Here is a 55,716-nt window from a genome sequence, read left to right as displayed (position 1 = left end):
GCGCCCGGACATTGGGCGCGGCCTCTTTCGTTGGAAAACCTTTTGGAGCAGTAGGGGCCGCGATGCGAGGGTTGCGCATTGCGAAAGGCAAAGGGAAAACCTACCGTCTGCGTGCCTTGGGGTTGGCCCTTCACACTTGCTGCTCGTTCCTGCAAACGAAAGAGGCCGCGCCCAAGCCTGGGCGCGGCCTCGATACTTTCTGTCACCACCACGCGTTTCACGCGCCGCTATTCACTGTTAACTGTTAACTATTCACTGCCTTACCGAACCAACCACAAACTCAACTGCGGAATATAGGTAATCATCAACAGCGCCACGATCAGTACCAACATGAACGGAATCGTGGAGGCGAACAGTTCGGTGACTTTCTTCTTGAAGCGATAGCTGGCGATGAACAGGTTCATGCCTACCGGCGGGGTGATGTAACCGATCTGCATGTTGGCCACAAAGATCACACCCAGATGCACCGGATCGATGCCGTAGCGCAGGGCCACGGGCAGGATCAGGGGCACCATGATCACCAGTGCCGCGAAGATATCCAGCAACGCCCCCAGCAGCAACAGCAGGATGTTGAGCAGAATCAGGAAGGTGATCTTGCTCTCCACGTGGGTCTGGATCAGGGTGAACAGCTTCTCGGGCACCCCGGCGTAAACCAGGTAATCGGTGAAGGCCAGGGCCACCGCCAGAATCAGCAGAATACCCCCTACCATGATCATGGAATCACGCATGATCGACGGCAATTTACGCAGCGAAATTTCCTTGTACAGGAACACCTCCGCCACCAGCACATACAGGGCCGTCACCGCGGCGGCTTCACTGACCACCAGGAAGCCCGAGAAGATACCGCCCAACACCACCAGCGGCAGCGGCAGCTCCCAGCGGGCTTCCCACAGGGCATCCACCAGCTCACGAAAATCAAACGGCTGACGCGGCACCGCCTTGCCATTCATGGCCGAGCCACGGGTTGCCCATACGCAGTAGCCATACAACAGGACGATCATCAGCAGGGCAGGCACCAGCCCCGCCAGGTACAGATCCACAATTTCTACCGAAGGCATATCCAGCTGCTGGGACATCTGCTGGGCAATAATGCCGTAGATCAACAACGGAACCGACGGCACCAGCAACAGGCCAAGACTGCCTGATGAGGTAACCAGGCCAAGGCTGAATTTTTCCGGATAATTGCCTTTCACCAGCGCCGGCAACAACAAGGCGCCGAGAGCCACGATGGTGACACCGGAACCGCCGGTCAGGGCGGTAAAGAAGGCACAGGCAATCAATGACACAAAGGCCATGCCACCGGGCATCCAGCCAAAGGCCGCCTGGCTCAGGCGGAGCATGCGGTCGGCGGTTTTCGACTCACTCAACAGGAAACCGGCAAAGGTGAACAATGGCAACGCCATCAGCACCACGGAATTGCTGAGCTGGTAGATATCGATATGAAGCACGGCCAGCTCGATTTCCAGGGTGTAAAACCCGAGAGCCGCCGCACCCAGAATAATCGCGTACAGGGGCGCGCCCATCAGGGCCAGCACCACCAGCAAAATTATCGCTGCGGTAATCATGCCACCGGCTCCTGCATTTTCGGCCTCTTACCGATCAGGCCGAGCGCAAACAACACCACATAACGCACCGCCATCACGGAAAAGCCCACAGGAATAATGGCCTGCAACAACCAGCTCGGGACACTGCCGAACGCGGGCGTCGCATACTCGTATTCCTCGATCACGAACCCCACGCTGTACCAGGCCACCAGCACACAAATGAACGCCGTAAACAGGTCTACGGCGACAGTCAGGTAAGGGTGATACTTTTCCGGCAGCAAGGTCGAGGCCACATCAATACGAATATGCTCGTCGTTTCTGGAAGCGATCATCGCCCCCAACAGGCCGATCCATAGCACCGCATTCTGCAGCAGCGGTTCAATCCAGATCAGGCTGGTGCCAAAGAAATTTCGCAGAATGATCTGCGCCACCGCCAGCAGGATCATAAACAAAAGGACGGCCACGATAAGGCCGTCCTCGATATGATGCGCAAAGCGGTGTAAACCGCGTAGCAAGCCAGCCATTACTGACCCGCACGCTGCTTGGCGAGAATCCCGTTAAGGCGATCGAGCATGTCCTGGCTAATCTCGCCCTCTTCCACCAACTCGGCGGTGGCACGATCGGCGTAGTCTTTCCATTCGCTGTGCTGGGCTTCGCTGGGCTGGATCACTTCCAGGCCCTGTTGCTGCACCGCCTGGAACGCACTCAGGTTTTCCTTGCGGCTTTCCGTATCCAGCGTATCGAAGGTTGCACCCAACACATCGCGCACGACTTTCTGGTCTTCCGGGCTGATGCGCTTGAAGTATTTTTCGTGAATGCCCAACAAACCGAAGGTGTACAGTAACGGCATATCGGTCACGTAGTTCACCCGCGAGTACCACTGCAGGGTCAGTGCTGCCACTGGCGGCGCCGCGAAGGCATTGATGGCACCGGTCTGCAGGGACGTCAGCACGGCACCAATGTTCAGCATGATCGGCGACAATTCAAAAGCCTTGGACGCCTTGGCGGATGCTTCATCATTGGCTGGCAGCCACAGTTTCTGGTCACGCAGGTCATCCAGGCTTTTTACCGGGTTTTCCGACATGACGTAGGCAAAGCCTCCATCCACCAGACCGAAGCTGACCCAACCGCCTTCTTCCAGACCCTGCTCAATCACCGGGTCCAGTTCCGCACGCACCGCATCCACTTCGTCATAGTTGTTGAAGGCCAGCGGCACGTTGAGAATCTGGCTGTCCTTGTAGGCAGAGGCAAAGGCGCCACCCTGGGCAACCAGCCCATGGAGCTGACCAATACGGATCTTGCGCTCCACAGCCCGGTCATCGCCCATTACCCCACCGGGATAAATCTTGAGCTTCACGCGGCCCTCAGTCTTGTCGGCAATCTCCTTGCCGGCATTTTTCAGGCCGGTGACGATGGTGGTGCCGTCCGGGTACAGGGTGGAAATCTTCAGCGTGGTGGCGGCGCCAGCCACCAGCGGCAGCAAGGCCACCATTACAGTCGCGAGACGCAACATAATCAACTCCTAGAAATAATCATCGGCGTCGGCAAGCAGGGCTTTGGCCTGCTCCTGCGCGTAGGTATTTTGCAGGGTCAGGCCGTGAACGTTCGGGTCGGCCTCCAGTACCGCCTTGAGCAGGCGATCATGCAGCTCGCGGTCGAACATCAGGCGGGCATACTTTTCAGCATACATCACCGGCGCCAGCAGATTCTTGCCTTCCGACAGGTTCATGGCCTGCTCGAAATGGGCTTTGGCCACCTCAGGCTTGCCGCCCAGCGAGGCCGGCAGAATGCTGTTAAGCACGCCCAGGTACATGTGTGCCTGACCGTATTGGTAGCCTTCATCCAGCTCGGTCACTCGTTTCATGGTGGCCTCGACGCGGCCCAGTTCGGCGACAGCGTTCCAGTCGCTGGTATTCTGCTGGATGTAGCCGGCCCAAGCTCCACCCAGGGTAAACAGGACAGGCACATCGCCCTTGCCCGCGTCGGCCAACAGGGCCTCGTATTCCGGCACGCTAAGGCTGCGCAGCTCACAGTAATCCTTGTCGTGAGCACAGGCCGCCCGGAAGGCATAATTCAGGGCCTTGTTGCTCAGCTTGCGGGCACGGGCCGGATCTTCCACAAACAGGCCGGCATAGGCGCCGTAGAGGTCCGCACCGCTGGCCAGCAGCGATTCGCTTTCCGGCCAGTTTTCGATCAGCCCATCGACCATCAACAGGTAGGTCGGCAGGCCATCCTCGACCAGCTGCAGATCGTTGTTGTTGAGTATCCCGTAAGGCAGGTTGTCATCGACTCGGGCCAGAGAGCAGCCCTGTAGCGCAAGTACCGCTACGCAAAAAAGTGAAGGGACCAACCCGGGGAGGAAGCGCCACTGCATAGGTCGCCGGTATCCTTTCATTATTGTGACCGATTGTTTTGGCTGTCTTTATAGCAGCCCACCGGGGCTAACTCAAACACGCGCATGGCTCTTTCCCCGTGCCATCAGGCCAAAAATGCCACCCAACAGGCAGCCACTGACCAGCCCGGCCAAATGGGCGGCGTTGGCCACCACAGACGACAGCCCCACAAAGCAGATCACCATCCACGCCAGCATGAACAGGACGATTTCCCGGCGCAGGGCATAGCCGGCGCCCGGGTTGAGGCGCCCGTAAATCCACAGGTAACCCAGCAACCCATACACCACTCCAGACAGCCCGCCGAACAGGGGCCCACTGTGAAGGAATTGCGCCACATTGGAGATCCCTGCCGTCACCAGGGTCACCAGTAACAGCTGGGCCGAAGACTGGTGACGCTCAATCAATCGCCCCAGATCTGCCCACCACAGCAGGTTGAAAATGATATGCAGAATGGAAAAGTGCAGCAGCATGGGGGTAATCAGGCGCCAGGGCTGGCTGGCCAGCCCTTCCAGGGACGAAGGGAACAACAGGGCACGGTACACCCCGTCGCCAATCAGGTAGGGGGTCAGGAAAATGGCCACGCATAGCACCAGACCGGTTTTGGTCACCCAGCCCATGCTGGCCAGCCAACCGCCGGACAGCAATGGCTGGGGCTGCCCGGTCAGGGGCTCCAGCGGCTGGCGCCCCTGACCCCGCTTGAGATCCGCGATCAACTCTTCGGTAAGCTGACGGGCATGGGGGTACTGCCCGGGGTCCGGGATCACCAGCACACATTGCTCATCAGCTTCATGACGCTCCACCTGAAAACCATTGCGCGTCAGGGTGCGTTCGATCAGGTCTGCCAGTTCAGGCTGGGGTGTACGAATCAATTCCATGCCAGCCCCTCCAGGGCCTGTTTGCGTTGTGTCGGGTTCAGGTCAGCCAGGTTATCCACCTGCTGCCAGAAACAGTCCCACTGCTGCTGGCACTGCGAAAACAGCCGGGCAAAGGCCGGCACATAGGCATTGTAATCACTGACACCGTTAAGCTGGGCATTGTTCAACGGCCCGTCGAAGAAACGCTGGTAGCCTTTCAGGCCCTCAATGCGTTCACGGTCTGCCGCGAAGCGCTGCCGAGCCTGCTGCTGGATACGGGCCTTTCCGGCGGCCAGTTTCTGTTCGTCACGCTCACGGGTATACAGCTCATCCAGCGCCTCACGGGCATCGCCGATAATGGCCAGAAACGCCGCCTTTGCCCGATCCCGTTGAGACCAATAATCGTCAGGCAGCGGCGCCTTTATAAACGCAAAATATTGCACCGCTCCCTCTCGCCCCACCATGGTGGCCAGAGATTCGTTAAAGCGGGTGTCACCCTTGATATAGATCCGGCGATGGACCAGCTCATGGATCAGCAGCTCAGCCAGGGAGGGCCGGGAGCGCTGAATCATCGGGGTGGTCAGCGGGTCAGCAAACCAGCCCAGCGTAGAATAGGCAATCGCACCGCCTACCCAGGTATCAAACCCTTCGTCCTGGAGCGCCGCCGCCTCACGGTCTGCGCGCTTGCGGTCAAAGTAGCCCCGGTAGCTGACACACCCTACCAGCGGGTAACACCAGGTTTTGGGGGTAAGGGACCAGGCCGGCGCGGCCAGCACATTCCAGACCACCGCCTCCTGCTCCAGCGACACATACTGGTGGTAGACATCCTCGGCCGGCAAATCCAGGTGGTTCCCCGCCCAGTTCACCACCTGCTGACTGAATTGAAGTTGGCGCGCCACCGCCGGCGGTGTGTCCGGGTCCGCCAGCACCGAGTCCACCGGCTCGCGCTGGCTCATCAATGACCAATGCCCAGCGATCGCCTGGCGGTAATAACCCAGTTGGCAACCGGCCAGCAGCCAGGCCAGCAAACAGAGAAGAAAAAAACGGTGGGCGCGTCGCATCAGGCCCGTGACATGAACTTGCGTTCGGCGGTATTCACCCGCACCTTTTCGCCTTCCACAATATACTCAGGCACCTGCACCACCAGGCCAGTGTTGAGGGTAGCCGGCTTGGTCCGGGCCGACGCTGACGCCGCTTTCATGGCCGGGGCCGTTTCGGTGACTTCCAGCACCACTGACGCCGGCAATTCGAGCCCGATAACCGCATCGTCCACCTTCAGGGCCAGTACCCCTTCCGTGTCTTCGGTGATAAAGGCCAACTCGTCGCTAATGTCATCCTGCTTGAGTAGGTATTGGGAAAAGTCCTCGTTGTCCATGAAGATGTAATCCTCGCCATCCACATAGGAAAACTGCACGGGACGACGCAACAACTCTACTGTAGTCACATCCTCATCGCCCTTGAAGCGTTCTTCGAACTTGGGCCCGCCCCCCACGGCACTGGCCTTCACACGGTACAGGGTGGCAGCCCCACGGGCAGACGGGGACTGCACCTCGATCTGGCGAATGGCATAGAGGGAGCCGTTGACTTCGATAACGTCGGATTTCTTGAGTTCGCTGGCGCGGGTCATGGGAGAGGCGTTCCTGAAATTTCGATGCGCCAATACTACAACAAACACTCCGCGCAAGCTTCACACCCGCACACCGGTGACCGCTCTGCCTATTTTGCAAGCATGCTCACACAAGGGTCACCGGAACTGTGGGAGCGGTGGTTCCACCGCGAATGAAGGTCCATCGCGGTCAGACGGCCGCGCCCTCCTTAGCAATGGCAAGAATCCAATGTGGGAGCTTGCCTGCAAGCGAAGCCTCTTGTCAGTGGGACAATTGCTCCGCGATACGAACACGCGCCTGCTCACACAGTGCCTTGCGCTCTCCGTGCTCCGTCAACGGCGCGCAGAAATGCAGCCGCACGCGAATCTCCCGTCGCAACAGCATGGCCCACAGATGATGATGAAATTCATCGTCACCAATGAACGCCATGGCCCGATCCGGGGCGCCCATGCTATCCAGGTAACGAATCGCCAGCGGCTGCACCGGCACATTTGCCTGTAGCGGAGCGTCAAACAACTGGGGAAAGAAACGGCGCAGCCCGGTGCCGTCGGTGGTGGTGCCTTCCGGGAACACCAACACGGTATGCCCCAACTGCAGCCGGCCGGCGATTTCACCCGCCTTGCGACCCGACTCGCCACTGCCGCGCTGGATAAACAAAGTGCCAACGGCCCGGGCAAGATGACCGATCAGCGGCCAGTCGCCCACTTCTGCCTTGGACAAAAAGTACAGATGCCGCTGACTGGCAATCACCGGGATATCCAGCCACGAGACATGGTTGCTGACCAGGAAAACCGGGCGCCCCAACGGCTCACCCGTCACCGTGAGGCGCACCCCGAGAATACGCAAAAAACGCTGACACCAACGCTGTTTGGCGGCCAATACCGCGGGCCGTTGAGGCCACCAGAATGCGCCCAGCACAAACGCCAGCACAAATCCCCACAGCAGATGAACGACGATGCGCAACACCCGCCACACACGGCGAAGTTGGGGCCAACTGCGGCCTTGCTCAGGCGCATTAACGCTGACGCTCTCGCTCATTTCATTCATTCGGGGCATCCGTTAGCCACGTTATACGGCCTGGGCAGGCTGCATGAAATGCTGAACGTAACGGGCGGGCAGATCGTTCACATCCATCAGCACGAAGAAATCCAGACAATTGAAATCCGGGTCCCAGCAGGGCTCACCACAAATCTGCGCGCCCATGCGCACATAGGCTTTGAGTAGCGGCGGCATTTTGGCATTGGCTTCCGTGCTGTCACCGGGCAATTTGTGCAACCGCAAATGGGGAATCACACGGTGCCGGCTGGCGCTCAGGTGCTTCTCGTTAATCCGCTGCTGTACCCCGGCCACGTTGTACCCTTCGCTCAGCGCGATACTGGCACAGCCCAGCAGGTAACGGACATCATTCTCGATCATGTACTGGGCCAGCCGGGCCCACAGCACGGTGATCACGGCACCGCTGCGATGCTCAGGGTGAATGCAGGTGCGGCCAATCTCGGCCAGGCGCCCATCCAGATGCCGCAGCATGGACAGATCGAACTCGCCGCTGGAGTAAAAACCGCCCGTCCGGTTCAGGCGGTCCCCCGGCAGCACCCGGGTGTAGCCAACGATCTCGCCATTGCGGGTATCTTTTACCACCAGATGCAGGCAGTGCTTGTCATAGCGGTCCCGGTCCAGACCAAACGGCGCACTGAAACTGGCCCCATACTCCTGAGAAAAAATACGGTAGCGCATGCGCTGCACTCTCAGAATCTCACGGCGCGAGCGCGTAAAGTAGGCCACAAAGCGAGTCTGATTTTCCGCCTCATTCAACTCACGGGGAAAACGCAGAATATCCGCCGTGGCGGCAAACGGTTTGACCAGGGCTCCCTTGAGTTGGGGGCTCAGTGCTTTGATCTTTCCTGCGGCTTGCGCAAGCATGGCGTACTCCACTGGCAGTTTCGGCCAGTGTTGCCAACCCCGGTGGCAACGCAGTGACATTAGCGTGACATTTCGGAGACAACGCAAAAGGCAGGGATGATGAGGGATTAAAGGATGAAAAAAGCGGTGATTGCGGCGCGGTTCCCCTTTCCCCTGGAAGTGAAAAAAGGGGAAACCGTGCAGTGGTGTGCCTGCGGGTTGAGCCAGAACCAGCCCTGGTGTGATGGCAGCCACCGAGGCACCGACTTTGTCCCGGTGACCTTCACTGCCCGCCGCGACCAGATCGTATTCTTCTGCGGTTGCAAGCACAGCAAGCGCGGAGAAATCTGTGATGGCAGCCATGCCCGGCTGGAGCGGTCCTGATGCGCCTCGGGTGGTTTCTCCTGCTGGTACTGAGCGCCTCTCTGGCGGCAGACCCGGTACCCCTGCCCCTTGCGGTACCGGCGGATGTCTACCGGGATTATGAATGCTGGCTGGGTAAGCGCACGCTTGCCAACATCACGGATTACCACGGTCCCTGTCTACGTCGCGATGTGGTAGATGTGGCGCTGTTTCAACAGGCCCTGATCGCCGCCGGTTATGCCCACGACCCGCAATGGGAAATCATCAACAGTTACCAGCGGACCCTGCTTGAGCTCTCTCGTGGCAAGCTCCCCGCGGCAGCCACCAGCCTCTGGCTGAAGGATATCGAAGCGACACCGGGACTCGCGGCCAGCGACGCCGTGCTCCCCGTCGGCAGCAATCTGGCACAGCTGTATGGTCGCGAGACAGTGGCCGGCAACACACCACTCACCCAGCTCCAGCAGCTGGCACAGTATCGGATCGTCAGTTCCAGCCAATGGGACACCGACTGGCAGCTGCTGCAGACATTACCCCATGCCGAATTGCTGGATGCGAATCACTGGATGACCATGGTCCGTTGGGTCAACCACGGTCGAGCAGATCTGTTGTTAGCGCCACCACTACAGCACGGCCGCCAGCATTTGACGGTAGATGCCGTGATGCTCGCCCCCCTGCCAGGCGGCATGCTGTGTCTGCCCGGGAGCCGCCACTTTGCTATCTCGCGACAGTGGCCCGAAGCAGTGCTATTGCAACAAGCACTGGATCGCGGGCTGTCGATTCTCAAAAGGGAAGGCCGCGTGCAGCAGGCCTACCAGCAGGCCGGCCTGATGCTTGAAGCCTCCCCCCTGAACGCCTGTGAGTAGCAGACACAGGGCAGGATCCCAACCCGCTACCCGGTGTTACGCAACCCGGCAGCAATACCGGCGATGGTCACCATCAAGGCACTTTCGAGGGTTTCATCGCCGTCCTGCTCACGCAAACGGGCCATGAGTTCGGCCTGTAGCAAATGCAGCGGGTCGGTGTAGGGATCACGAACCCGGATAGACCAACGCATCACCGGATTATTATCCAGCAGATCTTCTCGCCCGGTCAGGGCGCTCAGCGCCCCGACCGCGCCGGTCAGTCTTTCCCGCAGGGATTGCCCCAGCGCCTCCAGCCCGGCATCTCCACCAGCCAGACGCTGCTCATACCAGGCCGCCACGTTCAGGTCGGCCTTGGCGAGCACCATCTCCAGCATATCCACCACGCCCTGGAAAAACGGCCAGTGCTCTGCCATCTCCCGCACCAGGGCACTTTGCCCGGGATCCACATGGGCTGCTTCCAGTGCCGCACCGGTGCCCAGCCAGGCAGGCAGCATCAGCCGAATCTGGGTCCAGGCAAAGACCCAGGGAATGGCACGCAAGGAGCCAATCCCCGCATCTTTCTTGCGGCGCGCCGGACGGCTGCCCAACGCCAGCCGTGACAGCTCGGTTTCGGGGGTGACGGTACGCAGGTATCGCACCAGCTCCGGTTCCTCTTTGACCACTGAGCGATACCCCGTCACCGACACGTCGGTAAGAATCTGCATCTGTTCACGCCATTGCGGTTTGGGCGCGCGGGGCGGCAACAATGTTGCCTCCAGGGTGGCCGCCACATACTGGGACAGATTGAACACCGCCACCGCCGGGCGACCGTACTTGAAGCGAATCACTTCCCCCTGCTCCGTCACCCGGATACGGCCAGCCACCGATCCCGGCGGCTGGGACAACAACGCCATGCGAGTGGGGGAACCACCGCGAGAGATAGAGCCCCCGCGGCCATGGAACAGGGTGAGCGGAATCTGGTGCTCGGCGAACAAGGCAGTCAGGGCTTCCTGGGCCCGGTACTGTGCCCAGGCCGCGCCGAGAAAGCCGGCATCCTTGGCCGAATCGGAATACCCGATCATGACCTCCTGCCCACTGGCCACACGCTCCCGGTAGAACGGCATGGCCAGCAGCGCGCGCATGGAAGCCTCCGCGCCTTCCAGATCATCCAGCGTCTCGAACAGCGGCACCACTCGCATGGGCTCACGCACGCCTGCGATCTTCTGCAACAGCATGACCGCCAGCACATCCGAAGGCGTGGTGGCCATGGAAATCACATAGGCACCGAGCCCTTCACTGCCCTGCTCGGCAATCACCTGGCAGGTATCGAGGACTTCCCGCACTTCCGGGGTACACTCATCCGCATTGCGGAACGCGGCATCCACCAACGGCCGGCGCGCCTGCAACTCCTCGACCAGAAAGGCCTGCCGACGAGACTCGTCCCATTCGCCGTAACGGCCCAACTCCAGATAACGGGTAATCGCATCCAACGCATCCCGGTGGCGGGTCGATTCCTGGCGGATATCCAGCCGCAGCAGGGTAATGCCGAAACAGTTCAGGCGCCGCAGGGTATTTTTCAGATCGCCATCGGCAATATCGGCCAGCCCGGTTTCCCGCAGCGAACGGTCTATCAGCAGCAACGGAGACAGCAGCTGCTCACGATGAGTGTAGCCATCGCCATCCGCTACTGGCTGATTTTCAATGCGGGCCTCGAGCTGGCGACGAGTCAGCTTCAGGCGACTACGCACGTCGCGCAGCAACACACGGTAGGGCTCATGACTCGGGCCCGTCACCGACAGCAACTCATCACTGGCCATCTCCATGGACAGATCCGCCAGCAGCTCTTCGATATCCCGCAAGTAGAGATCAGCCGCCATCCAGCGGGCCAGCAGCAAGACCTCACGGGTCACCGTCGCAGTCACATTGGGGTTGCCGTCGCGATCGCCTCCCATCCACGACGCCAGCTTCACCGGCGCCCAGTCTGCCGGCGGTTGCGGCAGCCCTTGCTCCATCAGTTGACGCTCAAGCTGGCGGACCATGTCTGGCACCGCCTGCCACAGAGACTGTTCAATGGTGGCGAAGCCCCATTTGGCTTCATCCACGGGGGTCGGCTTTTCGCGGCGAATCTCATCCGTAGTCCAGGCCGCCAGAATCACCCGGCGCAGGCGTGCACGCAGGGTCGCGCGCTCTTCATCATTGAGATCCGCCCGGTCCAGCTCGCCCAACAGGTCCGCGATTTGATCGTATTTACGGATCAGGGTGCGACGGGTCACTTCAGTGGGGTGTGCCGTGAGCACCAGCTCCACAGACAAGCTTCGCAGGGTATCGGTAAGGGTCTCGGCCGGGATCTGCTGCTGGGTCAGACGCTCCAGCACATCACGCAGCCCCTGGTCACCTCCCGGATCACCCGGGTAGCGCTGGTGCTGACGATGCAGTCGTTCACGGTGGTGTTGCTCGGCAATGTTGCTGAGATTGAGGAACTGGCTAAACGCTCGGGCCACTTCCAGCAGGGTGTCATCGTCCAGTGGCGAGAGCAGGTCCCGAAGGGACGTCAACGGTGCGCCACTCTCGCTGCGCGTGGCCACAGAGGCCTGGCGGATCTGCTCAATGGTGTCGAACAGGCCATCGCCCGCCTGCTGTCGCAGGCACTCACCCAGCAGGTCGCCCAGCAAACGAACATTGTCCCGTAATGGTGCATTCACACTGTGGTCCACATGGCCTCCCATACTATTCCTGCAGCGGTGTTTACCGCACACAACGTTATCTGGCTCTCCGAATCCCAGGCAATGACGATCAATAAAATGAATATACCAGTTTTAACAAGATTACCCGTGTGGGCATCTTTATTCCGGCGCCCGGCTATCGCAACATAGGCGCCTCAGACACAGGGACCCCCATAATGAGTACAAACAGCCGCTTTACTTCTGACCAGGGCGTATTGCTGATGCAATATCTGGCCCGTGGACTGTTTGCCACCCTGGCCGTGATTTATTTTCACAACACCGAGCAATTCTTTTTCAGCGCACCCAAGGCTACGCCCTGGTTGCTGTTTATTGCCTACGTAGGCATCCAGTTGATTCTGCTGTTCTGGCGTCCCGCCAATGCCGATGCGTTTTCGTCTGCACTGGACCTTGTCACACTCGGAATCGTGATGCTGTTTGACGCCGGCAATCCACCGCCCACCATGGCCTTGCTGTTCGTCGCGGTACTCAGTAACGGCATGCTGCATGGCCTGAAACGGTTTCTCATCATGCTGCTGGGCGCCGAAGTGGTGCTGGCCATCGTGCTGCCAATTCGATTGAGTTATGCCCCTGTGGCTGACAGCTCCGCCAGCCTGTTTCTGGTCGCAGCACTCACCGCCTGCATGCTGTATTTCGGCTTGATGATCTGGCGCAATCAGGTGCTCGCCCGCGCGGCCCTGGAAGCCACCTGGCGAGACCCGGATACGGACTTTATCAGCCGCGAAGCGCTGGTCAGCACCGCTGGCTGGCTGGTGCCCCTGCACGACCGAATTTCATCGCCCCTGACGTTGGCGCTGGTAGAACACCACGATCTGCCGTTACTTGCTGACCGGGTAGCCCAGCGCATTCGCCGCAGCGATGTGGCGGCCCGCTACGATGACACCCATCTGGCCTTACTACTGCCCTGCACTGCCACGGCCGCCGCCGAACAACTGCTCAACGACCTGCGCGACCGCCACCCCGGCCTGCGGGCCGCCGTAATGACCCTGACCGATGGCGATGCGGCACTGGAACAGGCCCTTGGCCACCTGCAGAACACCATGGCCCGCACCCGTGAAGATGACGATCACTGGCTGGCCCATGCAGCGCCGATGCACTGATCGGCTGACCGACAAACGGATACACAGCTTCACAGTGCCCTCGCGGCGAACCGGTTAAACTGGAAAAAAATCACCAGGTTCGCTGATGTTGTACTTGCGTTTGTTATTGCTTGGCGTACTGCTCGTGCCGTTTCCCGCCAGCAGCGCCCAAACGGCCAGCCCCCGCATTGTGGGAGGCTCCGATGCCCCTGCCACCCGCTGGCCCTGGATGACGCAAGTCGCCATCAAGGATCCCACCCTCAGTAGCGGCTACCTGCTATGTGGTGGCAGCCAGATCAGCTCTCGCTGGGTGCTGACTGCCGCGCATTGCATGGAGTACAGCAATGGCGCCCCTGCAGCGGCAAACAACGTTTATGTGTTTATCGGGAATACCGTGCGCAACAACGTACCAGAGAGCGGTATTCAGGCCGAGCAACTGCTGGTGCATCCCCAGTACCAGAACCTGGAACACGACCTGGCCCTGATCCGGATTCCAGACACCAACAATTCCCAGTGGCCCAGCATCATTACCCCTGGCGCCTCCGCCAGCCTGGAAACCGCCTCCTTCAGTCAACGGGACGAAGCGGTCACTGCCCTGGGCTGGGGTGAAACCGGCAACGGCCTCAGCCCAACACTGCAAGAGGTGCAGCTTGATTACCTGCCCCGTCAGGCGTGCCGCAACCTCAGTCCCTTGTCCATTTCTGATTTTGTGGTCTGTGCTGCCGAGCTGAACCCGATCAATGGAGTGAAACAGGACAGTTGCTTTGGGGACAGCGGCGGCCCCTTGTTCCTCGGGCGAGACCGTTCGCCCACGCTGGTGGGACTCACCAGCTTTGGTGAAGAGACCTGCGCCACCGGCTCCCCGGCCGGCTACACCCACCTGGCCGCCGAGACCGGGCAGATCGAATCCCTGACAGCCTCCGCGGGCTTGCCACTGGTCGACCTGGCACTGTCCTGGGACAACAGCCCGCCAGGCCGGCTGTATGCCCTGCCTGCTGGCAGCCAGACGTTGCAGATCAGGCTGGCAAGTGGCCAGAACAGCGTCAGCAACCCGACCCTCAGCACCTCTCTGTCCGGGGCCACTACTGCCTCAAGCCAGTGGCAAAGCTGTAGCGCCCCCTTAATTGGTGACAGCTGTACCCCTGTCAGCTCTCTGGACGGCAGCCGGGTTGAACCACTGACGATCTCTGGCAATAACGGTCCGGATCAGGTGGTCACCGTCACCGTGCAAGGCACTGCGGACGAAGAAGAGTTTCGGCGCCATAACAATCGCCTGCTACAGACAATAGTGTTCTCCAGCAACCCGGATATCACACTCCAGGCCAGCCAGACCCAGAGCAGTGCCTCCCAGGCCGGCATTGCCGTTACCCTTGGCAACGCATCGCCCTTCAATGGGGCCAGCGGCGCCGAGATTCGTTTCAACCTGCCGGCCAACCTTACCCTCAGCAATGCCGATAGCCTTGGTTGTACCGGCACCACCCCCGTACGCTGCCCGCTCGGCGACCTGCCCGCAGGTGCGGGGGAAACCCTGCCGCTGGTATTTCAGTCCGACAACAGTCTGTCCCGCAGCCTGTCCATAAGCGGACACATCAACGAAACCGACGTCCCGGCCGGAGATACCAGCACCACCTTGACGGTCAACTTCACCGATCCGCCGGCCGCCGCCACTGGTGGCAGCAGCGGCGGTGGCGGTAGCCTGTCCCTCAGCCTACTGATCACAGGTTTGCTGCTGACGCGCCGGCGCCAGCCTTGTCCCACTTGCTAAGCCTCTATATTCTCCCCGCTTTATCTGTCTGTCGGGGACATCATGGTTGATAGCAAACCGGGCTACCGCGCCGACATTGAGGGCTTGCGCGCGCTGGCCGTCATGCTGGTCATCCTCTATCACTTCGAGGTGCCGGGTATCACCGGCGGTTTTATCGGTGTCGATGTCTTCTTCGTCATCTCCGGGTTTGTGATTACCCAGCTGCTGGAACGGGCCTTTGCCAAGGGCAGCTTCCGTTTTGCGGACTTTTATGCCCGCCGTATTCGCCGGCTTGTTCCCGTCTTTCTGCTGGTCTCCACCGTCACCTTTCTGATGATTTCACCGTTTTACATCGGTGACGCCTATTACATTTTTGCCAAGAGCTGGCTGTCATCACTGATCGGCATCAGTAACCTCTACTATTTCACCGAGCTGACGCAGTATTTCGCACCAGAAACCCGTTCACTATCGCTGCTGCATACCTGGTCACTGGCGGTGGAAGAACAGTTCTACCTGATCTGGCCATTAACGCTCTACCTGGCCTACCGTTTTGGCAAAGGCCGCTCGGGCCACTGGCCGTTCCGGATAACCCTGGTGCTAACCTTTGCCCTGTCGGTCTACCTGGCCGGCCGCTGGCCTGCCGCGGCCTACTACCTGCTACCTGCGCGGCTATTCGAATTCATGCTCGGCACCGGCGTTGCCCTGTTTGCCAACCAGCTACCCCGTTTATCCCGCCCGGCAGCAGAGAGCCTGTCCCTGACGGGACTGGCCATGATCATTGCCACCGCCCTGTTGCTCACCAAGCATGATCACTTCCCCGGTTATAATGCCCTGTGGCCCACACTGGGTACCGCCCTTGTGATCTACGCGGGCCTTCATCAACCGGGCACGGTGGCCGGGCGACTGCTGAGCCTGCCGGTGATGGTCTTTCTCGGAGGCATTTCCTACTCCCTGTACCTGTGGCACTGGCCGCCAGTCGCACTCATGCATTACCAGTTGGTGGAACTGACTGCCTGGAATCGCATCGCGCTTTTGGCTGGCGTGGTCGTGGTCTCGTGGCTGAGTTACCGCTATGTCGAGAATCGCTATCGACACCGCCCCTGGAGCCTCAAGAAGTCCTTCATGGTGTTTGTGCTTGGCCCGCTGATTGCCATCTGGGCGATCCAGTCCACCATCCGCATTGCCGATGACCTGAGTTTCCGGATCCCTGAAGAACGCCGCGAACTCTATACCATCATCGCCAACAACAACCCCGCAGACCTGTACAAGCGCTGCTTCAAAGGGGACCCGGTGGAGTTCAACACCGGCAACGCTTGCCTGTTTGGCGCACCCACGGCTGACAGCCAGCCCAACAGCATGCTGATCGGCGACTCCCACGGCATTGCGCAAATCGGTTTTGTCGAGCAGTTGATCCGCGGCAGGGGCTATTCCCTGTTGATGGTGACCCGAGCGTCTACCCCTTTCCTGCCAACCCACATCGCGAAAGACGTTCAGGCGGCGGACCCAACCCAGGTTGCCCGCAACCGGGCACTAAGCGAATACCTGCAACAGCGCCCCATGACCGTCTTCCTGGGCGCCTGGTGGAATGCCTACTTGAGAGATGATGCCTTTCAGGCGCATTTTTTGAACACCCTGGACTGGCTGAAAACACAGGGACACACCGTGGTGGTATTGGAAGACGTGCCGGAACTGCCCTCCTCGTCCTACGCGGAGTGTCTGCTCAAGAACATGGATGACTGCACGATTGATGCGAAAGAGGTCGAGCAAAACCTGACGAATTTCTATCGCTTCAAAGAAAGCGCCAGGGAGCGGCATCCAGACATTCTCTGGACCAATCCACGCAAGGTGCTGTGCGATGAACAACGCTGCCAGACTGTCCTCAACGGCATTCCGCTCTATCGTGACGAAAGCCACCTGAACCACGTGGGCGCGATGGAGATTGGCAAGGAATACCTGAAACGTTTCGACAATCCGCTACCCGAAATATCCGTACCCGTGCCGTAATCACAACACTAAAGGCGGCATCGACTCACGGCGTTGGTGTTTGGCAGGAAGCCGCACGGGCACCCCAATAGGGGACCGGTAAACTGAAAACGGCGGGAGCTTGCGCTACCCGCCACCGCCTTCCCTACCTTCCGCCATTGGCCTGAAACTGCGGCAGTGATGCCAGAATATCCAGCGCATGGCGGCGCTTGGCCGGGTCGTAAAGATCCACCGTGACCATCAGCTCATCCACCTCTACCGTGGCCAGTAGCCGTGCCAACTGCTCCTCAATGGCCGGCGCATCGCCCAGCAGCTGCAGCCCCAGAAAACCTTTCACACCCGCTTCTTCCTGCGGGTGCCAGAGTCCCTCCATTGATGCCACCGGGGGTTTCATCCACAGCGGCTGGCCACGGAACAAGGCGAGAATACGCTGATAACTGGTGGTACTGAGATAACGTGCTTCAGCAGCCGAATCCGCGGGTACTGCCGGTACCGCCAACATGGCATAAGGCTCGGCCAACTGGGCTGACGGCTGAAACTGGTCGCGGTAAATTCTCAAGGCCTCCTGGTACAGGCGCGGTGCAAAGTGGCCGGCAAAGGCATAGGGCAGCCCTTGCTGCGCTGCCAGCTGTGCGCTGAAAAGGCTCGAGCCCAGCAACCAGATCGGCACATTGGTGCCCGCCCCAGGAATGGCATTCACTCCCTGGGACGAATCCAGCGGGCCCAATAAACGCTGCAGCTCGGCAACATCCTGTGGAAACTGCTCCGCCCCCAACCCTTCTCGCCGCAGCGCTCGGCTGGTCATGGGGTCCGTCCCTGGCGCCCGGCCCAATCCCAAATCGATACGCCCAGGGTACAAGTGTTCCAGCGTCCCGAATTGCTCGGCGATTACCAGCGGAGGGTGGTTTGGCAGCATGACACCGCCCGAGCCAATCCGGATCGAGTCGGTTTTCTCGGCAATATGGCCTATCAACACCGAGGTCGCCGCGCTGCTGATGCCCTCCATATTGTGGTGTTCCGCCAACCAGAAGCGGCGAAATCCCAGAGACTCGGCATGGCGGGCATAGGCAACGCTGTTCTTGAGGGTCGAGCCAACGCTATCGCCTTCACGGACCGAGGCCAGCTCCAGCAAGGAAAAAGGGATTGTTTCAGACAAGGCACACCTCCCATCGAGTCAACAGTGAATGGGATTCGCTTCGTGTTTTTCAACCCCTTCCCACCATTATTGACGCCAAGGCTATAACGGATACCCGCGCAAAATCACATCGCCAACCATTAACCATAAAGTGTAGGTTATTTCCTACATTCATTAGCCAAAAGAATCTTTACAATTCGGCGCTTTGAACGCTTGGGGGAAATCCATGATGAAGGGAATGGTATCGATATTGATGGCCGGACTGGTCTGTCAGTCAGCTGTGGCTGCGCAACTGTCACCTCGTATCGTTGGCGGTGAAAAAGCCGACAGTCAGTGGCATACCCTGGTGGCACTGATCAATAAAAACGCCAAGGAGTATGCTGAATCGCAGAGTCAACCCTATCCGGTCTTCCAGGGACAATTCTGTGGCGGGACACTACTGTCTGAAGAGTGGGTCCTGACGGCAGCACACTGCTTTGAAGAAGGCATACCGATAACGGCTGACGATCTTGAAATCCTGGTCGGTAGCCAAAGTCTGGATATCGCCACTGACAGCAACCTCTTGCTGGATGTCAGCAGCATTCATGTGCACCCGGCGTATAACGGCGACACCAACCGTAACGATATCGCCCTGGTTCGTTTGGCCGAAGCCGCCAACCCCACTGCTGCCGGTGTCAGCACCGCCGTGCTGGCGAATGCCGGTACCGACACCAGTTTGTCAACCAGCGCGAGCTGGAATGAGATCGTCAGCTCACTGGGATGGGGGGTTGTCAGTTACAACAACAATACCCCCCAGTACGCGATCGAACTCCAGGAAGTGGATCTGGACTATATCCCCAACGGCGCCTGCCAGAGCCTGTACAACGCCAATGCCAATAGCGACCCAATCTACACCTCCATGCTGTGCGCCAACGAACCCAACCCGGACAGCAGCGACACATTTGGGGAGGACTCCTGTCAGGGCGACAGTGGCGGACCACTGTTCCTGACGCAATCCACCCTCAATGACAGCCCGCAACTTGGCATCACCAGCTTCGGTTACGATTGCGGGGATCATACTGTCCCTGGCGTGTACACCCGCGTATCCCATTTTCTGGACTGGATTGAGCAAACCAGCAGTCAGGCTAATAGCGAACTGCGAGACTTGGCTGTGGCCGAAGACGAGGCTCACTACCAGGGTATTCAGACACTGGAGTTCGCGGTCACCATTGATAACCCGGGCAGCCGCAGCGCCACCGACTTCCAGCTCGATATCTCCCACCCAGCTACATTGAGTCTGTCTGAGACAGAAACGGATTTCAGTTGCACCAGCAACGCAACCGGAACCCGCTGTCACTACACCGGCACCGGGATTGCCGGTCAAAGCAGCAAGGCGCTCAGCTTCACAGCGCTGGACAGCCTTTCCAGAAACAGTGGTTCTGAGGTGCTCGGTGTGGCCGTCACGCTGGACCACCATCGCGATTACCACAGGCTAAACAACAGCGGTACGGTGACCCTGTACTTTGGGCAACCGCAACTGAGCCTGTCAGCAGAGCCGGTATGTCTGAGCACAGACTCAGAGCAAGTCGAGATGCGGGTAGAGGCCACGATCACGAACCAGAGCGACCAGATTCATTCAGAAGGGACTGTCGTCAGCGGCAGCTTCAGCGACGCACTGAGTCTGGCAGGCAAGGCCTCCCCCTTGTGCAGTATCGACACCGCCAGCGGCCAGTTCAGTTGCCAGCTTGGCCAAGTCGCAGCCGCCAGTGACGTCAGCACGACAATTGGTATCACCGCAACTGCGGACACTACCGAAACCGTGACGCTCAACCTGAGCAACGATAACGGCGCGGCCACCGGCTCTACCCTCAGTACCAGTGTAGATCTGGATTTCAGCCGTGAAGATCTGGATACCTGCCCGGAAATCGTGACCCCCACCGTACCTGTTACCCGTAACAACTCCGGTGGTGGCGGCGGAGGGGGGTCCTTACCGCTACTCTGGCTTATGATGCTCACCAGCCTGGGATGGATAAGGCATCGAGCACAGTAAAACCGAAAGGGCCAGCAGTATGCTGGCCCTTTTTCATGTCTTCCTGGTATTCCTGACCAAGTATTGAGTGCAGCGTCTATGGGCCAGAACCGCGCCTGCAAATGAGAAATTCATACATCAACCTGTTAGAGAAACCCGCTTAACCAAATTGTCTCTACCACGGCGAATATGTTTCACTGGCCGGTCAGCCCACAGCGAAACCACCCATGCCTGACCTAAAATGCCCCAGCTGCGACCAGCCCTTACTGCTCAGCGACAACACTTGGCTGTGCGCTAATGGTCACCGCTTTGACCGTGCCCGGCGCGGCTATACCAACCTGCTACTGGCCCAGCATCGGCGCTCGCGTTCACCGGGAGATGACAAGGCCATGGTGCGGGCACGCACGGAGTTTCTTGAGCTGGGCCGCTACCAGCCGCTGGCGGACGCCCTGTTGAAAGACCTCCCCCCACAGCCAGACGGAGACTGGCTGGATCTGGGGTGCGGTGAAGGCTGGTATACCGAGCAGTTTGCTCGCCAGCTGGGGAGCGCTCAGGGCATCGGCGTGGACATCTCCAAATTTGCCGTGGACAACGCCGCCAAACGCGACAAGACACTGACCTGGCTAGTTGCCAGCGGGGCGCGACTGCCCCTGTTTGATGCCAGCCTGTCCCGAGTGATCGTGCTGTTCACCCGTCTGTTCACCGATGATATCGCACGGGTACTCCGCCCCGGTGGCGAACTGATTGTCGCCGGCACCGGGCCGTCTCACCTGATGCCGTTACGCGAAGCCTTGTATGAAGACGTTCGTCAGTCCGGCTTTGACGCAAGCAAATTCCTTGATGACCGTTTCTGTGCCATTGATGAAAAAGTTATTCAGTTCGACTGGCAACCACAGAGCGAGCAAGAGCTGCATAATCTGTTGACCATGACCCCTCACCACTGGCGTGCCCAACCGTCTGCCAAAGCGGAGATTGGCAAACTGGCAGGCGCCACCATGAATGCGCATTTTGTAATTCAGCGTTTCAGAAAACAGTGAACAGTGAACAGTGAACAGTGAACAGTGAACAGTGAACAGTGAACAGTGAACAGTGAACAGTGAACAGTGAACAGTGAACAGTGAACAGTGAACAGTGAACAGTGAACAGTGAACAGGCTGCCCGACCGACATACCCTGTCAAGCTTTATTAGGCTTTTTCTTTGTGTTTAAAGGCATGAGGCCGCGTCCAAATTCTGGGCGCGGCCTCTATTCTTTCAGATCACATAACGCGCAAACGCGCCGCTGTTAACTGTTCACTATTCACTGTTAACTCTCTGCAGCACCGCATCCAAATACCCCAACAAGTGATCCGCATTGCCCACCGGCGCGCGGTACCCCAGATGCCCGTCAGGGCGCATTAGCCACAAACGTGGCCCCTCGCCAAAGGCTGCCGCAAATTCCCCCTCGTGATCCTGCCAGATACGGGTGGTACCTTCCTGGGGAATCTGTTCTTCAGGGGTATGCCGGGACGCGATGACGGTCAGGTGGGCACGCTCACGATAATCCTGGCCCAACCGGTCGCTGAAAGCATACAGCACCAGCTTTTCGTTGTGCTCGGGGTTCGCACTCAGTTGCAGCAGCAAATGGTGCACCGGCTTTTTCAGCAGATCATGGAGCTGATGCAGATGCCCAGTGCGCACAGAACGCATGGCCGCATCTGGCAAACGGTCGCCGGGTAACGGGCCCTGATGGCGCCAGCCCAGCTCCGCTTCAGGGCCACTGGTGACCATGGGTGAGTTGCGGTAGTGCACATCCAGCTGGCTGGCCGTACGCAGCAAGCGGGTGGCAATCCCCGGGCGGCTGCCTGCCATTTTCAGCAGGGAATCACGGCTGCGTCGCAGCAGGGGCAACTTGACCAGCGAAGCACGCGACAGCATGTCCACGCCGTACAGCATCTTTTCGGCCACCGGGCGACGCTCTTGTTCATAGCTGTCTAACAGTCGTCCATCCCCGTAGCCCTTCAGGTAATAGCCCAGCTTCCATCCCAGATTGAAGGCATCGGCAATACCCGTATTCATGCCCTGCGCCCCCAACGGGCTCTGCACATGTGCGGCATCACCGACCAGGAAAGCACGGTTTCGGCGGTAGTTCTGGGCCAGACGACGTTGTACGGTGAACTGGCTCAACCAGTGTGCCGTACCCAGTGCCGGCACCTCACCGAGAATCGAGCCCAGACGCTCTTCAAAGGGGGCAAGGGTCACGGGCTCCTCGGGTTCATCATCCGTGGCCATGATCAAACGCCAGCCATTGGGCAACGGCAGCGCGATCAACAGCCCTGCTTCCTGCAGAAAACCGTGGGAACTGTCTTCACGCCATGGGGCCTTCCAGGGCACGTCTGCCAACAGGAAATGCTCCTTGTAATCCACCCCTTTATAGCCAATCCCCAGTTGCTCGCGCACGGTAGAACCCACGCCATCAGCTCCCACCAGTATGGCGCTTTCTACAGTGCTCACCTGAGCCCCCTGGCGGATGCGCGCAGTCACACGACTCCCGTCCTGGGTGAAATCCAGTAACTCCACCCCACGCAGCATCTCCCCACCCAACGCCTTGTAGCGCTGAATCAAGGTCTCTTCCACCTGACTCTGTGGACAGCTCAATACCCAGGGAAAAGGAGCCTTCAGGGTGGTCAGGTCAAGATCGAACAGGAAGCCCTTGTCGCCGTAAACCGACACCCCCTTGAGTAACCGGGATGCCTTGCGAATCGGTGCCAGCACATCCAGTGCCGAAAAAATTTCCAGGGTGCGGGCGTGCAGGCCCAACGCCCTGGAATACGGCGATGGCGTATCCAGACGATCAATGATCAGACAGTCGATCCCCTGCCGACGCAGGCTGATCCCCAGCGTCAGGCCGCTAGGGCCTGCCCCGACAATCAACACCCGGGGCGTACGGTGAATGGTGGTGGCGATGGTACACTCTCCTTATGCTGCTTTCCGACGTCAGGCCACTGGCGTCTTCCGCCAGAGTTTTACCATGAGTCACCCGCCGCGCAAGATCATTCATGTGGACTGCGACTGCTTTTATGCCGCCGTAGAAGTCCGTGACGATCGTTCCCTGCGCGGCCGCCCGGTGGCGGTGGGGGGGGATCCGCACCGCCGGGGCGTTATTGCTACCTGCAATTATCCGGCACGCCAATTCGGCGTCCACTCGGCAATGGCATCATCCCAGGCCTTGCGACTCTGCCCGGATCTGGTGATCGTGCCGCCCAACTTCGATAAATATCGCAAGGTCTCTGCACAAATCCATGACATCTTCCGACGCTACACGTCGCTGATTGAACCCTTGTCTCTGGACGAGGCTTACCTGGATGTCTCGGCCAGCGAGCAGTATGACAATAGCGCCACCCGCATTGCCGACGCCATTCGCCACGAAGTGCGCCAGGAAATCGGCATCACAGTGTCCGCCGGGGTTGCCCCCAACAAGTTTCTCGCCAAGGTGGCCAGCGACTGGCGCAAACCCGACGGGCTGTTTGTGGTCCCGCCGGATCAGGTGGAACGCTTTGTAGCCGAGCTACCGGTCAAAAAAATTTCCGGGGTAGGTCGCGTCACCGCCGAACGCATGGCCAGTCTGAATCTGCACACCTGTGGAGACCTGCAAGGATTGAGCCGACTGACACTGGCACAGCATTTCGGCAGCTTCGGCGAGCGCCTGTACCACCTGAGCCGGGGGGAGGATAACCGCCCGGTGCAAACTGGCCGGCGACGTAAATCGGTCTCTGTCGAGCGCACGTATGACAAGGACCAACCCACGCTGAACGACTGGCTGCGCGAGCTAGATGGGTTACTGGAGAAACTCAAAGCACGCTTTGAGCGGCTGGACCAGAACTACCTGATCAGCGGCCTGACCGCAAAAGTGAAATACCAGGATTTTGTCAGTCTGAGTTGCGACAAGGCGGGCACCGATCTGGATCCTGCCCATTTTGAGGCACTGCTTCAGCAGCTCTGGGAGCGCCGCCAGGGCCCGGCACGCTTGTTAGGCATCGGCGCCAGACTGCGCGATCTGAAAGCCCCCCAACAACCGGACCTGTTTCCCGAAGAATGGGACAGGGCGCTACGGCAGCGGCGCGGCAAAAACTAGGGTCAAGCTACAAGCCGCAAGCTTCAAGCTGCAACACGGGGTACGGCCATCGTCACAGAAAGGCTCTCACTACGCGCTGATAGAGGGGGCCTCAAAACCTCTAAAGGTTTTGAGGATACGAATGTACGCTTTAACTCTGAGCCCCCTCCGCGACAGACAGCGCGAAACTCTGGCATTTTCGACACTCAAACCTCAGCTTCGTGTTGCAGCTTGTCGCTTGAAGCTGGCCGTTCTCAGTGCACCGAGTGTCCGACCCGCTCCAGCAATTCCGGGGGCATCATACCGTCCATCAACTCGCGACCACGCTGTTTGACGGGCTCCATCTGGGCATCCAGATAGGCATCAAGGGTGGCCACACAGTGTGCACAACGATCCATGGTGGACGCATCAGGATGATCCGCCACCGCCTTTACTGCTTGTTCAAGCTCATTGAGATACTTGAGCAACATGGTTTGCTCCGGTTAAACATGTTCGGTCGGGGCCTGTGACCTCGAAACCCGCCAAGACTAGTCACGGGACAAGTCATATTTATGACAATGTGCCATCTGCGTCCTGCCATTACCGCCATGCACTCAGCGTGCCAGCCCGTTGTCATGGTGTGTCCATTGAGACGCTCTCGACATGTCAGGCGTTCCGGAGATAAATGTAAAAATGCACGGGGTCACCCATACCTTTCGCCGACACAATCTCACGCCGCGCTGACCCCAATTTGCGTTACTCTATCCCTTTGAAAGGACTTGCGAGGACACCCCGCCCATGACCGACACCCTGTCGACTATCGTTGCCCCGGAAGGCAGCCTGGAAGTGCTCAGCCAGCACGAAGTCGAACGCCTGCGCGATACCTCTGGGCGCGGCCTGCATGAACTGCTGCGCCGCTGCGCCCTGGCGGTACTCAACTGTGGCACCCCCACAGACGACAGTCGCGAGGTACTGGAAACCTACCGGAATTTCGACATCGAGGTGATTCAGGAAGATCGCGGGCTACGCCTGAAACTGGATAACGCCCCTGCCGGCGCCTTTGTGGATGGCCGCATGATCCGCGGTATCCGCGAGCATCTCTCAGCCGTGCTGCGCGACATTGTCTACGTGGCCAACGAGATTCAGAACAACGACGGCTTCGATCTCAATAGCAGCCACGGGATCACCAATGCGGTGTTTCACATTCTTCGCAATGCGGGGGTTCTGCGTGCCGGCGCCTCCCCCAATATGGTGGTGTGCTGGGGAGGCCACAGCATTTCCCGCGAGGAATATGACTACAGCAAGAGTGTGGGTTACCAGCTGGGCCTGCGCTACAAGGATATCTGCACTGGTTGTGGCCCCGGGGCCATGAAGGGCCCAATGAAAGGGGCACATGTGGCCCATGCCAAGCAGCGGTTCAAGAGCGGCCGCTATCTGGGGATTTCCGAACCTGGCATTATCGCCGCGGAAGCCCCCAACCCCATCGTCAATGAACTGGTGATCATGCCAGATATTGAAAAACGGCTTGAGGCCTTCCTGCGTGTCGGCCATGGCATCATTGTCTTTCCCGGGGGCGTCGGCACCACAGAGGAAATTCTCTACCTGCTGGGCGTGCTGCTGCACCCGGACAATATCGACATGCCCCTGCCGGTAGTCTTCACCGGGCCCGCCAGCAGCGCCGACTATTTCCGCCAGGTGGACGCCTTTATTCGCACCACCCTGGGAGAGCAGGCGGCGCAGCGTTACCAGATCATCATCGATGACCCCGAAGCGGTAGCGAAAACCCTGTGCCATGGCATCGATAAACTGACCCTGTTCCGCCGTGACAATGACGATGCCTTTTACTTCAACTGGCGGCTGACTATCCCGCTGGATTTCCAGTCCCCGTTCGAGCCAACCCATGCTGCCATGGCCGCCCTGAACCTGAGCCCCGACCAGCCGGTACACACACTGGCCGCCAACCTGCGACGGGCCTTCTCCGGCATCGTGGCAGGCAATGTGAAGGAACAGGGCATCCATGCCATCGAACAACACGGCCCCTACAAGCTGCACGCCCCGGGCGAACTGATGACTCACCTTGATGAATTGCTGAAAGCCTTTGTCGTTCAGCAGCGCATGAAGTTGCCGGGCAGCCATTACGAGCCGTGCTATGCGTTGGAGGGATGAGAGGCAGCTGTGAGCTGTGAGCTGTGAGCTGAAACCCAAAAAGCCCCGGAAATCCGGGGCTTTTTGGGTTTCAGCTCACAGCTAGCAGCTGATCGCTCACCGCTGCCTTTAACGCGGCTGCATGCGGATACCGCCATCGATACGGATGGTTTCACCGTTGAGGAACTTGTTCTCGATCATGTGGCAAACCAGCTGACCGTATTCTTCCGGGTTACCCAGACGCTTGGGGAACTGAGTCATTTCGATCAGGGGCTGCTTGACCTTGTCCGGTGCAGCGTTCATCAGCGGGGTATTGAAGATACCCGGGGCGATGGTGTTGCAGCGGATGCCCAGCGGGGCCAGATCACGGGCGATCGGCAGGGTCATGCCGACAACCGCGCCCTTGGTGGCGGAGTAGGCTACCTGGCCAACCTGACCATCGAAGGCCGCAACGGAAGCGGTGTTCACTACCAGGCCACGCTCGTTGTCTTCACCCGGCTCGTTCTCGGCCATGGCGGCAGCAGCCAGACGGGTCACGTTGAAGGTGCCGATCAGGTTGATCTGAACCACCTTGCTGAATACGCCCAGATCGTGAGGCTTGTTCTCACGGCCAACGGTCTTCATGGCAGAGCCAACACCGGCACAGTTAACCGCCACGTGGACAGCACCGAACTTGTCCAGGGTTGCCGCGATGGCAGCCTGTACGGAGGCTTCGTCGGTTACGTCAGTCTTGACGAAAGCGGCGTTGTCGCCCAGCTCGGCAGCAACGGCCAGACCCTGCTCTTCGTTCAGGTCCAGAATCATCACTTTGCCGCCTTTGGCAACGATGGCCTGGGCTGTAGCGTGACCGAGACCGGATGCACCACCGGTGATAACGGCAACTTTATCGGTAATGTTCATATGCTCTCCTTGGGTATGGGGCCATGAGGAGCCACTGAGACACGAGCTCAATGACGCCGAAACAATGCCCGGAGTATACCCACCTGCTTCATGGCCCTCATTGTTGCTTTCGCTCAATCCGTGAGTGGATTAAGGTGAGATTGCGTCAATGGAGAATGGCGTACGAATCCGAGGCACGGGAGGGAGAACCTTGCCAAAGACCGTCAGACAGGAAGATCAGTCCGAGCTGGGCCGCGACTACGTGCGTGTTCGCCAGTTCAGCGAGCAGCTGTGTGCGCCCCTGCAAGCCGAGGACATGGGCCTGCAAGCCTGCCCCGACGTGAGCCCGCCACGCTGGCATCTGGCCCACACCGCCTGGTTTTTCGAAACCTTCCTGCTGGTGCCGCACCTACCCGGCTACCAGCCCTTCAATCCCGCTTTCGAATACCTGTTCAACAGCTACTACAACGGCATTGGCGAGCAATACCCACGCCCGCAACGGCACCTGCTGACTCGCCCCGACAATGCCGAAGTGCTGGCCTGGCGAGCGCAGGTGGACGACGCCATGCAGGCACTGATCGCCGCCAGCCCTGGGCTGGCCTCGTTGGTCCGGCTGGGCTTGAACCACGAACAGCAGCATCAGGAGCTGCTGCTCACCGACATCAAATACAGCCTGTCTTTCAACCCGCTGTCGCCCGCTATTACAGAACCATTCCCGCCCTGCGACACACCGGCCCCCGCACTGACGTTTCAGGACTTCACCGGAGGCAAAGTGGAACAGGGTCGCAACGCCGGTGACGGCTTCGTGTTCGATAACGAGACACCCCGCCACCCAGTCTGGCTTGCCCCGTTCCGGCTGGCCAACCGCCCGGTGAGCAACGGCGAGTACCGCGCTTTTATCAACGATGGCGGGTATCAACGGCCTGAGCTGTGGCTATCCGATGGCTGGACATGGGTTCAGCAACAGAACATTCAGCGCCCGCTTTACTGGCAGGAAGACCTGCAACATCACTGGACCCTGGCCGGTCTCCAGCCCCTGCAAAGTGCGCAAATTCTCGCCCACGTCAATTACTACGAAGCGGACGCCTACGCCCGCTGGGCCGGGATGCGCCTGCCCACGGAACAGGAATGGGAACACGCCGCACGCCAGAGCCGGCAACCCGGCCACTTTGTGGGCAACGGCCTGTATCAGCCCGGCCATACCCTCGATACGCCACTGGCACATCTGTTTGGTGACGTCTGGGAGTGGACCGCCAGCGCCTACCTGCCCTACCCCGGCTTTCGGCCAGCCAGCGGAGCTGTCGGGGAATACAACGGCAAATTCATGTGCAACCAGATGGTGCTGCGGGGCGGCTCCTGCGCGACCAGCCGGGACCATATCCGCACCAGTTACCGCAATTTCTTTTACCCTCACCACCGCTGGCAGTTCAGCGGCATCCGCCTGGCAGAAACCCTATGACCCATGTCGCTACCGCTTCCCCGTTCACGTCCCCCAACCCGACCCTGGGCCCCCATCGCCAGCTACGCCGCAACCTCAATTTCTACGACCTTCAGCCCCCGGTCACCAACATGCTCAGTGAAGTGACCCTGTCGTTGACCGCCGCGCAGCCCAGCCTGCACCCCAAGTTCTTCTACGATGGTGAAGGCTCCCGCCTGTTCGACGCCATTACCCGCACCCCGGAGTACTACCCCACCCGAACTGAATCGGCGATTCTCGACAGCCATGCCGAAGAGATCCGGCAACATCTTGAGAGATGCCACACCATTGCCGAACCGGGCGCCGGCAGCTGCGAAAAGGTCCGGCTGCTGCTGGAGCGCTGGGCTCCAGAGCAGTACATGCCGCTGGAGATTTCCCGCGCCTGCCTGCTGGAAGCCAGCCAGCGACTGGCTGCAGAGTTCCCCGGGGTAAACATCAGCGCAGTGTGCGCAGATTACTGCCAGGCGCTGGCGCTGCCGCAAAACGGGCAGCAACCGGGGCGGGTGGTGTTTTTTCCCGGTTCTACCATCGGTAACTTTGACCCCGCTGAACGGGCGGCCTTCCTGCGTGGCCTGCACCACTTGGCAGGCCCCGGGGGCGCACTACTGATCGGCGCAGACCTGCAAAAGGACACCGAACGCCTTAACGCCGCCTACAACGACAGCCAGGGACTCACCGCCGCCTTCAACCTGAATGCGCTACACCACCTGAACCGAGAACTGGACTGTCACTTCGACATATCGCAAATGCGGCATCTCGCCTTCTACAATCCCCAACTGAACCGTATCGAGATGCATCTTGAGTGCCTTGCCGACCAACAGCTGCAGTTGGGACAGCACCCGTACTGCCTGCCCGCAGGCACTCGTATCCATACCGAGAGCTCCTATAAATTTACCGTTGAGGGGTTCTCGAAAGAGCTGTGCGACGCGGGATTCCATCCCCTGGGCTGCTGGACAGACCCGGATCAGCTATTCAGCCTTCACCTCGCAGCCACCTGATAGACTGTAAAACTCGGTGCACCTGACCAAGAGTGTAGTGTGAACCCGGTCTGGTACCGTTATACTGAACCGCGTTTTTGTGCGCCCCTGATCGACTGAAACGTCATACAACCATAACAATGGCGTGGGGCAATCTGGCTGAGGGAACCTGGATGCTTGAACTGATCAGCGCGGCCCGTCGTCGTAAGCGGCCGCCCACACACCAGCTATTTGATGTAGTCACCCTGGAATTCCGGGTGGGTCTGCTGGACATTGATCTGAACATGCATCTGAACAATGCCAAGTACCTGAAGTTCATGGACCGCAGCCGTCTCGAACATGCGGTCGTCACCGGCTTGCTCAATCGCATGGTCGAAGCTCGCTGTAACGCGGTGGTGGCCAATACCGAAATTGCCTATATCCGCGAGCTGCGGCCCTACCAGCAGTTTCAGGTACACACTCGCATTCTCGGCTGGGATGACAAGTACGTTTACTACGACCAGCGCTTCGAATCCCTGCGCAAATTGCACACCCACGCACTGCTTCGGGTGGCCAATGTCTACGGCGGCAAGTCTGTCAGCCCGCAAACCGTGCAGGAAATGACGGGCATGAACCTGCAATCGCCAGCGTTGCCGGAGTATGTGGAGCAATGGAAGCGTTTGTTGCAGTCCAAGAAGCGGCTCACCGAGACGGACTAGCTGTGAGCTGTGAGCTGTGAGCTGTGAGCTGTGAGCAAATGATCACCCAGTCCGAAATGGGATCAACTACCGGCACAAAAAAAGCCCCGAAATTTCGGGGCTTTTGTTTTCTCACAGCTGAAAGCTCATGGCTGGTAGCTGCTTCAATCCACTGAATAGGTATAGAACGGCGCCCAGCGAGGTGCCTTGGTGTCCTTGCCGGCATAGTAGACACCGGCCTCATCCAGGCGCAGATCCGCAATTTCCCGCATGGCAATGGCCTTCGGCACCTGTTGCAGCGGGCCCGCCTGCTGGTAGTCTTCCGGGTTGGCCACGATTTCTTCCATATCCAGCGGCTTCAACTCCGAATAGCGGAAGTAGTAATCCTGACCACCGTCGATCTTCAGGTCCATTTCAAAGACCATCTTCAGGTACAGCACGCTGAGGGGACGACGGGCATAGAAGTCATGGGTTCCCGCAGGCAGTTCCAGCCAGGTATACGCTCCCGCCTTCAGACCAAACAGTTGAGAGGAATCCAGAAAGAATACCGGGGCCTGCACCTCTTCGTAGCCCCAACGAGTCACCGGGCGGTAGATGTAGACCATGGCATTACGCGGGTCGAGAGTATCGATGGGCTCGAAGGTTTTACCCTCGGGGGCATCAAGGAACGCACCGGGCGTAGACGGAAATCCCATCCCCACACCAGAACAGCCAGACAATGCCCAGCTCAAGGCTGCCAGCAGCACAACCAGTCGCATTATTATTCTCCGTCGAGCCGTATCCGGGGTGTCCGGTCGGCCCTGTTTATTATTGCCTGCACTATAATCCCGTCCGGGACCGGCTAACTATGGCCGATTTGCCCGCCCCGCTCAAGACAAGGCAAACCGACCGGCGTGCAAAATCTGGCCGAACGGATCGCTGGCCGCTCCCCATGAGAGGGAATTCTGGTAGGCTTTCGCCATGGCAGTAAATCGTATCCGCACCCCCTGTATTGGCGTCTGTTCCACCGTGTTCGGTGATACGGTCTGTCGTGGCTGTCGCCGTTTCAGCCACGAGGTGGTGAACTGGAACGCCTACAATGACGAGCAGAAAACCATCGTCTGGAAGCGCCTGGATCTGCTGCTAAGCCAGGTGGTAGACAACTACTTCGTGGTACAGAACGCCACCCTGCTGGCCGAGCAAATGGATTTCCAGAATCTGCGCTACCAGCCCCAGCTATCCCCGCAGGGCTGGATCCCGGAGCTGCTCAAGGCCGCTGGCCGCCAGACCATCCCTTACGACCGCTTCGGCCTGCAACCTCTGGCCAGCGCCGAGGGGGTCCCCCCCCGCCAGCTCTACGAGCAAATCAGCCTCGAGTGCCACGCTTTGTCTCAGGCACACTACGACCGCTCCTATGCCCGCCCGGTCACCCTGGTCGCCGAACTCACCGAGCACGCGGCCCGGGAGAAGGGGCTGATCTAGCTACGAGCTACGAGCTACGAGCTACGAGCTACGAGCAGGATGATGCCGGTGTCAAAAACCCAGCCTGAAGAATCTCCGGTTTTTCTCGCAGCTAGAGGCTAGTAGCTCGCAACTGCTTCCATTTGTCCCAATCTGACTCTTTACCCCTCTAAACAACACCATTGATCAATGGCACATTTACGGAATGAATATTCATTTCTGAATGAGAGGCCACCATGACAGCTGCAGCCACTGCCACACCGGCAAGCCGCCGGGAAGCCCAGAAACGGGACACCATCCTGCGCGCGGCGCTCAAGGTTTTTGCCGAGTCAGGCCTGCACGGCACACCTGTTCCCCCGATTGCGGCTGAAGCCGGGGTCGGGGTCGGGACGCTGTACCGCTATTTCGACAGTAAGGAAGCACTGATCAACGCGGTGTTCTGCGATGCCAAACAGCGCCTGCAGGATCACCTGCTTGGCGACCTGGACCTGCTTAACCCCAGCCGTGCCCTGTTCGATACGCTCTGGGCCCGCCTTACCACCTTTGCCCGGCAAGACCCCGAGAGCTTCCAGTTTCTGGAAATGCAGGATCACCACAGCTACCTGACCCCCCATAGTCGCAGCCAGGAGCAGGCGCTGCTGATTCCGCTTGGCATGATGGTCATCGTCGGGCAGCGCAACGGTCTGCTGGGTGAGCACCTGAAGCCGGACTTGGCCATCGCCCTGTTCTGGGGAGCCTTCGTCGGCGTCTTCAAGGCAGAGCGGCTCAACTACCTCACTCTGGATGACGACGACCTGAAGCGGGCACGGGATGCCTGCTGGTTCGCCATCGCCAACCACAACACCCCCGACAACCACAACAGAGACTCAGCCCAATGAACCCAACCCATATTCTGATCACCGGTGGTGCAGGCGCCATTGGCGCGCAACTGGCCGCCCGTTTTCGCCAACAGCACCCTGATGCCAGCCTGACGCTGGTGGACCTGAACCCGGACGCACTGGAGCCCGTCGCACGGCAGCATGATGCCAGTGCCGAAATCTGTGATTTGACGGATATCGACGCCTTGCCTGAGTGGTGGCAGTCGCTGGTGGACCGTCGCGGGCCGGTGGATGTACTGGTCAATTGCGCAGGCATCATGGACATCATGACCCTCACCGGCACCGGCTGGGAGCGCGGCAAACGCCTGATCGACATCAACTTTACCGCCCCCATGCGGCTCATGGATCTGGCCTTGCCCAACATGATCGAGCACCGCCATGGCTGTGTGATCAACGTGTCCAGTATGGCCGGGCGCGTACCCATTCGCGGCTGCAGCTATTACGGCGGGGCCAAGGCGGGCATCGGTCTGGCATCGGAAATCGCCCGCCTGGACCTGAAAAAACAGGGCGTCAATGTGGTCACCGTCTACCCCGGCCCGATCTATTCCGGTCTGGAAAGCCATGCCCGCAGTCAGGTGAAACGGGGGCCGGTATCGCGGTTTATTCCTACCGGCAAACCGGACGTGCTTGCCGATCGCATCTACCGTGCGTTTCGCACCGGCGGCGCACGGGTGATCTATCCGGACATCTACAGCCTGGCCAAGCAGGTGGCCAACCTGAACCTCACTAACAAAGCCATGGACTTCTTCAGTCCACAGCCTAACCAATAAACGGAATGACCATGACTCAACATGCCAACACACCCGTTCACGATGTGCTGATTGTCGGTGCCGGCATCAGCGGTATCGGCCTGGCCATCAAGTTACAGGAAGCCGGAATCACCAACGTGGTCATTCTGGAAAAAGCCGCCGATCTTGGCGGTACCTGGCGCGACAATACTTACCCCGGGTGCGCCTGCGATGTGCCGTCCGCGCTTTATTCCTACTCCTTCGCCCAGAAACCGGACTGGACCCGCGCCTTTGCCGGCCAGGCCGAAATTCTTGATTATGTCCGTGACACTGCCCAGCGTTACGGCGTGCCTTCCTACATCCGTTTCAACCAAGGGGTGGAGCGGGCGCAGTGGCGTGAGGAGCGCAACCTGTGGGAGGTCCAAACCGCCGATACCCTGTACCTGGCGCGCACCGTGGTGGCCTGCTCCGGGTATCTGCACGAACCGGTGATCCCGGACATCCCGGGCCTCGACTCCTTTACCGGCAAGCTGTTCCATTCCTCACGCTGGGATCACCAGCACGATCTGACGGGGGAGCGCGTCGCCGTAATTGGTACCGGCGCTTCCGCGATCCAGTTTGTGCCGGAGATTCAGCCCAAGGTGCAACAACTCACCCTGTTCCAGCGCACGCCGCAATGGGTGCTCCCCAAACCGGATCACAGCATTCCCAAAGTGGAGGAGAACTTCTTCCGCCTCCCCTTCACCCTCAATGCCTGGCGCAAGATGCTCTATGGGGGCTTTGAAACATTCGGCATCGGTTTCCGGCGCCCGGCCATGCTTCGCCAGATCCAGAAGCTGGGCCTCGCCCATCTCAAGGTCGCGATCAAGGACCCTGAACTACGCGCCAAACTCACCCCCGACTACACGCTGGGATGCAAGCGGGTCCTGCTCAGCAACAACTACTACCCCGCCCTGAACCAGCCCAACGTGGATGTCTTTCACACCGGACTGAAAGAAGTGCGGGGCAATACCCTGGTTGGCCACGACGGCAGCGAATGCGAAGTCGACACCATCATTCTGGGCACCGGATTCTTCGTTACCGAACCGCCCATCGCCGACCATATTTTCAACGATGCCGGCGACTCTCTCAGTGACATGTGGCGGGACGGCATGCAGGCCTATCGCGGCACCACCATTGCCGGTTTACCCAACGCCTTCATGGTACTGGGCCCCAATCTGGGCATCGGCCACAACTCGGCCTTTATCGTTATCGAAGCGCAAATTCGCTATATCGTCAGCAGCCTCACCACCATGCGCGAGAAGCAACTGGCACGTATCGAGGTGAAAGAAGATGTGCAACAACGCTATAACCTGAAGGTACAAAAGGATCTGCAAGGCACCGTCTGGAACACCGGTGGCTGCTCCAGTTACTACCTGGACAAGAACGGATTCAACAGTGTCGGCTTCCCCTGGAGCACCCTGGAAATGCAGCGGCTGCTCAACCACTTTGATGCCGACAGCTACCATCAGCAACCCGCCACCGAACAGGTATTTTGATCATGGCCAACCCGACCTCCCCTCGCCGCGCCCTGGTGATCGGCTGCGGCGGTGTTGCCGGCGGCGCCTGGAGCATTGCCGCCCTACATCAACTGGAACAACAACTGGGCTGGGACTGCCGTGACGCAGACATTCTTATCGGCACCTCCGCCGGAGCCGTCATTGCCTCCCTGCTAGGCAGCGGCATCAGCGTCGATCAGCTGCTGGCCTGTCAGCAAGGGACCAGCGATACATGCCACTGGAATCACGACACCGATACCGGAGGCGCCCTGCCGCCCTTGCCCGGCGCCCGCCTGACCGGCAAACAACTGATCCGCAAAGGGCTGCGGGGTGAAGTATCCGCCCTAACCGCCCTGTGTGGCCTGATGCCCGCCGGTCAATTCGACATGCAGGCCTTCCGCAAGCTGGTCAACGGTGCGGCCAATGGCAACCCCTGGGTCAGCCACCCCGCCACCTGGATCATGGCCGTGGATACCACCAGCGGCCGGCGCATTCCGTTCGGTAAAGGCGGCGCCCCCAGCGTACGTATCGACGATGCCGTATGCGCCTCCTATGGGGTGCCTTGCTGGTGCCCACCGGTCACCGTGGATGGCCGTACCTACATTGACGGCGGCGTCGCTTCCCCCACCTCCGCCGATATGCTGGTAGACGCTGCCGTGGAGGAGGTCGTCATCCTCGCCCCCATGGCGTCGCGCCAACCCGACAAGCCGTGGCACCCGTTCGAACGTATCGAGCGACGGGTGCGGCGTTACATGACAAGCATTGTGGACCGGGAAGTGGCCGCACTGGAAAAAGCGGGTAAGCGGGTGATCCGGATCGAACCCCAGGCAGAAGACCTGAAAGCGTTTGGTTACAACATGATGGACCCTAGCCGCCGCAAACAGGTGCTGGCCACCGCCATAGCCAGCACCCCGGCCACCGTGCGAGCCGCGCTTTAGCGTCGCCAGCTACAGTTGCTCAACGGCATCACTGAGCGAGCGCTGGATTTGCTCCAGCGCTCCCCGTGCCACCTGCCCCTCAGAGTGAGCCATGGCACCCAATACAATCGCCCCGATGACCATGGCCACCAGACCCAGCAGCAGCCATTTTTCCTTCTCGATCTTGCGAACCTTGTGGGACTCCCGGTCATTATTATTCGAATCACGCATACCACCTCCGCCTGACCTTTCGTTCTACGCCTGCGAAGACGGGATTTCAAATCCGGATTCATAAGACGTTTCACCGCAGAAGGCACAGAAAGAAATCGGGGAATGCCCGGAAACGAAAAAGGCCGTAACAGCAAGCTGCTACGGCCTTTCAAAGATGGTGCGCCAGGAAGGACTTGAACCTTCACACCTCTCGGCACCAGAACCTAAATCTGGCGTGTCTACCAATTCCACCACTGGCGCAATGGGCGGCTATTCTAGCAGGCCAAGGCACAATTGCCAGAGCCTCTTCGGAAAAACTGAGAAGGCGGTCAGCCGCCCTGCAGGATGCGATACAAGGCCTGCAGGTCCTTGTCGATCTTGTTGACCTTGGCCGACAAGGCCGACACCTGGTGGGTATCCACTTGCGGGGCCGCAGCCGCCTGCTGAACGACCGGGGTCACCTTCGGTTGCCGATTGGCAAGGGCGGTCAAACGGCCTGACAACGCGTTCAGACTTTTGTCCATGTCGTTCAGGCGTTTTTCCAGTGCGGCCGTATCGTCGCGGCCATTACCCATTTTGGCCAGCGACACGGTGATGCCGCGCACCTTGCCGCTGAGTTCGCGTAAATCTTCCCGCAGGTGGGAAATATCAGCCGGATCAACACGGGGGGGCGTGGCAACCGCTACCGGCCTCGTCTGAGGGTCCGCAGTCGGCGTTGGCTCCGTTTGAGCAGAGGCCAGCTGGTAGAATTCCTGGCGTAGTTCACTCAGCTCCTGGCGGGTTTCCTGGTTGATAAACCACTGGGTGCCCGCAAGTGCAGCGGCGGCCAGGGCCAACGCAAGGGAAAACCACACCACACCAGAGCGGCCCGTATCCGCAACCCTGACGGGCACCGCCTTTTTGTGCGTACCAAGAGGAATTGGCGCATTATCGCTGGACTGCATCGGAGCGGGAACCGCTAGCACGTCCTGGTTCAGCCCTTGCAATCGGCGTTCTTTATTTTCCGGCAGTCTGGCCATGGCCACATGCCCTTTCTTGTGTTTTTTATCGGTACCGGGAAGGCATGGCTTGCGCCAGACCTTTCCTCCCCCTCCGGCAAGCTGTTGTTAACGACCTTCCAGCTTGTCCAGACGATTATTCACCTGCAGACGATAGGCATCAAAGGCCGCCACCGCCGCTTCGGTGTCATCTACCCGGCCATCCAGTGCCGCCAGGCTCCCCTGGGCTTTTTCCACTTTGGCCAGCGCAGTCTTCACGCTTTGCTGTTGACGCTCCAGCTGGCCAATATTTTCGACCAGAACATCCAGCTGGGTCTGCATCTGGCTGATCTGGGTCTGCCATTGCTGGCTACTCTTGTTAACCGCAGATACCGCACTCTCTACCTGCTTTTTCAGCGCGGCAGCATCCTGATTCAAGCTCTTGATCTTGCCATCAACCCCTGCCTGGGCTTTCTTCACCGACTCCACAGAGCTCCCCAGCGCGGAAAGCTTTTTGCCCTGCTCGGCAATATCTGCCTTGTTACGCTTGTTGCTCAGATCCCAGAGTTTACGGATCTCTGTCCGGTTGTCTTCCAGCGCCTTGCTGTGGGCCCGAACCAGGTCCTGCAATTTGCCAGAGGACTGATTCAGACTCTCATCGGTTGCAGACAACCGAGACTGCAGGTTGCCGAGTTGCTGACTGGATTCGGTCAAGCGGTTATCCAGTTGCGCCTGCAGAACGCCCACCTGGCGGTGAAACCATACCGCAAGCACCGCAATCAGCACGACCAGAATCAGACAGGCTGCCATCCAGCCGCCCCCGCCGGTGGACGCAGGTTTTGGCGCGGAGGATTTGCCCTTGCCTGCGCCTTTGCCGCCCCCGGGAGTAGCTCCCTTCCCGGCCCCACCAGCGGACGCAGCTGCCGGCCGGGTTTGTCCCGGTCGCAGAGGCTCATCAACGGAAATGTCGTCCAGATCACCCAGATTGACTTCACGATCTCGTGTCATGCCTGATGCCTTGTCTTGTAAACCAACACCGCAAAAGCGGAATCATACCCCAGAGGAGAAGCCAGTGCTGTGGACACCGTCCAGCATAGGCGATTAATCGTTACCCGCCTCGCGTTTCTCGAACAGCGGCTGGTCGGTGGCGTAGTAAATCGTTTCACCGATTTCGTGCTTGCCTTCCGCGTTCTTGATCAACGGCACAAAAATGACCCAGGGGCGCACGTCCCGGTGATCAATCTCGGCCCAGACACCAACGACCTTCTCACCTTTGTCATTTTCCACTTCATGCAGGCGATAGATGGACATCATGTCCACTTCCGGCTGCTCATTACCGATCTGGCGCAACTTCATGAACAGGGCCTTGGACCAATCTTCCGGGTCCGGGGCCTCTTCCTTTGCACCGGAATACCCCACCGCCTGCAAATTGCCATCGACACTGATCAGGCCAAACGGGTACATACCACCTGACTTGGCAATGGCCTCCAGTGCCTGACGAATACCCGCCTGAGCCAGAGTATCCATGTCTTTCTGGGCATCGCTTTTCTCGGTATCAGGAAGCTTCGGATCATCGGCACTCCAGACCGGAGAAACGCTCATTACGCCGAACAGGAAAATGGCTGTCAAAAAACGCATATCGCACCTTTGTTGTTGTAGTGGCTGCCTTACCTGAAAGCCTGAAATACTGATCACGGCATGCGTAATCAGGGACTCTCCAGCGGCCGCAGAGTGCTGGTGACGCTATCAGAGTTACCCAACCGTCGCCAGACAGATACAAAAAGGACCGCAAAGCGGCCCTTTTAGTTTCCTGAGCGGTACTCCCGACGGGAGTGAACCGTCTTATGCAGCGAAGTTTTCCGCCGCAAAGTCCCAGTTGATCAGGTTCCAGATGGATTCCAGGTACTTGGGACGGGCATTGCGGTAATCCACGTAGTAGGCGTGCTCCCACACGTCCACGGTGAACAGCGGGGTCTGACCCTTGCCGTGGGCAATGGGGGTGTCGGCGTCGTCAGTGTTGACGATTTCCAGGCTGCCATCGCTGTTCTTCACCAGCCAGGTCCAGCCGGAGCCGAAGTTGCCGGTCGCCTTGGCATTGAACTGGCTCTTGAACTCGTCAAAAGAACCGAATGCCTTGTCGATCGCGGCACCCAAATCGCCAGCGGGAGTGCCACCGCCGTTCGGGCTCAGGCTGTTCCAGTAAAAAGTGTGGTTCCACACCTGGGCTGCCTGGTTAAACAGACCGCCTTGCGCGCTCTTGATGATGTCTTCCAGGGATTTGCCTTCGTTGTCGGTACCGGCAACCATTTCGTTGAGTTTGGTCACGTAAGCGTTGTGGTGCTTGCCGTGGTGAAACTCGAGAGTCTCGGCAGAGATATGCGGTTCCAGTGCGTTCTTCTCGAACGGCAGCGGCGGTAATTCAAAAGCCATAGTCATTTCCCCTGACAGTGTTTCCCGGCCGTGCACACGGCTGGGGTGGAATTCTCCGCTGACAACGCATGGCTGCAGTCAGCGGCTGATAAATCCTGTCTCCATGAATTCAGCGTCAATCCATGGAGACAGAATCATAACAAGCTACGGGCCACTTTCTCCAGCGTAAACCCTGTAATTACAGGGTTTTACCCTTGCCGCAAAAGAGTATGAATCTCATCTGCAACTGGCCGTGACCGGCAGGTCCTTGTGACATGGGGCGCCTCCTCCTTGTTTCAAGTACAATGCGCCCCAATTTTCACGATACCTATCACGCCAGTGAACTTTGGCAGGAGAAAAGCATGTCTGATGATGCAATCGTCATTGTAAATGGTGCCCGTACCGCAATGGGTGGTTTCCAGGGCTCCCTGTCTGCAGTCAGCGCCCCGGAACTGGGTGCCGCCTCTATCCGTGAAGCCGTGGCTCGCGCCGGCCTGAAGCCGGAAGACGTGCAGGAAGTGATCATGGGCTGTGTGCTGCCTGCCGGCCTCAAGCAAGGCCCCGCCCGTCAGGCCATGCGTCAGGCTGGCCTGCCCGACAACGTGGGCGCCACCACCATCAACAAGCTGTGTGGCTCTGGCATGAAAGCCACCATGTTCGCCTACGACTCCATCAAGGCTGGCACCAACGACATCGTTGTTTCCGGTGGCATGGAATCCATGACCAATGCTCCCTACGTGCTGGACAAGGCCCGCAGCGGCATGCGCATGGGACACGGTCAGGTCTATGACCACATGTTCCTGGACGGTCTGGAAGATGCCGAAACCGGCCGTCTGATGGGCTCCTTCGCCCAGGAAGTGGCCGACAAGCGCAGCATCTCCCGCGAAGACATGGACAACTACGCCATCGAGTCCCTGAAACGCGCCCAGGCCGCCATCGATAACGGCTGGTTCAAGGACGAGATCGTTCCTGTCACCGTGAAAACCCGCAAGGGTGAAGTGGTGGTGGATACGGATGAACAGCCCGGCAACGCCAACATCGAAAAGATCCCGACCCTGCGTCCGGCCTTCGCCAAAGACGGCACGGTAACCGCAGCCAACGCCAGCTCCATCTCCGATGGTGCGTCAGCACTGGTGCTGGCCCGCGAGTCTGTGGCCAACGACCGTGGCCTGCAGCCACTGGCCCGCATCCTGGCCCATGCCACCAACAGCAAGCACCCGAGCGAATTCACCATTGCCCCTATCGGTGCCACCGAAGCGGTCATGAAGAAAGCGGGCTGGAGCGTGGACGACGTGGATCTGTTCGAGATCAACGAAGCCTTCGCCATGGTTGCCATGATGCCGATGATCGACCTGGGCATTCCCCACGAGAAGGTGAACATCCACGGCGGCGCCTGTGCCCTGGGCCACCCGGTGGGTTCTACCGGTTCACGTATCATCCTTACCCTGATCCACGCGCTGAAGCGCACCGGCGGCAAGCGCGGTGTGGCGAGCCTGTGCATCGGTGGCGGTGAAGCCACCGCCGTGGCCATCGAGCTGCTGTAACGCTCACGCTGGCCAAACAGAACGGGGCCTTTGGCCCCGTTTTTGTTTGCGCCATCCACCCTCCCGATTCCTCCCTCCTGTCCCGAAACATCCGCTTTCACTTTAAAACTCTGTTGCACTTTCGTGGCCGAAATGCCCCCTTGGCGTATACGCAAGAACCCCATTCACCTGTACCCTGACCGGCTAGTCACCAATTTGGGCTTGGTACAGTCCCCGGGAGCCTCATGTCCGCATTACCCGTTATTACCGCCATGGGCGGCATCAATGCCGCAGGTCGCAGCGCGCTGCATTTTGGCTACCAGCGCCTGGTCATCGACGCCTTGGCGGAACCGGCCCGACAGGAGACCCTGACCAGTCTGGCTCGCCTGACCGGACAGACCCCGGACGCCCAACTTGCCAACACCCTGATTCGTGCCCTGCCCGCAGAGCACCGCCTTCATGCCGCCATCAGCGGCACCAGCGACATTCCCATTACCCTGGAAATGCGCAACATGGATCTGCCTGACTCGCTACCCGCTGGCTGGCAGGTCACCCCCATCGACAAGCGCCGCAGCAAGGTCACCCTGCCTGCGGGGCTGAACCTCAATGTGCCCCACGATGCCCCCCGTCGGGTCAGCGCCGCGGGACAGCTCCCTGATGGCTTCGATCCCGGTGCCCTGTATGCGTCACGCAGCCACCCCCGAGCCCTGCAAATGGCGATCTTCGGGATCAGCGATACCCTGGGGGATCTGGGGATGGACTGGGCCGCTGTGGCCAGCAAGGTGCGCCCGGACCAGGTCGCGGTATACGCCAGCAACGCCATGTCGCAAATGGACGACTATGGATTGGGTGGCGTGATGCGTTTCCCGCCCAATGGCCACCGCATTACCTCCAAACAGGTGCCATTGGGGCTGGGAGAGATGACCGCCGATTTCCTCAATGCCTATGTGCTGCATTCTGTGGGCACCACCGGCGGCATGCTCGGAGCCTGTGCCACCTTCCTGTACAACCTGGAAAAAGGGGTACAAGCCATTCGCAGCGGCAAGTGCCGGGTGGCCATCGTGGGCACTAGCGAAGCCCCGTTGGTGGCAGAAATCATGGAAGGCTACCGCGCCATGGGCGCACTGGCAGAAGACCAGGATCTGGCCGCACTGGATGGCGCCAGCCAGGCGGATGTGCGTCGTGCCTGCCGCCCATTCTCCGCCAACTGCGGTTTTACCATGGCCGAGTCCGCCCAGTTCACTGTGCTGATGGACGATACCCTGGCTCTGGAACTGGGCGCAGATATTCTTGGCGCAGTGCCGGATGTGTTTATTCATGCGGACGGGGCCAAAAAATCCATCTCCGCTCCCGGCGTGGGCAATTACCTGACCATGGGCAAGGCCGCCGCCCTCACCCGCCAACTGATCGGCGAGCGGGGCCTGCAGCAACACAGTTTTGTGCACGCCCACGGCACCGGCACCCCGCAGAACCGGGTGACAGAGTCTGTCATTCTGGATCGTACTGCGGCCGCCTTCGGTATCGAAAACTGGCCCATTGTCGGCATCAAATCCTATGTGGGGCATTCGCTGGGCAGCGCCGGGGGTGACCAGCTAGCGGCGACACTGGGCAGCTTCGCCCACGGCATCCTCCCGGGTATTCGCACCATCGATCATATCGCCGACGACGTGCACCGCCAGCACCTGAACTTCTGTCTGGAGCATCAGCAGCAGGATGACCTTCAGGCCAGTCTGATCAATTCCAAGGGGTTTGGTGGCAACAACGCCACCGCCGTGGCCCTGTCTGGGTCCGTCACCGAAGCCATGCTGCGTCAGCGCCACGGCGACAAGGCCATGAGCGCCTGGCAAAGCGCCAGAGACACCACCCTGGCCAGCAAAGCGGCTTACCGTCACCATTGCCTGACAGAAGCCCCCGCCCCCGTGTACAAGTTCAACGAGGGCGTCATGGGGGATGAACAGGTCAGCCTCACACGTGACGCCGTACAACTGGCCGGCGGTGATGCCATGGCCTTTGATGACGATGCCGGGCTAAGGGAGTTTCAGCTGGACCGCTGAGGCTCTGCAGAACAAGGGAGCCTCTGAATAACGCCTCGCATGCTCAGCCTTTCAGGCTGGAGCGCACATCTGCTGCACACTCCAGGCCGCGCTGAGTACGCAGGGAGTAATTCAGAGGGTCCCAAGATCTTGCTGCCAACCCCGCACCGCCCTAAAGTGCCGGCATGACAAAAATCAAACTCGCGCTGCTGGCGCTGATCGCGGTCATTGCCGCCACCGCCCTCTGGCACCGGTATAAGCCGCTACCCGGCGGGCTGACCCTGCATGATGGGCCCCTGCCGGCCCATAACCTTGCTTTGCTGGTCGACGACACCTGGGAAACGCCTGACGGCCAGCGCGGCATGCGCCAGGCCATTTTTGACGACATCTTCCGTCTGATCGAGCAGGCTCAACGGCTGGTGCTCGTGGACATGTTCCTGTTCAACGATTTCCAGGGCGCCGACGACGACAATCACCGCGCCCTGTCCCGGGAACTCACTGACGCGTTACTGGCCAAGCGTGAGCAACAAGTGCCAGTGGTTCTGATCACCGACCCCCTCAATACCCTTTACGGCGGACTGCGCAGCACGTCTCTGGAACAACTGAAACACGCCGGGGTGACCGTTGTGATGACCCCGCTGCCAGCACTGCGTGATTCCAACCCGGGCTGGTCTGGTTTGTGGCGCCTGTGCTGTCAGTGGCTTGGCAATGATATCGATGGGGGATGGCTGCCCAACCCCATGGGGGATGGCAAGGTAACCCTGCGCAGCTATCTGGCCCTTCCCAACTTCAAGGCCAACCACCGCAAAACCCTGGTTGTCGACGAAGGCAGCGACTGGACCGCGCTGGTCACCAGCGCCAATCCCCACGATGGCAGCAGCGCGCACAGCAACATCGCCCTGCGCTTCAGTGGCTCCTCTGTAGGCGCCGTGGCACACAGCGAATGGAAAATTGCCGAACTGGCGGGCATTACCCTTCCTCCCCGGCCCGCCATTCAGCCCACACCGGCGATTGATCACAACACCACACTGGAGGTCCTCACCGAGGCGGCCATCCGCGACGCCTTGCTGGACACTATCGCCCGCAGCAAAGACGGTGACGCGCTGGAAGTGTCTGTCTTTTATCTGTCCCACCGTCCGCTGATCGAGGCCATCAAAGATGCGCACCAACGCGGCGTCCAGGTACGGGTATTGCTTGACCCAAACAAGGATGCCTTTGGTCGTGAAAAGAACGGTATCCCGAATCGCCCCGTGGGGGCCGAGTTGCACGAAGCAGGAATCCCGCTGCGCTGGTGCAATACCCAAGGCGAACAGTGCCATACCAAGATGTTGATGTGGCGCAACGCGCAGCACGCAGAGCTGATCCTTGGCTCGGCCAACTTCACCCGCCGCAATCTGGATAACCTGAATCTGGAAACCAGCGTGAGACTCACCGCCCCTGTCACACACCCGGTCATGGTCAAGGCGACGGATACCTTTGCCCGACGCTGGGAAAACCGTCGCGGTGAAACGCACAGTACCGACTATGCGACCTATGCGGATGAGCGTCTTTGGACATACTGGCTCTACCGGGTCATGGAATTCACCGGTATCAGTAGTTTCTAGCAAGACGGGCACCCCTTGCCGGAAAGGCATACACTGGAATGACCAGATCAGGTTGCGACAGGGAGTCCGACATGACGGTTCCAGATCTTGCAGGCTGTTGAAAAGCCCCTTGCATGCTCAGCGTGACCTGAAGGGTGCAGCTGTTGTGTTTTGTCGCGACGGACAGGGTGGTTCCCTTTCCTAGCGATAAAGCGCAGCAGATGGGCCCTTCAGGTCGCGCCCTCCGGGTCTTCCAGGCTGGCCCGCACTCGTTGTTGCGCTTTTTCGATGGATGGACATACACCATCAAAAGCGCGCCTAGATTGCGAACCAGCCTGAAAGACTGAGCACGCAACGGGCTTTTCAACAGCCTGCTAGACACGCTTGCAGCAACCCTTCGCGAGACCAGTGATGAGCAGGGCGCACAGCTCCTGGCCCGACTGGAAAGCGACGACATTCAGGCCGTTCTCGGCCAACTTCCCGCAGAGAAGGCTGCCTCCGTGGCGGCCCACCTCCTCGACAATCAGCCTCGCCGCATTCGCGATACCCATGCCGCCATTTCCGGGGTTGAGAAAAGCATCAGCGAGCTAATGACCCCGGCCCCCGCCATCCTTCCCCCCGAGAGCACTGCCGCAGAAGCATTGGCGTTTCTGGTGAAAACCAAGGACATCGCCGACATCACCTACATTTACGTGACAGACAACCAAACGCTGGTCGGGGTGGTCGTGATGCGGGATCTGATTCTCGCCAAGCCTGCCCAGACCCTGGCAGACATCATGATCGCTGAACCGTTCGCCTTTGCGCTGGACACGCCGATCCGGGACGCCATTTCCGAAGTACTCAGCCGCCACTATCCGTGCTATCCGGTGGTGGATGCTGACGGCACGCTGATCGGCATTGTCAGAAGCTGGAAACTCTACGAACGTATCGCCGCCGAGATCAGCGGCCAGGCAGGCGCTCAGGTTGGTGTGGCGAGAGAAGAGCAGATCAATACCCCGATACTCTCCGCCTTTCGCATGCGTCATCCCTGGTTGCAGGTCAATCTGTTAACGGCCTTTGCCGCGGCGTTTGTAGTCGGGCTGTTCGAAGACACCATCACCCGTATTGTCGCGTTGGCCGTGTTCCTGCCGGTACTGGCGGGCCAGAGTGGCAACACCGGATGCCAGGCCATGGCCATCACATTGCGAGGGCTCACTCTCGGTAAGTTACGCGACTACCCGGTACACCGTTTATTGCGAAAGGAAATCCTGCTCGGCGCACTCAACGGCGTGCTTTCCGGGGCGGTCGCCGGCATTGCCATGACACTCTATGCGCTGGCCACTGGCGCCACGCAACCGGTGATGCTGGGGGTTGTCATTATCGTGGCCATGACGGGGGCCTGTATCGGTAGTGGCTTGTTCGGGGTGCTGGTCCCCTTGACGCTGAAACGCTTCGGCGCAGACCCGGCCACCGCCAGCAGCATCTTCCTGACCACCTTCACCGACATCCTCGGTATGGGGCTGATGTTGCTGCTCGCCACCACCCTGATCAGCTGACACTGAGACTATTCGGAAACCGCCTCGTTTTGAGGTGGCCTCTGCTGGAACCAATACAGCCCACTGACCGCGCCATTCACAAGCCAGGCGGCAGCGATCAGGCCCCCCGTCATCGGCCAGTGCCACGCCAGCGGGAGGCGCTCGGTACCGGGAATCGCGAGCAGGAACATCGCGGTTTCCATGGCGGCCAGCAATAGCGGGGCGATGATGCGCGCCAGATAATGCAACTCGATACCCAGCCAGCGCAGCATGGCGGCGGCCATCGTCAGCCCCAGCCAGATCACAATCAGTCCACCAATGATGACCGCCATCATGCGTCCTCTCCATTCTGCACGCCATACAAGGCGTCGCGGCCGTGCCGTACTTCCATGCCTTCCCGGACCTTTTTGGTCAGGCCTTTTACCACCAGCGCATAGGAGTGATCTATCATTCTTTCGATCTCGCCCACCGGGATAGAACCGTCCAGCCTGACGGTGTTCCAGTGCTTCTTGTTCATGTGATAACCGGGCAACACCGCTGCAAAAATATCACGCAGTGCCAGCGCCTGGTCCGGGTCACACTTGAGATTCATGCGCCCTTCTCCCTGCTCTTCACCCAGGGTGGCAAACATCTTGCCCCTCACCTTCATCACCGCCACATCAGGCCCGAAAGGATAGTCTTCCATCGCTTCGGGCTTGCCGAGGAGATATTGGCGAGCGGTATCAACGTCCATGTCCACCTCCACAAGGCACGAGCTATGAGCTATGAGCTATGAAGAGCAAAACCCGCACCGATTCGCAGCTCCACGATTTTCGCTGTTAACTATTCACTGTTAACTGTTAACTGCCTTCTCAGATTTCCCGCGTCTCACGGAACAAGATATCCGGATGCCGCTCTTGCGCCAGCTGCAGGTTGACCCGGGTCGGGGCCAGATAGGTCAGGTGGCCGGCACCGTCACGGGCCAGATTATCATGGGCCTTGCGTTCAAACGCAGCCATCTCTCGCTCACTGTCCGCTTCCACCCAACGGGCGGTGGCCACACTCACCGGCTCATAGCGACAGTCAACACCGTACTCCCCTTTCAGACGGGCGGCGACCACATCAAACTGCAGTGTTCCCACCGCTCCCAGAATCACGTCGTTATTGCGCAGCGGGAAGAACACCTGGGTCGCGCCTTCTTCGGCCAGCTGGGTAAGCCCCTTATGCAGCTGCTTGCTTTTGAGCGGATCATTGAGCACCACGCGCTGAAACAGCTCCGGTGCGAAGTGGGGAATCCCGGTGAAGTTCAGATCTTCGCCTTCAGTGAAGGTGTCGCCAATCTGGATCGTGCCGTGGTTATGCAGGCCGATGATGTCACCGGAAAACGCCTCTTCCACATTGTCACGCTCGCCCGCCAGAAAGGTCAGCGCATCGGCAATACGTACATCTTTACCCGTGCGCACCTGCTTGAGCTTGATGCCCTTTTTGTACTTGCCGGAACAGATGCGCATAAAGGCCACCCGGTCTCGGTGCTTGGGGTCCATGTTCGCCTGGATCTTGAACACGAAACCGGTCATTTTCTCTTCGGCAGCCTCTACCGTCCGGGAGGTCGCATCCCGCGGCTGGGGCGGCGGCGCCCATTCCACCAGGCCATCGAGCATATGGTCGACACCGAAGTTACCCAGTGCAGTACCAAAAAAGACCGGTGTCAGTTTGCCTGCCAGGAAGCGTTCCAGATCGAATTCGTGGCTGGCGCCCTGCACCAGCTCAAGGGTATCGCGCAGCTCTTCGGCGTAATCAGCGCCTACTGCAGCATCCAGCTCGGGATTGTTCAGCCCCTGGATCTCGCGCACGTCCTGCACGGTGTGGCCCTGCCCGGTTTTGTACAACACCGTGGTGTCGCGCAGCAGGTTGTAGACCCCCTTGAAACTTTTGCCCATGCCGATGGGCCAGGTGATCGGCGCGCACTCGATATTGAGCACGTCCTCGATTTCATCCAGCACCTCGATACCGTCACGGACATCCCGGTCGAGCTTGTTGATAAAGGTAAGAATCGGCGTATCCCGCAAACGACAGACTTCCATCAGTTTGACGGTTCGCTCTTCTACCCCCTTGGCGGCATCGATCACCATCAAGGCGGAATCCACGGCGGTAAGGGTTCGGTAGGTATCTTCCGAGAAGTCGGCGTGCCCGGGGGTATCCAGCAGGTTGACGGTGGCGCCCTTGTAAGGGAACTGCATGACCGAGGTCGTCACGGAAATGCCCCGCTCCTTCTCCATCTCCATCCAGTCAGAGGTGGCGTGCTTGCCGGACTTCTTGCCCTTCACGGTACCTGCGCTCTGGATCAGGTTTCCGTACAGCAGCAGTTTTTCGGTAATGGTGGTCTTACCGGCGTCCGGGTGCGAAATGATCGCGAAGGTGCGGCGCTTGGCCACCTGGTCTTGCAGGCTCATGAAGCGGGTCTCTGACTGGCAATTTCGAGGGCGCGAGTATAGCAGCCTTACGCCCCTGTCGCAGCGCGATCAGACGATGCCCGAGCCTTTCAGCTGACGCTGGCGCATCAGCAGGTACAGCGCGAAACCCACCGCCACACCGGGCACGATCCCCAGTACAAGGGCCAGCCAGCCCCCGCGAATCTGGTAGCGCTGGCGCTCAAACAGCACCCAGATGGCCAGAATCACCCAGCAAAGGATTACATCCGTGGCATAGCCAGCCGCAAAGGGATTCACGAAGCCGGCGGCGAAGGCCCCAATGATATCCGGGTTCTCCAGCAAGGGCGGGCCCGCCAGCACCAGCAGTGCGCCACAAAAGATCAGGGCCACCATGATCAACAGGCGGCGAAAAAGCGTTTCTGACACGCGCATTCTCCCTTGGATCCATCCAGTCAGTGCTGCCATGGTTGGCAATTTGTGACAGCCTGTCCAGCTTTTACGCTTTTCCGGTGCCACCGGATTGGGACTCCTTGCCGGCAGTGCTAGAGTGAGACTTTCACTTTGCTGATGGACCCCTGCCATGAACCTTGTTGCCCGACTATCCTGCCTGCTTACCCTGGCGTTGCTGCTCACTGCCTGCAGCCAGAATCCGGACACCGGCGAAGCCCGCAAGGTACTGGAAGCAGAACTGGAAAACGCCCACCTTGCCGAGCTGCTGGAAATTGCCGCCGTGGAGAAACACAACGGCTACGAAGATGGCAACGGCCTCTACACCATCGAGGTGAGCTACGAACTGGAAGCCCGGGAGAGTCTTTCGGACTATGCGAATCAGGTGAAAGCAGACGAAAGCCTGTCAGGCATGGACCGCTTCGCCATGATCATGGCTCTCAGCGCCCTGCGGGTGGAGTACGGTAATTTTCAGAAAGGCGACACCTTTGAGGAACAGCGCGTACTGACCTTCCGGGAAACCGAAAAGGGCTGGAAGGTGGTGGAGTGAGCTAGCGACAAGAGACACGCTTCAAGCTACAACGCGTGGGAGGCCGTACAGGGGATTCTGACACCTCGCCTCGCGCTGCCAGCCAATATATAGCCGCACCCAAGGTGCGTTTTTTTGTGCACTCGCATTGTTGGTCAGCCTGCAGAGACAGTCCGGGTACCCAGCATGACCCTCCCTTGTTGGAGCCCCCGCCGAGCGCAGCGAGGCGACAGAAGGGAGGTCATTCTGGAGACCTGTGGAGCTCGTTAAGGGCTGATCGAGATGAGCTTCTGGGATCCTTTTGGTCGCCTAGGGGCAGATCGGTTGCACGCCGTGTTTTGCATTCGCTCTGGAATCTATACCTCGCTTGGGCTCGGTTCGCCATGCGAGCATGGTTATTCGCTTCGCTCACCACTTCGGGGCCGCACTACGTGCGTTACTTCGCTACGCTACGTTCCTACAAAGTGCTCAGGTTATTTATTTGCGCCGAACTCAACGATCTGGAAGGCATTTCCGTTCTTCTTAAAAAACGCGGGAACTATTTTGGATTTTGCCTTCCAACCAAGCGTAGCTCACAGCTCACAGCTCACAGCTCACAGCTCACAGCTCACAGCTCACAGCTCACAGCTTGTAGCTATCACTTATGCCCGCCTCCCAGCAGACATTGCATCAACACCGCATGCTCGTGGCCATCCCCCTTGCGGTAGTAATTCTTGCGGATCCCCGTTATCTCGAAACCCAGCGAACGATACAGCGCCTGGGCGCTGACGTTGCTTTCGCGCACCTCCAGGTACATCACCGTCATGGCATCACCGCAGGCGGCATCCATGGCCTGTACCAACAACCGTCGGGCAATGCCGCGCCGTAGCCAACGCGGGGCAACCACGATGTTGAGTACATGGGTTTCATCGAGAATACGCGACAGGATCAGAAACGCGACCAGCTCATCGCCGATCGTCACGACCTGACACAAATAGTTGGCATTATCCAGGCAGTCCCGGAAGTGGCTGCGGCTCCAGGGGGTAAGCTGGCTGGCCTCTTCAATGGCCAGCACCGCGTCCAGATCGTCCCGTTCCATGGCGCGGATGACCTCCGGCCCGAGGGGAAGCTCAGGTGCCGTCAAATCCGTGTTCCTGCATCGCTTGCCAGCTGGCTTTCTTGTGCGTGGCGGGATCTTCCAGCATTTCGCTGAGCGAACTCACTACCAGAGCCTTGCGCCCACCCAGATCAAAAGCCTGGTAGCGCGGTTGCGAAAACAGCGCCTGATTGAGCGACTCGGGTAACAGCATCAGCACACGACTCCCCCCTGCTTGCGCCGAAAGCCCGGCAATAAAGGCCGCCAGCGCCTGGGCCGCTTCATCCGCCTGCATGGGCTGATCGGTCAGCGGGCAGTAAAAACGACGGGGACGGCCGGGGCGCCCCTGGAACAGGGCCAGTAAGCTGGCCATCAAGGGAGCCTCAAAACGTCCGAGCCCAGGCGCCTGACTATCTTCCTGGGCACACAGCAACCAGGTGTCTGAGCCCTGATGGGCTTCCAGCGTGAACGTGAGTCCCTTGCCTTGAACAGGGACCGGTTTCTGGGGCGCAGGGGCGTCAGCGGTTGCCGCCACCGCTTTCGGTTTGGGGGCCTCTTGAAGGGAATCCTTCAAGGACACCGAAGGCGCCGGGGACTGGTGCGCAGGGGCCGGGTCCACCGGATCAGACGATGCCGGCGTTGCCGCAGGGGAGGCAGAATTTTCGGTCTCGTCTTCCCACTCCAACCACGGACTCGGCGCGGCACCGGGTAGTGGCGCACGGGCCACCCAAGGCGTCAGCCCCAGGGCCTGCAAGTAACTTTGCCGGTAAGCTTCATTCATGGGGCGATTCCTCGGTGCTGACACCGTTGACGCACCCCACTATCACGCCAGGAATATTCATACGCCGTCAGCGGCCTGCGGGTGAGCACGCTCGAGACCCGCGGCGAAATGATTCAGGGCATTCAGGTAGGCCTTGGCGGACGCGGTGATGATATCGGTGTCGGCACCATGACCGTTCACGATACGCCCTCCTTTTTCAAGACGCACGGTCACCTCACCCTGGCTGTCGGTTCCGGCGGTGATGGCATTGACCGAGTACAGCTGCAGGGTACTGTGGCTTTGCGCCATGGATTCGATGGCCTTGAAGGCCGCGTCTACGGGGCCAGCTCCAGTGGCCGTGGCCATGGTTTCCTGGCCAGCGATGTTCAGTACCACACGTGCTTCCGGGGTTTCACCGGTACGCGCCGTCGCCTCCAGCAGCACCAGCTTGTAATGCTCTTCTTCTGCTGCCTTTTTGGTATCGCTGACCAGTGCCTGCAGGTCCTCGTCGAAGACTTCGTGTTTCTTGTCTGCGAGATCCTTGAAACGCTGGAAGGCTTCGTTCATGGCCGCTTCGGAGGCAAAGCTGATACCCAGCTCGTCCAGACGCGCCCGGAACGCGGCACGGCCGGAATGCTTGCCCAGCACCATGCGGTTGGTGTGCCAACCCACGTCCTCAGCCGACATGATTTCGTAGGTTTCGCGGTGTTTGAGCACGCCATCCTGGTGAATACCCGATTCATGGGCAAAGGCATTGGCGCCAACGATGGCCTTGTTCGGCTGCACCGGAAAACCGGTAATCTGGGACACCATTTTGGAGGTCGGCACGATCTCGCGGGCATTGATGCCCGTGTCCACGTTGAACAGATCCTGACGGGTGCGCACCGCCATCACAATCTCTTCCAGAGAGGCGTTGCCCGCTCGCTCCCCGAGGCCGTTGATGGTGCATTCCACCTGACGCGCACCGGCCTGGACCGCAGCCAGGGAATTGGCTACCGCCAGCCCCAGGTCGTTGTGACAATGCACAGAGAAAATCGCCTTGTCCGCATTCGGAATACGGGTGAGCAACTGCGCAATAGTGTCACCAAACTGCTCCGGAATCGCGTAACCCACGGTGTCCGGGATATTGATGGTGCGGGCCCCGGCGTCAATCACTGCTTCGATGATACGGCACAGAAAATCGATTTCAGAACGGCCGGCATCCTCACAGGAGAATTCCACATCGGCCATATGGTTGCGCGCATGTTTCACCGCGGCTACCGCATGTTCAATGACCTGATCCGGCGCCAACCGCAGCTTGTGCTGCATGTGGATCGGGCTGGTGGCAATGAAAGTATGAATCCGCCCGGACTCGGCCCCGGCCAGCGCTTCGGCTGCGCGGTCGATGTCGGCTTCCTTGGCCCGCGCCAGGGAGCAGATAGTGGACTCGCGAATGGTATCGGCAATGGCCTTGACCGAATGAAAGTCGCCCTGACTGGCAATCGCGAAACCGGCCTCGATGACATCCACCTTCATGCGTTCCAGCGCTTTGGCAATGCGCAGCTTTTCGTCCTGGTCCATGGTGGCACCAGGGCTCTGCTCTCCGTCACGGAGGGTAGTATCAAACACGATCAGGCGATCTTTGCTCATTGTCGTCTCTCGCAAAATAAGGGGCAGCCGGGCTCGCTTTGAAAGTGAAGAGCTTCAAGCTACAAGCTACAACGCGCGGACCGCCATCAGGTTTTGTCAGGCTGGAGCCGCGCTCGGAGCCTGGGGCGCGGACGACAGACCTCTTAATGTGCGGCAGCCTCCTTCCGCGTTGCAGCTTGTAGCTTGTAGCTTACCCCTAATCGGGCTTCTGTAATGGTGTTTAGTCTACACCAGTCGCAGGGCTCTCAACACGGCTTCGCGCAGGGCCTCCGCAACCTCGCGCCCCTTGATACCCTCAGCCAACCGCAGGGTCTTGCCGTCTACCTGGGCCTGCAGACTCAGATACTCCGTCTTGCGTCCTTCGCTGGTGCTGCTCATGCCGGCATGAAGGCTGATCTGCTCTGCCCGGAGCAACCGTCCCTCTCGGCGATAGAGGGGCAGGCCCAGCCAGCGACGAACGATTTTCACCTCACTGCCCCGGACCCACACCTGGAGGCTACGCCCCAGCGTAAAGAGCGTGCTAAACACAATAAGATAGCCGATCAGCGCAAATATGCCCCCCATAAAGTAAAGCATGACCCCCTCCGACGCCGCCGCCACGAGCAGGCCAGTGCCGACACCGGCAAAAATGCCGCCAAAGACCAGCAAACCCAGCTTCATGGGGAGATGGCGCCAGGCCCGACTTTCCAGATACAAACCCTGCCCGGTCTGTTCCACCCGAATCTGCTCATTGGCAGACTGCAGTGCCTGTAATTCGCGGTCCCGTTCGTCAGCGTCCACATGGGCTTCCGGCAACTGGTAACGGCTGGAACTACTGCCCGCCGCTACCGGTATTTCCCAGCTACGTTTGAGCTCGCGCCCCTCCACATCCCCTTCAAGGGCCACTCGCCAGCGAATCCAGTCCTGCCTGCCGGTCACACTGCGCTCGCGATCACGGGTCACTGGTTGATCGGCAGGCACATCAAAACAGAACTGAATATCAGTGCCGTTCTGGGCAGGCCGACACCAGGCCCGCTGACGGGTCTGCCAAAGCACGTCCTCACGGGTCTTGCGATCCTTGCCCGAGCCGCTGTAGTAACAACGCACGCAACTCAGCCAGATGGTCAACGCTGCCTGGTCGGGAAGGGCACGCCCCAGATGCACTTGCCCGCCAACCTGACCACCAGCGTGGCCCGGCTCAGGGTCCAGCACCAGAGGCGTTGGCCCGAAGTGACGGAAGTTCTGGCGCATTTTCCAACCGGCCAACGCAATCCCGCCCCCCACCATGGGGAACAACAACACCAGCACAATGGCATAATCCCCGCGGCTGACCTCTTTCCAGATTTGCAGGTACGCAGGGGAAGGCAACAGGATGAAAATGGCGCCGAAGCCGATCATCAGCCAATGACCGGATTTTTCCCGGCTGCCATAGCGGCCAGTGGCCTGAGTCTGTGCTTTTTCTTTCACGCCACGACGCATCAAAAAAATGATGCCGCCACCGACCAGCGCAAAAACGCCGCCAAACGTCAGACCGAACAGCAGCGAGCTCCAGCGAAAGGAACGATCCAGGTAAGCCTGTGCCGGATCAGAAGGATTCACCCAGGCCATTACCGTACGATTGCGCGAGCGGGCATGATTAAGCTGGCCCGAAAGGCTTTGCCAATAATCATCGAAGTTGTCGTAGCCACTGTACTGGCTGATCCGGGTACTGGTGTAAGTACGCCCCAGATAACGATAGCGGTAGGATCCGCTCACTGAATAGGTCGTAGAGCCGTCAGAGCGACTGGTGAGCAGCTCACTGCTTAACACCGTGGCAGGCACCCGTTCCCAGAACCCTGATTGCAGGTAGCGAACCCCGGGCAACACCGCCACATAAACCATCACTGCCAGCCCGGCGAAAAGGAAAATCCCGCCGAACAGATAGCCCCCTATTCCCCCCCGTTGGGACGTCTCACTACTATCACTGTCGTTGTTGTTCTTTTTGTCTGGCAACACACGCTTTCCCCCATAGCAGCCCCCACAACATCATACCGGACACGGCCCCATAGAGATGGGCATTGACATACACACTGCCATCAATCCAGTTGTGCAGGTAATTGATGTCATAGCCCGGGCTATGCTCACTGAACAGACGCCCGGCAATGATCAACAGAACCAAAGAATGCAACCACGGATTGCCCCGCCAGCCCAGCAACAGGCACAGCACCAACAAACCGTGAAGAATACCGGACAAGCCGACGTAATAACGCAGCTGGCTATCCAGGCCATACAGAGCCAAACCTGCCACAAGGCTGCAGAACCCCAGCCAACCCCAGAAACGCCAGCGGTCCAGCAAGTCCGTAAAAAACACACCGCACAAGAGCAACCCGGCCAGATTCAACAGCAGGTGCCAGACATTCAAGTGCACCAGATGGCAGGTCACAATCCGCCATACCTGGCCCTGCTCTATCGCTGCACGATCAAATTCCAGCCAGGGGTTCGCCCACTCATGCCCCACACCCAGCACCGCCAGCACCACCATAAAGGCGACGAATTGGGGGCGAAGTTTTGTATCTCTGGGTTGCATGGGGAGTCCGGCAAAACGTGAAGGGACATTAAGCCACAAGCTACAAGCTACAAGCTACAACACGACCCTTGATCGTTGCCACACGGCAGACGTTCCAGCCGCGCCGCCAACGACCGGTTCGCGCCTGTGAGCTGTGAGCTGTGAGCTGTGAGC

51 protein-coding genes and 1 tRNA gene are annotated in these 55,716 nt (G+C 59.4%); 22 read left to right on the top strand and 30 right to left on the bottom strand.

Annotation, left to right across the window (positions count from 1 at the left end):
• Positions 1–260: 260 nt before the first annotated feature.
• From A15D_RS12130 to A15D_RS12090, 9 genes are all read right to left on the bottom strand, one after another.
• Entirely contained in the window at positions 261–1,565 is a 1,305-nt protein-coding gene (locus A15D_RS12130) for a TRAP transporter large permease (RefSeq protein WP_102792157.1), read from the bottom strand.
• The gene (locus A15D_RS12125) at positions 1,562–2,008 is read right to left on the bottom strand and encodes a TRAP transporter small permease (protein WP_233192221.1); all 447 of its coding nucleotides are present in this window, start codon (positions 2,006–2,008) and stop codon (positions 1,562–1,564) included. Before A15D_RS12125 ends, A15D_RS12130 begins: the two co-directional genes overlap by 4 nt.
• A gap of 59 nt (positions 2,009–2,067) precedes the next feature.
• Positions 2,068–3,057: a TRAP transporter substrate-binding protein DctP gene (dctP, locus tag A15D_RS12120; protein ID WP_102792155.1), complete on the bottom strand. Its 990-nt coding sequence runs from the start codon at positions 3,055–3,057 to the stop codon at positions 2,068–2,070.
• A 9-nt stretch (positions 3,058–3,066) separates the two neighbouring features.
• Complete coding sequence (locus A15D_RS12115) at positions 3,067–3,918, bottom strand: TRAP transporter TatT component family protein (protein WP_102792154.1); 852 nt, start codon at positions 3,916–3,918, stop codon at positions 3,067–3,069.
• Positions 3,919–3,990: 72 nt separating this feature from the next.
• The gene (locus A15D_RS12110) at positions 3,991–4,812 is read right to left on the bottom strand and encodes a rhomboid family intramembrane serine protease (protein ID WP_102792153.1); all 822 of its coding nucleotides are present in this window, start codon (positions 4,810–4,812) and stop codon (positions 3,991–3,993) included.
• On the bottom strand, positions 4,803–5,852 hold the full coding sequence (locus A15D_RS12105) for an aminopeptidase (RefSeq protein ID WP_102792152.1): 1,050 nt from the start codon (positions 5,850–5,852) through the stop codon (positions 4,803–4,805). The genes A15D_RS12110 and A15D_RS12105 overlap by 10 nt, the downstream gene beginning before the upstream one ends.
• Positions 5,852–6,418 carry an elongation factor P-like protein YeiP gene (gene yeiP / locus A15D_RS12100; RefSeq protein WP_102792151.1) on the bottom strand — a complete coding sequence of 189 codons (567 nt, stop codon included), beginning with the start codon at positions 6,416–6,418 and terminating at the stop codon, positions 5,852–5,854. Before yeiP ends, A15D_RS12105 begins: the two co-directional genes overlap by 1 nt.
• 241 nt (positions 6,419–6,659) lie before the next feature.
• The gene (locus A15D_RS12095) at positions 6,660–7,445 is read right to left on the bottom strand and encodes a 1-acyl-sn-glycerol-3-phosphate acyltransferase (protein WP_233192220.1); all 786 of its coding nucleotides are present in this window, start codon (positions 7,443–7,445) and stop codon (positions 6,660–6,662) included.
• A gap of 21 nt (positions 7,446–7,466) precedes the next feature.
• Entirely contained in the window at positions 7,467–8,318 is an 852-nt protein-coding gene (locus A15D_RS12090; protein WP_102792150.1) for a GNAT family N-acetyltransferase, read from the bottom strand.
• Between the two features lie 114 nt (positions 8,319–8,432).
• Between A15D_RS12090 and A15D_RS12085 the strand changes: the two genes are divergently transcribed.
• Positions 8,433–8,681, top strand: coding sequence for a CDGSH iron-sulfur domain-containing protein (locus A15D_RS12085; RefSeq protein WP_102792149.1), 249 nt, complete (start codon positions 8,433–8,435; stop codon positions 8,679–8,681).
• Positions 8,681–9,523, top strand: coding sequence for a hypothetical protein (locus A15D_RS12080; protein ID WP_102792148.1), 843 nt, complete (start codon positions 8,681–8,683; stop codon positions 9,521–9,523). Before A15D_RS12085 ends, A15D_RS12080 begins: the two co-directional genes overlap by 1 nt.
• Before the next feature lie 26 nt (positions 9,524–9,549).
• Here the strand turns inward: A15D_RS12080 and ppc are convergent, their stop codons facing one another.
• Complete coding sequence (gene ppc / locus A15D_RS12075; RefSeq protein ID WP_102792163.1) at positions 9,550–12,216, bottom strand: phosphoenolpyruvate carboxylase; 2,667 nt, start codon at positions 12,214–12,216, stop codon at positions 9,550–9,552.
• Between the two features lie 185 nt (positions 12,217–12,401).
• Between ppc and A15D_RS12070 the strand changes: the two genes are divergently transcribed.
• From A15D_RS12070 to A15D_RS12060, 3 genes are all read left to right on the top strand, one after another.
• Positions 12,402–13,343, top strand: coding sequence for a GGDEF domain-containing protein (locus tag A15D_RS12070; RefSeq protein WP_199175899.1), 942 nt, complete (start codon positions 12,402–12,404; stop codon positions 13,341–13,343).
• An 85-nt stretch (positions 13,344–13,428) separates the two neighbouring features.
• Positions 13,429–15,087, top strand: a complete 1,659-nt coding sequence (locus A15D_RS12065; protein WP_102792147.1) for a trypsin-like serine protease — start codon at positions 13,429–13,431, stop codon at positions 15,085–15,087.
• 42 nt (positions 15,088–15,129) lie between these two features.
• The gene (locus tag A15D_RS12060; protein ID WP_102792146.1) at positions 15,130–17,070 is read left to right on the top strand and encodes an acyltransferase family protein; all 1,941 of its coding nucleotides are present in this window, start codon (positions 15,130–15,132) and stop codon (positions 17,068–17,070) included.
• Between the two features lie 124 nt (positions 17,071–17,194).
• Here the strand turns inward: A15D_RS12060 and A15D_RS12055 are convergent, their stop codons facing one another.
• Positions 17,195–18,205, bottom strand: a complete 1,011-nt coding sequence (locus A15D_RS12055) for an LLM class flavin-dependent oxidoreductase (RefSeq protein WP_102792145.1) — start codon at positions 18,203–18,205, stop codon at positions 17,195–17,197.
• 205 nt (positions 18,206–18,410) lie between these two features.
• On the opposite strand from A15D_RS12055, the gene A15D_RS12050 reads away from it, so the two are divergent.
• Positions 18,411–20,213 carry a serine protease gene (locus A15D_RS12050; protein WP_102792144.1) on the top strand — a complete coding sequence of 601 codons (1,803 nt, stop codon included), beginning with the start codon at positions 18,411–18,413 and terminating at the stop codon, positions 20,211–20,213.
• Positions 20,214–20,419: 206 nt separating this feature from the next.
• Positions 20,420–21,229 carry a putative RNA methyltransferase gene (locus A15D_RS12045; RefSeq protein WP_102792143.1) on the top strand — a complete coding sequence of 270 codons (810 nt, stop codon included), beginning with the start codon at positions 20,420–20,422 and terminating at the stop codon, positions 21,227–21,229.
• A 257-nt stretch (positions 21,230–21,486) separates the two neighbouring features.
• Here A15D_RS12045 and A15D_RS12040 read toward each other — a convergent pair whose 3' ends face one another.
• Positions 21,487–23,106 carry an FAD-dependent monooxygenase gene (locus tag A15D_RS12040; RefSeq protein WP_102792142.1) on the bottom strand — a complete coding sequence of 540 codons (1,620 nt, stop codon included), beginning with the start codon at positions 23,104–23,106 and terminating at the stop codon, positions 21,487–21,489.
• Positions 23,107–23,200: 94 nt separating this feature from the next.
• Here A15D_RS12040 and dinB point away from each other — a divergent pair, with 94 nt between their 5' ends.
• Entirely contained in the window at positions 23,201–24,304 is a 1,104-nt protein-coding gene (gene dinB, locus A15D_RS12035) for a DNA polymerase IV (RefSeq protein WP_102792161.1), read from the top strand.
• 233 nt (positions 24,305–24,537) lie between these two features.
• Here dinB and A15D_RS12030 read toward each other — a convergent pair whose 3' ends face one another.
• Complete coding sequence (locus A15D_RS12030; RefSeq protein ID WP_022986294.1) at positions 24,538–24,753, bottom strand: hypothetical protein; 216 nt, start codon at positions 24,751–24,753, stop codon at positions 24,538–24,540.
• A 307-nt stretch (positions 24,754–25,060) separates the two neighbouring features.
• On the opposite strand from A15D_RS12030, the gene ppnN reads away from it, so the two are divergent.
• Positions 25,061–26,428 (top strand): nucleotide 5'-monophosphate nucleosidase PpnN, encoded by a 1,368-nt coding sequence (gene ppnN / locus A15D_RS12025; protein ID WP_102792141.1) that lies wholly within the window; start codon positions 25,061–25,063, stop codon positions 26,426–26,428.
• A gap of 108 nt (positions 26,429–26,536) precedes the next feature.
• Here ppnN and A15D_RS12020 read toward each other — a convergent pair whose 3' ends face one another.
• Positions 26,537–27,307 carry a 3-hydroxyacyl-CoA dehydrogenase gene (locus tag A15D_RS12020; RefSeq protein WP_102792140.1) on the bottom strand — a complete coding sequence of 257 codons (771 nt, stop codon included), beginning with the start codon at positions 27,305–27,307 and terminating at the stop codon, positions 26,537–26,539.
• Between the two features lie 190 nt (positions 27,308–27,497).
• On the opposite strand from A15D_RS12020, the gene egtB reads away from it, so the two are divergent.
• From egtB to A15D_RS12005, 3 genes are all read left to right on the top strand, one after another.
• Positions 27,498–28,745, top strand: a complete 1,248-nt coding sequence (egtB, locus tag A15D_RS12015) for an ergothioneine biosynthesis protein EgtB (protein WP_233192219.1) — start codon at positions 27,498–27,500, stop codon at positions 28,743–28,745.
• A complete protein-coding gene (gene egtD, locus A15D_RS12010; RefSeq protein ID WP_102792138.1) occupies positions 28,742–29,761 on the top strand; it encodes an L-histidine N(alpha)-methyltransferase in 1,020 nt (339 codons plus the stop codon). Before egtB ends, egtD begins: the two co-directional genes overlap by 4 nt.
• Before the next feature lie 152 nt (positions 29,762–29,913).
• Positions 29,914–30,438, top strand: coding sequence for an acyl-CoA thioesterase (locus A15D_RS12005; protein WP_102792137.1), 525 nt, complete (start codon positions 29,914–29,916; stop codon positions 30,436–30,438).
• 143 nt (positions 30,439–30,581) lie between these two features.
• Here the strand turns inward: A15D_RS12005 and A15D_RS12000 are convergent, their stop codons facing one another.
• Complete coding sequence (locus A15D_RS12000) at positions 30,582–31,175, bottom strand: DUF2846 domain-containing protein (protein ID WP_102792136.1); 594 nt, start codon at positions 31,173–31,175, stop codon at positions 30,582–30,584.
• A gap of 202 nt (positions 31,176–31,377) precedes the next feature.
• On the opposite strand from A15D_RS12000, the gene A15D_RS11995 reads away from it, so the two are divergent.
• From A15D_RS11995 to A15D_RS11975, 5 genes are all read left to right on the top strand, one after another.
• Positions 31,378–31,878: a DUF1289 domain-containing protein gene (locus tag A15D_RS11995; protein WP_102792135.1), complete on the top strand. Its 501-nt coding sequence runs from the start codon at positions 31,378–31,380 to the stop codon at positions 31,876–31,878.
• A gap of 215 nt (positions 31,879–32,093) precedes the next feature.
• A complete protein-coding gene (locus A15D_RS11990) occupies positions 32,094–32,735 on the top strand; it encodes a TetR/AcrR family transcriptional regulator (RefSeq protein WP_102792134.1) in 642 nt (213 codons plus the stop codon).
• Entirely contained in the window at positions 32,732–33,505 is a 774-nt protein-coding gene (locus A15D_RS11985) for an SDR family oxidoreductase (RefSeq protein ID WP_102792133.1), read from the top strand. The genes A15D_RS11990 and A15D_RS11985 overlap by 4 nt, the downstream gene beginning before the upstream one ends.
• Positions 33,506–33,516: 11 nt before the next feature.
• Positions 33,517–35,001 carry an NAD(P)/FAD-dependent oxidoreductase gene (locus A15D_RS11980; protein WP_102792132.1) on the top strand — a complete coding sequence of 495 codons (1,485 nt, stop codon included), beginning with the start codon at positions 33,517–33,519 and terminating at the stop codon, positions 34,999–35,001.
• 2 nt (positions 35,002–35,003) lie between these two features.
• A complete protein-coding gene (locus A15D_RS11975; RefSeq protein ID WP_102792131.1) occupies positions 35,004–35,939 on the top strand; it encodes a patatin-like phospholipase family protein in 936 nt (311 codons plus the stop codon).
• A gap of 9 nt (positions 35,940–35,948) precedes the next feature.
• Here A15D_RS11975 and A15D_RS11970 read toward each other — a convergent pair whose 3' ends face one another.
• The 6 genes from A15D_RS11970 to A15D_RS11945 all read right to left on the bottom strand — a co-directional run bounded on the left by A15D_RS11970 (position 35,949) and on the right by A15D_RS11945 (position 39,535).
• Positions 35,949–36,149, bottom strand: coding sequence for a hypothetical protein (locus tag A15D_RS11970; RefSeq protein WP_102792130.1), 201 nt, complete (start codon positions 36,147–36,149; stop codon positions 35,949–35,951).
• A gap of 155 nt (positions 36,150–36,304) precedes the next feature.
• A tRNA-Leu gene (locus tag A15D_RS11965) sits at positions 36,305–36,389 on the bottom strand.
• A 68-nt stretch (positions 36,390–36,457) separates the two neighbouring features.
• On the bottom strand, positions 36,458–37,147 hold the full coding sequence (locus A15D_RS11960) for a hypothetical protein (RefSeq protein ID WP_102792129.1): 690 nt from the start codon (positions 37,145–37,147) through the stop codon (positions 36,458–36,460).
• Positions 37,148–37,234: 87 nt separating this feature from the next.
• On the bottom strand, positions 37,235–38,113 hold the full coding sequence (locus A15D_RS11955) for a hypothetical protein (RefSeq protein ID WP_102792128.1): 879 nt from the start codon (positions 38,111–38,113) through the stop codon (positions 37,235–37,237).
• A gap of 93 nt (positions 38,114–38,206) precedes the next feature.
• Positions 38,207–38,743, bottom strand: coding sequence for a hypothetical protein (locus A15D_RS11950; RefSeq protein WP_102792127.1), 537 nt, complete (start codon positions 38,741–38,743; stop codon positions 38,207–38,209).
• A gap of 204 nt (positions 38,744–38,947) precedes the next feature.
• Positions 38,948–39,535 carry a superoxide dismutase gene (locus A15D_RS11945; RefSeq protein ID WP_102792126.1) on the bottom strand — a complete coding sequence of 196 codons (588 nt, stop codon included), beginning with the start codon at positions 39,533–39,535 and terminating at the stop codon, positions 38,948–38,950.
• A gap of 341 nt (positions 39,536–39,876) precedes the next feature.
• On the opposite strand from A15D_RS11945, the gene A15D_RS11940 reads away from it, so the two are divergent.
• The 4 genes from A15D_RS11940 to A15D_RS11925 all read left to right on the top strand — a co-directional run bounded on the left by A15D_RS11940 (position 39,877) and on the right by A15D_RS11925 (position 46,188).
• A complete protein-coding gene (locus tag A15D_RS11940; protein ID WP_102792125.1) occupies positions 39,877–41,058 on the top strand; it encodes an acetyl-CoA C-acyltransferase in 1,182 nt (393 codons plus the stop codon).
• Between the two features lie 224 nt (positions 41,059–41,282).
• On the top strand, positions 41,283–43,091 hold the full coding sequence (locus tag A15D_RS11935) for a beta-ketoacyl synthase (protein WP_102792124.1): 1,809 nt from the start codon (positions 41,283–41,285) through the stop codon (positions 43,089–43,091).
• 164 nt (positions 43,092–43,255) lie between these two features.
• On the top strand, positions 43,256–44,674 hold the full coding sequence (locus tag A15D_RS11930) for a phospholipase D family protein (RefSeq protein ID WP_102792123.1): 1,419 nt from the start codon (positions 43,256–43,258) through the stop codon (positions 44,672–44,674).
• Between the two features lie 479 nt (positions 44,675–45,153).
• The gene (locus tag A15D_RS11925; RefSeq protein WP_199175897.1) at positions 45,154–46,188 is read left to right on the top strand and encodes a magnesium transporter; all 1,035 of its coding nucleotides are present in this window, start codon (positions 45,154–45,156) and stop codon (positions 46,186–46,188) included.
• An 8-nt stretch (positions 46,189–46,196) separates the two neighbouring features.
• Here the strand turns inward: A15D_RS11925 and A15D_RS11920 are convergent, their stop codons facing one another.
• The 4 genes from A15D_RS11920 to A15D_RS11905 form a co-directional block, all read right to left on the bottom strand.
• Positions 46,197–46,502, bottom strand: a complete 306-nt coding sequence (locus A15D_RS11920; RefSeq protein WP_233192218.1) for a hypothetical protein — start codon at positions 46,500–46,502, stop codon at positions 46,197–46,199.
• Positions 46,499–46,900 (bottom strand): MmcQ/YjbR family DNA-binding protein, encoded by a 402-nt coding sequence (locus A15D_RS11915; RefSeq protein WP_031226859.1) that lies wholly within the window; start codon positions 46,898–46,900, stop codon positions 46,499–46,501. Before A15D_RS11915 ends, A15D_RS11920 begins: the two co-directional genes overlap by 4 nt.
• Before the next feature lie 118 nt (positions 46,901–47,018).
• On the bottom strand, positions 47,019–48,599 hold the full coding sequence (gene prfC, locus A15D_RS11910) for a peptide chain release factor 3 (protein WP_102792121.1): 1,581 nt from the start codon (positions 48,597–48,599) through the stop codon (positions 47,019–47,021).
• A gap of 69 nt (positions 48,600–48,668) precedes the next feature.
• Positions 48,669–49,010, bottom strand: coding sequence for a DUF2834 domain-containing protein (locus tag A15D_RS11905; RefSeq protein WP_233192217.1), 342 nt, complete (start codon positions 49,008–49,010; stop codon positions 48,669–48,671).
• Positions 49,011–49,158: 148 nt separating this feature from the next.
• Between A15D_RS11905 and A15D_RS11900 the strand changes: the two genes are divergently transcribed.
• On the top strand, positions 49,159–49,575 hold the full coding sequence (locus tag A15D_RS11900; protein WP_102792120.1) for a hypothetical protein: 417 nt from the start codon (positions 49,159–49,161) through the stop codon (positions 49,573–49,575).
• A gap of 616 nt (positions 49,576–50,191) precedes the next feature.
• On the opposite strand, the gene rimI is transcribed toward A15D_RS11900, so the two are convergent.
• The 5 genes from rimI to rrtA form a co-directional block, all read right to left on the bottom strand.
• Positions 50,192–50,677: a ribosomal protein S18-alanine N-acetyltransferase gene (gene rimI, locus A15D_RS11895; RefSeq protein WP_233192216.1), complete on the bottom strand. Its 486-nt coding sequence runs from the start codon at positions 50,675–50,677 to the stop codon at positions 50,192–50,194.
• A complete protein-coding gene (locus A15D_RS11890) occupies positions 50,664–51,410 on the bottom strand; it encodes a hypothetical protein (RefSeq protein WP_102792119.1) in 747 nt (248 codons plus the stop codon). The genes rimI and A15D_RS11890 overlap by 14 nt, the downstream gene beginning before the upstream one ends.
• A gap of 57 nt (positions 51,411–51,467) precedes the next feature.
• The gene (locus tag A15D_RS11885; protein WP_022986266.1) at positions 51,468–53,018 is read right to left on the bottom strand and encodes a 2-isopropylmalate synthase; all 1,551 of its coding nucleotides are present in this window, start codon (positions 53,016–53,018) and stop codon (positions 51,468–51,470) included.
• Positions 53,019–53,243: 225 nt separating this feature from the next.
• Positions 53,244–54,992, bottom strand: a complete 1,749-nt coding sequence (locus A15D_RS11880; protein ID WP_233192215.1) for a DUF3592 domain-containing protein — start codon at positions 54,990–54,992, stop codon at positions 53,244–53,246.
• Complete coding sequence (gene rrtA / locus A15D_RS11875) at positions 54,958–55,563, bottom strand: rhombosortase (protein ID WP_102792118.1); 606 nt, start codon at positions 55,561–55,563, stop codon at positions 54,958–54,960. The genes A15D_RS11880 and rrtA overlap by 35 nt, the downstream gene beginning before the upstream one ends.
• Positions 55,564–55,716: the final 153 nt, after the last annotated feature.

This window comes from Alcanivorax sp. MD8A (genome assembly GCF_002888555.1).
Lineage (GTDB): Bacteria > Pseudomonadota > Gammaproteobacteria > Pseudomonadales > Alcanivoracaceae > Alcanivorax.
Note: the sequence above shows the minus strand (reverse complement) of the source record. Positions and strands in the feature narration are given on the sequence as shown.

Coding starts and splice junctions, on each gene's coding strand:
- ppnN (WP_102792141.1), top strand. CDS start 25,061: ATGACCGACACCCTGTCGACTATCGTTGCCCCGGAAGGCAGCCTGGAA.
- A15D_RS11930 (WP_102792123.1), top strand. CDS start 43,256: ATGACAAAAATCAAACTCGCGCTGCTGGCGCTGATCGCGGTCATTGCC.
- A15D_RS12050 (WP_102792144.1), top strand. CDS start 18,411: ATGATGAAGGGAATGGTATCGATATTGATGGCCGGACTGGTCTGTCAG.
- A15D_RS12115 (WP_102792154.1), bottom strand. CDS start 3,918: ATGCAGTGGCGCTTCCTCCCCGGGTTGGTCCCTTCACTTTTTTGCGTA.
- A15D_RS12110 (WP_102792153.1), bottom strand. CDS start 4,812: ATGGAATTGATTCGTACACCCCAGCCTGAACTGGCAGACCTGATCGAA.
- dctP (WP_102792155.1), bottom strand. CDS start 3,057: ATGTTGCGTCTCGCGACTGTAATGGTGGCCTTGCTGCCGCTGGTGGCT.
- A15D_RS11980 (WP_102792132.1), top strand. CDS start 33,517: ATGACTCAACATGCCAACACACCCGTTCACGATGTGCTGATTGTCGGT.
- A15D_RS11975 (WP_102792131.1), top strand. CDS start 35,004: ATGGCCAACCCGACCTCCCCTCGCCGCGCCCTGGTGATCGGCTGCGGC.
- A15D_RS12045 (WP_102792143.1), top strand. CDS start 20,420: ATGCCTGACCTAAAATGCCCCAGCTGCGACCAGCCCTTACTGCTCAGC.
- A15D_RS11960 (WP_102792129.1), bottom strand. CDS start 37,147: ATGGCCAGACTGCCGGAAAATAAAGAACGCCGATTGCAAGGGCTGAAC.
- prfC (WP_102792121.1), bottom strand. CDS start 48,599: ATGAGCCTGCAAGACCAGGTGGCCAAGCGCCGCACCTTCGCGATCATT.
- A15D_RS12000 (WP_102792136.1), bottom strand. CDS start 31,175: ATGCGACTGGTTGTGCTGCTGGCAGCCTTGAGCTGGGCATTGTCTGGC.
- A15D_RS11945 (WP_102792126.1), bottom strand. CDS start 39,535: ATGGCTTTTGAATTACCGCCGCTGCCGTTCGAGAAGAACGCACTGGAA.
- A15D_RS11915 (WP_031226859.1), bottom strand. CDS start 46,900: ATGGACGTTGATACCGCTCGCCAATATCTCCTCGGCAAGCCCGAAGCG.
- A15D_RS11950 (WP_102792127.1), bottom strand. CDS start 38,743: ATGCGTTTTTTGACAGCCATTTTCCTGTTCGGCGTAATGAGCGTTTCT.
- A15D_RS12070 (WP_199175899.1), top strand. CDS start 12,402: ATGAGTACAAACAGCCGCTTTACTTCTGACCAGGGCGTATTGCTGATG.
- A15D_RS11995 (WP_102792135.1), top strand. CDS start 31,378: ATGGCAGTAAATCGTATCCGCACCCCCTGTATTGGCGTCTGTTCCACC.
- A15D_RS12080 (WP_102792148.1), top strand. CDS start 8,681: ATGCGCCTCGGGTGGTTTCTCCTGCTGGTACTGAGCGCCTCTCTGGCG.
- A15D_RS11985 (WP_102792133.1), top strand. CDS start 32,732: ATGAACCCAACCCATATTCTGATCACCGGTGGTGCAGGCGCCATTGGC.
- A15D_RS11940 (WP_102792125.1), top strand. CDS start 39,877: ATGTCTGATGATGCAATCGTCATTGTAAATGGTGCCCGTACCGCAATG.
- A15D_RS12020 (WP_102792140.1), bottom strand. CDS start 27,307: ATGAACATTACCGATAAAGTTGCCGTTATCACCGGTGGTGCATCCGGT.
- A15D_RS11990 (WP_102792134.1), top strand. CDS start 32,094: ATGACAGCTGCAGCCACTGCCACACCGGCAAGCCGCCGGGAAGCCCAG.
- A15D_RS11920 (WP_233192218.1), bottom strand. CDS start 46,502: ATGATGGCGGTCATCATTGGTGGACTGATTGTGATCTGGCTGGGGCTG.
- A15D_RS11885 (WP_022986266.1), bottom strand. CDS start 53,018: ATGAGCAAAGATCGCCTGATCGTGTTTGATACTACCCTCCGTGACGGA.
- A15D_RS11890 (WP_102792119.1), bottom strand. CDS start 51,410: ATGAATGAAGCTTACCGGCAAAGTTACTTGCAGGCCCTGGGGCTGACG.
- yeiP (WP_102792151.1), bottom strand. CDS start 6,418: ATGACCCGCGCCAGCGAACTCAAGAAATCCGACGTTATCGAAGTCAAC.
- A15D_RS11900 (WP_102792120.1), top strand. CDS start 49,159: ATGAACCTTGTTGCCCGACTATCCTGCCTGCTTACCCTGGCGTTGCTG.
- A15D_RS11935 (WP_102792124.1), top strand. CDS start 41,283: ATGTCCGCATTACCCGTTATTACCGCCATGGGCGGCATCAATGCCGCA.
- A15D_RS11905 (WP_233192217.1), bottom strand. CDS start 49,010: ATGCGCGTGTCAGAAACGCTTTTTCGCCGCCTGTTGATCATGGTGGCC.
- dinB (WP_102792161.1), top strand. CDS start 23,201: ATGAGTCACCCGCCGCGCAAGATCATTCATGTGGACTGCGACTGCTTT.
- A15D_RS11955 (WP_102792128.1), bottom strand. CDS start 38,113: ATGACACGAGATCGTGAAGTCAATCTGGGTGATCTGGACGACATTTCC.
- A15D_RS12065 (WP_102792147.1), top strand. CDS start 13,429: ATGTTGTACTTGCGTTTGTTATTGCTTGGCGTACTGCTCGTGCCGTTT.
- A15D_RS12130 (WP_102792157.1), bottom strand. CDS start 1,565: ATGATTACCGCAGCGATAATTTTGCTGGTGGTGCTGGCCCTGATGGGC.
- egtD (WP_102792138.1), top strand. CDS start 28,742: ATGACCCATGTCGCTACCGCTTCCCCGTTCACGTCCCCCAACCCGACC.
- A15D_RS12095 (WP_233192220.1), bottom strand. CDS start 7,445: ATGAATGAAATGAGCGAGAGCGTCAGCGTTAATGCGCCTGAGCAAGGC.
- A15D_RS12090 (WP_102792150.1), bottom strand. CDS start 8,318: ATGCTTGCGCAAGCCGCAGGAAAGATCAAAGCACTGAGCCCCCAACTC.
- A15D_RS11970 (WP_102792130.1), bottom strand. CDS start 36,149: ATGCGTGATTCGAATAATAATGACCGGGAGTCCCACAAGGTTCGCAAG.
- A15D_RS12060 (WP_102792146.1), top strand. CDS start 15,130: ATGGTTGATAGCAAACCGGGCTACCGCGCCGACATTGAGGGCTTGCGC.
- A15D_RS12105 (WP_102792152.1), bottom strand. CDS start 5,852: ATGCGACGCGCCCACCGTTTTTTTCTTCTCTGTTTGCTGGCCTGGCTG.
- A15D_RS12030 (WP_022986294.1), bottom strand. CDS start 24,753: ATGTTGCTCAAGTATCTCAATGAGCTTGAACAAGCAGTAAAGGCGGTG.
- A15D_RS12005 (WP_102792137.1), top strand. CDS start 29,914: ATGCTTGAACTGATCAGCGCGGCCCGTCGTCGTAAGCGGCCGCCCACA.
- A15D_RS12085 (WP_102792149.1), top strand. CDS start 8,433: ATGAAAAAAGCGGTGATTGCGGCGCGGTTCCCCTTTCCCCTGGAAGTG.
- rrtA (WP_102792118.1), bottom strand. CDS start 55,563: ATGCAACCCAGAGATACAAAACTTCGCCCCCAATTCGTCGCCTTTATG.